The 56655-nt window shown below is 71.1% G+C and carries 54 protein-coding genes and 1 tRNA gene (1 of these 55 only partly in view); 17 read left to right on the plus strand and 38 right to left on the minus strand.

Annotation, left to right across the window (positions count from 1 at the left end; translation table 11 throughout):
- Positions 1-67 precede the first annotated feature (67 nt).
- The 3 genes from ACOTKD_RS34395 to ACOTKD_RS34405 form a co-directional block, all read right to left on the minus strand.
- Entirely contained in the window at positions 68-565 is a 498-nt protein-coding gene (locus ACOTKD_RS34395) for a phosphoribosyltransferase (RefSeq protein ID WP_424892919.1), read from the minus strand.
- A gap of 25 nt (positions 566-590) precedes the next feature.
- Positions 591-1166: a dCTP deaminase gene (gene dcd / locus ACOTKD_RS34400; RefSeq protein WP_058047472.1), complete on the minus strand. Its 576-nt coding sequence runs from the start codon at positions 1164-1166 to the stop codon at positions 591-593.
- Between the two features lie 184 nt (positions 1167-1350).
- Entirely contained in the window at positions 1351-1515 is a 165-nt protein-coding gene (locus ACOTKD_RS34405) for a hypothetical protein (protein WP_173864874.1), read from the minus strand.
- A 262-nt stretch (positions 1516-1777) separates the two neighbouring features.
- On the opposite strand from ACOTKD_RS34405, the gene ACOTKD_RS34410 reads away from it, so the two are divergent.
- The 6 genes from ACOTKD_RS34410 to ACOTKD_RS34435 all read left to right on the plus strand — a co-directional run bounded on the left by ACOTKD_RS34410 (position 1778) and on the right by ACOTKD_RS34435 (position 9742).
- Positions 1778-1851, plus strand: a tRNA-Gly gene (locus ACOTKD_RS34410).
- 159 nt (positions 1852-2010) lie between these two features.
- Positions 2011-3876 carry a protein kinase domain-containing protein gene (locus ACOTKD_RS34415; RefSeq protein WP_424892920.1) on the plus strand — a complete coding sequence of 622 codons (1866 nt, stop codon included), beginning with the start codon at positions 2011-2013 and terminating at the stop codon, positions 3874-3876.
- 134 nt (positions 3877-4010) lie between these two features.
- Positions 4011-4994: a hypothetical protein gene (locus ACOTKD_RS34420; protein ID WP_424892921.1), complete on the plus strand. Its 984-nt coding sequence runs from the start codon at positions 4011-4013 to the stop codon at positions 4992-4994.
- Positions 4982-7831, plus strand: coding sequence for an ATP-binding protein (locus ACOTKD_RS34425; protein ID WP_424892922.1), 2850 nt, complete (start codon positions 4982-4984; stop codon positions 7829-7831). Before ACOTKD_RS34420 ends, ACOTKD_RS34425 begins: the two co-directional genes overlap by 13 nt.
- On the plus strand, positions 7828-9432 hold the full coding sequence (locus ACOTKD_RS34430) for a hypothetical protein (RefSeq protein WP_424892923.1): 1605 nt from the start codon (positions 7828-7830) through the stop codon (positions 9430-9432). The genes ACOTKD_RS34425 and ACOTKD_RS34430 overlap by 4 nt, the downstream gene beginning before the upstream one ends.
- A gap of 40 nt (positions 9433-9472) precedes the next feature.
- Positions 9473-9742: a hypothetical protein gene (locus tag ACOTKD_RS34435; RefSeq protein WP_424892924.1), complete on the plus strand. Its 270-nt coding sequence runs from the start codon at positions 9473-9475 to the stop codon at positions 9740-9742.
- Positions 9743-9821: 79 nt separating this feature from the next.
- On the opposite strand, the gene ACOTKD_RS34440 is transcribed toward ACOTKD_RS34435, so the two are convergent.
- The 19 genes from ACOTKD_RS34440 to ACOTKD_RS34530 form a co-directional block, all read right to left on the minus strand.
- Positions 9822-11480, minus strand: coding sequence for an MDR family MFS transporter (locus ACOTKD_RS34440; RefSeq protein ID WP_424892925.1), 1659 nt, complete (start codon positions 11478-11480; stop codon positions 9822-9824).
- Positions 11481-11572: 92 nt separating this feature from the next.
- Positions 11573-12229: a hypothetical protein gene (locus tag ACOTKD_RS34445; RefSeq protein WP_424893007.1), complete on the minus strand. Its 657-nt coding sequence runs from the start codon at positions 12227-12229 to the stop codon at positions 11573-11575.
- Between the two features lie 131 nt (positions 12230-12360).
- Positions 12361-13239: a hypothetical protein gene (locus tag ACOTKD_RS34450; protein ID WP_424892926.1), complete on the minus strand. Its 879-nt coding sequence runs from the start codon at positions 13237-13239 to the stop codon at positions 12361-12363.
- Between the two features lie 89 nt (positions 13240-13328).
- Complete coding sequence (locus tag ACOTKD_RS34455; protein ID WP_424892927.1) at positions 13329-14561, minus strand: peptidase M23; 1233 nt, start codon at positions 14559-14561, stop codon at positions 13329-13331.
- Between the two features lie 4 nt (positions 14562-14565).
- The gene (locus tag ACOTKD_RS34460; protein ID WP_424892928.1) at positions 14566-15357 is read right to left on the minus strand and encodes a hypothetical protein; all 792 of its coding nucleotides are present in this window, start codon (positions 15355-15357) and stop codon (positions 14566-14568) included.
- A 12-nt stretch (positions 15358-15369) separates the two neighbouring features.
- Positions 15370-17415, minus strand: coding sequence for a hypothetical protein (locus ACOTKD_RS34465; protein ID WP_424892929.1), 2046 nt, complete (start codon positions 17413-17415; stop codon positions 15370-15372).
- Complete coding sequence (locus ACOTKD_RS34470; protein WP_424892930.1) at positions 17412-18005, minus strand: hypothetical protein; 594 nt, start codon at positions 18003-18005, stop codon at positions 17412-17414. The genes ACOTKD_RS34465 and ACOTKD_RS34470 overlap by 4 nt, the downstream gene beginning before the upstream one ends.
- Positions 18002-20566 (minus strand): ATP-binding protein, encoded by a 2565-nt coding sequence (locus ACOTKD_RS34475; RefSeq protein ID WP_424892931.1) that lies wholly within the window; start codon positions 20564-20566, stop codon positions 18002-18004. Before ACOTKD_RS34475 ends, ACOTKD_RS34470 begins: the two co-directional genes overlap by 4 nt.
- A gap of 9 nt (positions 20567-20575) precedes the next feature.
- Positions 20576-21238, minus strand: a complete 663-nt coding sequence (locus ACOTKD_RS34480; protein ID WP_424892932.1) for a hypothetical protein — start codon at positions 21236-21238, stop codon at positions 20576-20578.
- Entirely contained in the window at positions 21235-21468 is a 234-nt protein-coding gene (locus ACOTKD_RS34485) for a hypothetical protein (protein ID WP_424892933.1), read from the minus strand. The genes ACOTKD_RS34480 and ACOTKD_RS34485 overlap by 4 nt, the downstream gene beginning before the upstream one ends.
- A gap of 68 nt (positions 21469-21536) precedes the next feature.
- Entirely contained in the window at positions 21537-22841 is a 1305-nt protein-coding gene (locus ACOTKD_RS34490) for a conjugal transfer protein (RefSeq protein WP_424892934.1), read from the minus strand.
- A 187-nt stretch (positions 22842-23028) separates the two neighbouring features.
- Complete coding sequence (locus tag ACOTKD_RS34495) at positions 23029-24006, minus strand: hypothetical protein (RefSeq protein ID WP_424892935.1); 978 nt, start codon at positions 24004-24006, stop codon at positions 23029-23031.
- On the minus strand, positions 24003-24497 hold the full coding sequence (locus ACOTKD_RS34500; protein WP_424892936.1) for a hypothetical protein: 495 nt from the start codon (positions 24495-24497) through the stop codon (positions 24003-24005). The genes ACOTKD_RS34495 and ACOTKD_RS34500 overlap by 4 nt, the downstream gene beginning before the upstream one ends.
- A gap of 32 nt (positions 24498-24529) precedes the next feature.
- Entirely contained in the window at positions 24530-25486 is a 957-nt protein-coding gene (locus ACOTKD_RS34505; protein WP_424892937.1) for a hypothetical protein, read from the minus strand.
- On the minus strand, positions 25483-25974 hold the full coding sequence (locus tag ACOTKD_RS34510) for a hypothetical protein (protein ID WP_424892938.1): 492 nt from the start codon (positions 25972-25974) through the stop codon (positions 25483-25485). Before ACOTKD_RS34510 ends, ACOTKD_RS34505 begins: the two co-directional genes overlap by 4 nt.
- Positions 25974-26648, minus strand: coding sequence for a hypothetical protein (locus tag ACOTKD_RS34515; RefSeq protein ID WP_424892939.1), 675 nt, complete (start codon positions 26646-26648; stop codon positions 25974-25976). The genes ACOTKD_RS34510 and ACOTKD_RS34515 overlap by 1 nt, the downstream gene beginning before the upstream one ends.
- Positions 26645-27760, minus strand: a complete 1116-nt coding sequence (locus tag ACOTKD_RS34520) for a hypothetical protein (protein ID WP_424892940.1) — start codon at positions 27758-27760, stop codon at positions 26645-26647. The genes ACOTKD_RS34515 and ACOTKD_RS34520 overlap by 4 nt, the downstream gene beginning before the upstream one ends.
- A 36-nt stretch (positions 27761-27796) precedes the next feature.
- Complete coding sequence (locus ACOTKD_RS34525; RefSeq protein WP_424892941.1) at positions 27797-29611, minus strand: type IV secretory system conjugative DNA transfer family protein; 1815 nt, start codon at positions 29609-29611, stop codon at positions 27797-27799.
- 191 nt (positions 29612-29802) lie between these two features.
- Complete coding sequence (locus ACOTKD_RS34530) at positions 29803-30315, minus strand: cupin domain-containing protein (RefSeq protein WP_424892942.1); 513 nt, start codon at positions 30313-30315, stop codon at positions 29803-29805.
- Positions 30316-30499: 184 nt separating this feature from the next.
- Here ACOTKD_RS34530 and ACOTKD_RS34535 point away from each other — a divergent pair, with 184 nt between their 5' ends.
- Positions 30500-31273, plus strand: coding sequence for a 2,3-dihydro-2,3-dihydroxybenzoate dehydrogenase (locus ACOTKD_RS34535; protein WP_424892943.1), 774 nt, complete (start codon positions 30500-30502; stop codon positions 31271-31273).
- Positions 31274-31800: 527 nt separating this feature from the next.
- On the opposite strand, the gene ACOTKD_RS34540 is transcribed toward ACOTKD_RS34535, so the two are convergent.
- The 3 genes from ACOTKD_RS34540 to ACOTKD_RS34550 are packed head-to-tail and all read right to left on the minus strand — an operon-like array spanning position 31801 to position 35461.
- Positions 31801-33315, minus strand: a complete 1515-nt coding sequence (locus ACOTKD_RS34540; RefSeq protein ID WP_424892944.1) for an MFS transporter — start codon at positions 33313-33315, stop codon at positions 31801-31803.
- Between the two features lie 15 nt (positions 33316-33330).
- Positions 33331-34998 carry an FAD-binding oxidoreductase gene (locus ACOTKD_RS34545; RefSeq protein WP_424892945.1) on the minus strand — a complete coding sequence of 556 codons (1668 nt, stop codon included), beginning with the start codon at positions 34996-34998 and terminating at the stop codon, positions 33331-33333.
- The gene (locus ACOTKD_RS34550; RefSeq protein ID WP_424892946.1) at positions 34991-35461 is read right to left on the minus strand and encodes an AtaL-like protein; all 471 of its coding nucleotides are present in this window, start codon (positions 35459-35461) and stop codon (positions 34991-34993) included. The genes ACOTKD_RS34545 and ACOTKD_RS34550 overlap by 8 nt, the downstream gene beginning before the upstream one ends.
- 309 nt (positions 35462-35770) lie before the next feature.
- Here ACOTKD_RS34550 and ACOTKD_RS34555 point away from each other — a divergent pair, with 309 nt between their 5' ends.
- A complete protein-coding gene (locus tag ACOTKD_RS34555; RefSeq protein WP_424892947.1) occupies positions 35771-36475 on the plus strand; it encodes an SDR family NAD(P)-dependent oxidoreductase in 705 nt (234 codons plus the stop codon).
- A gap of 85 nt (positions 36476-36560) precedes the next feature.
- Positions 36561-37757 (plus strand): 3-hydroxybenzoate 6-monooxygenase, encoded by a 1197-nt coding sequence (locus ACOTKD_RS34560; protein ID WP_424892948.1) that lies wholly within the window; start codon positions 36561-36563, stop codon positions 37755-37757.
- Positions 37758-37829: 72 nt separating this feature from the next.
- Here ACOTKD_RS34560 and ACOTKD_RS34565 read toward each other — a convergent pair whose 3' ends face one another.
- The 3 genes from ACOTKD_RS34565 to ACOTKD_RS34575 form a co-directional block, all read right to left on the minus strand.
- Complete coding sequence (locus ACOTKD_RS34565) at positions 37830-38357, minus strand: rodlin (protein WP_424892949.1); 528 nt, start codon at positions 38355-38357, stop codon at positions 37830-37832.
- A gap of 198 nt (positions 38358-38555) precedes the next feature.
- Positions 38556-39005: a rodlin gene (locus ACOTKD_RS34570; RefSeq protein WP_424892950.1), complete on the minus strand. Its 450-nt coding sequence runs from the start codon at positions 39003-39005 to the stop codon at positions 38556-38558.
- A 160-nt stretch (positions 39006-39165) separates the two neighbouring features.
- Positions 39166-39819 (minus strand): DsbA family oxidoreductase, encoded by a 654-nt coding sequence (locus tag ACOTKD_RS34575; protein WP_424892951.1) that lies wholly within the window; start codon positions 39817-39819, stop codon positions 39166-39168.
- A gap of 450 nt (positions 39820-40269) precedes the next feature.
- Here ACOTKD_RS34575 and ACOTKD_RS34580 point away from each other — a divergent pair, with 450 nt between their 5' ends.
- Positions 40270-40866 (plus strand): TetR/AcrR family transcriptional regulator, encoded by a 597-nt coding sequence (locus ACOTKD_RS34580; RefSeq protein WP_424892952.1) that lies wholly within the window; start codon positions 40270-40272, stop codon positions 40864-40866.
- Between the two features lie 435 nt (positions 40867-41301).
- On the opposite strand, the gene ACOTKD_RS34585 is transcribed toward ACOTKD_RS34580, so the two are convergent.
- On the minus strand, positions 41302-41964 hold the full coding sequence (locus tag ACOTKD_RS34585) for a ScbR family autoregulator-binding transcription factor (protein ID WP_424892953.1): 663 nt from the start codon (positions 41962-41964) through the stop codon (positions 41302-41304).
- Between the two features lie 176 nt (positions 41965-42140).
- On the opposite strand from ACOTKD_RS34585, the gene ACOTKD_RS34590 reads away from it, so the two are divergent.
- A complete protein-coding gene (locus ACOTKD_RS34590; protein WP_424892954.1) occupies positions 42141-43346 on the plus strand; it encodes an alpha/beta hydrolase in 1206 nt (401 codons plus the stop codon).
- Between the two features lie 41 nt (positions 43347-43387).
- On the opposite strand, the gene ACOTKD_RS34595 is transcribed toward ACOTKD_RS34590, so the two are convergent.
- On the minus strand, positions 43388-44569 hold the full coding sequence (locus tag ACOTKD_RS34595; protein WP_424892955.1) for an alpha/beta hydrolase: 1182 nt from the start codon (positions 44567-44569) through the stop codon (positions 43388-43390).
- A gap of 215 nt (positions 44570-44784) precedes the next feature.
- On the opposite strand from ACOTKD_RS34595, the gene ACOTKD_RS34600 reads away from it, so the two are divergent.
- Positions 44785-45426 (plus strand): GNAT family N-acetyltransferase, encoded by a 642-nt coding sequence (locus ACOTKD_RS34600; RefSeq protein ID WP_424892956.1) that lies wholly within the window; start codon positions 44785-44787, stop codon positions 45424-45426.
- A gap of 494 nt (positions 45427-45920) precedes the next feature.
- Positions 45921-47366, plus strand: a complete 1446-nt coding sequence (locus ACOTKD_RS34605; protein ID WP_424892957.1) for a VWA domain-containing protein — start codon at positions 45921-45923, stop codon at positions 47364-47366.
- Positions 47367-47396: 30 nt separating this feature from the next.
- Here ACOTKD_RS34605 and ACOTKD_RS34610 read toward each other — a convergent pair whose 3' ends face one another.
- Together ACOTKD_RS34610 and ACOTKD_RS34615 are read right to left on the minus strand one after the other, a co-directional pair.
- The gene (locus tag ACOTKD_RS34610) at positions 47397-48425 is read right to left on the minus strand and encodes a sensor histidine kinase (RefSeq protein ID WP_424892958.1); all 1029 of its coding nucleotides are present in this window, start codon (positions 48423-48425) and stop codon (positions 47397-47399) included.
- On the minus strand, positions 48422-49075 hold the full coding sequence (locus ACOTKD_RS34615; RefSeq protein WP_424892959.1) for a response regulator transcription factor: 654 nt from the start codon (positions 49073-49075) through the stop codon (positions 48422-48424). The genes ACOTKD_RS34610 and ACOTKD_RS34615 overlap by 4 nt, the downstream gene beginning before the upstream one ends.
- Before the next feature lie 265 nt (positions 49076-49340).
- Here ACOTKD_RS34615 and ACOTKD_RS34620 point away from each other — a divergent pair, with 265 nt between their 5' ends.
- A complete protein-coding gene (locus ACOTKD_RS34620) occupies positions 49341-49523 on the plus strand; it encodes a hypothetical protein (RefSeq protein WP_106675610.1) in 183 nt (60 codons plus the stop codon).
- A 175-nt stretch (positions 49524-49698) separates the two neighbouring features.
- Here the strand turns inward: ACOTKD_RS34620 and ACOTKD_RS34625 are convergent, their stop codons facing one another.
- From ACOTKD_RS34625 to ACOTKD_RS34640, 4 genes are all read right to left on the minus strand, one after another.
- Positions 49699-50754 (minus strand): hypothetical protein, encoded by a 1056-nt coding sequence (locus ACOTKD_RS34625; protein ID WP_424892960.1) that lies wholly within the window; start codon positions 50752-50754, stop codon positions 49699-49701.
- Positions 50755-50842: 88 nt separating this feature from the next.
- Entirely contained in the window at positions 50843-51262 is a 420-nt protein-coding gene (locus tag ACOTKD_RS34630) for a peptidase inhibitor family I36 protein (RefSeq protein ID WP_424892961.1), read from the minus strand.
- Positions 51263-51417: 155 nt separating this feature from the next.
- Positions 51418-52161 carry an ArsR/SmtB family transcription factor gene (locus ACOTKD_RS34635; RefSeq protein WP_424892962.1) on the minus strand — a complete coding sequence of 248 codons (744 nt, stop codon included), beginning with the start codon at positions 52159-52161 and terminating at the stop codon, positions 51418-51420.
- Positions 52162-52251: 90 nt separating this feature from the next.
- The gene (locus ACOTKD_RS34640; protein ID WP_424892963.1) at positions 52252-53133 is read right to left on the minus strand and encodes a hypothetical protein; all 882 of its coding nucleotides are present in this window, start codon (positions 53131-53133) and stop codon (positions 52252-52254) included.
- 389 nt (positions 53134-53522) lie between these two features.
- Between ACOTKD_RS34640 and ACOTKD_RS34645 the strand changes: the two genes are divergently transcribed.
- Positions 53523-54437: a hypothetical protein gene (locus ACOTKD_RS34645; protein ID WP_424892964.1), complete on the plus strand. Its 915-nt coding sequence runs from the start codon at positions 53523-53525 to the stop codon at positions 54435-54437.
- A gap of 361 nt (positions 54438-54798) precedes the next feature.
- Here ACOTKD_RS34645 and ACOTKD_RS34650 read toward each other — a convergent pair whose 3' ends face one another.
- The gene (locus tag ACOTKD_RS34650; RefSeq protein ID WP_424892965.1) at positions 54799-55101 is read right to left on the minus strand and encodes a DUF397 domain-containing protein; all 303 of its coding nucleotides are present in this window, start codon (positions 55099-55101) and stop codon (positions 54799-54801) included.
- A gap of 53 nt (positions 55102-55154) precedes the next feature.
- Complete coding sequence (locus tag ACOTKD_RS34655; RefSeq protein ID WP_424892966.1) at positions 55155-55907, minus strand: helix-turn-helix domain-containing protein; 753 nt, start codon at positions 55905-55907, stop codon at positions 55155-55157.
- A 350-nt stretch (positions 55908-56257) separates the two neighbouring features.
- Between ACOTKD_RS34655 and ACOTKD_RS34660 the strand changes: the two genes are divergently transcribed.
- Together ACOTKD_RS34660 and metG are read left to right on the plus strand one after the other, a co-directional pair.
- Positions 56258-56500, plus strand: a complete 243-nt coding sequence (locus ACOTKD_RS34660; protein WP_424892967.1) for a hypothetical protein — start codon at positions 56258-56260, stop codon at positions 56498-56500.
- A 104-nt stretch (positions 56501-56604) separates the two neighbouring features.
- Positions 56605-56655 carry the start of a methionine--tRNA ligase gene (gene metG, locus ACOTKD_RS34665; RefSeq protein ID WP_424892968.1) on the plus strand. 1671 nt of this gene lie beyond the right edge of the window, so the window shows 51 of its 1722 coding nt (coding positions 1-51); its start codon is at positions 56605-56607; its stop codon lies off the right edge, out of view.

Genomic DNA, 56655 nt, shown 5'->3' on the forward strand with positions numbered 1-56655 from the left:
CCCCGCCGCGGTGAACGCGGCGGGGGCCCTCTCCTCTGTGCGGGTGTCCTCTGTGCGGGTGCGCGGGCTACGCGTCGAGGACCTGGCCCTCACGACGCACGACCGGCGGCTCCACCGACCACGGGAAGTTGATCCAGTCCTCGGTGCGCTTCCAGACGTACTCGCACTTCACGAGGGAGTGGGACTTCTCGTAGATCACCGCGGAGCGGACCTCGGCGACGTGGTCCTTGCAGAAGTCGTGCACCAGCTTGAGGGTCTTGCCGGTGTCCGCCACGTCGTCGGCGATCAGGACCTTCTTGTCGGTGAAGTCGATCTTGTCGGGGACGGGGGCGAGCATGACCGGCATCTCCATGGTCTCGCCGACGCCCGAGTAGAACTCCACGTTCACGAGGTGGATGTTCTTGCAGTCCAGGGCGTACGCCAGACCGCCCGCGACGAAGACGCCGCCGCGCGCGATGGACAGGATGATGTCGGGCTCGTAGCCGTCGTCCGCGATGGTCTGCGCCAGCTCACGGATGGCCTCCCCGAAGATCGGGTAGGTCAGGTTCTCGCGGATCTCACTCACTGTTGCTCTTCGCCTTTTGCTCTGCTCAGACCTGGGTGCGGTGGAAATTCTGGAAGGACCGCGAGGGCGTGGGCCCACGCTGCCCCTGGTAGCGGGAACCGTGCTTCGCGGACCCGTAGGGGTGCTCGACGGGCGAGGTCAGGCGGAACATGCACAGCTGCCCGATCTTCATCCCCGGCCACAGCTTGATCGGCAGCGTGGCCATGTTCGACAGCTCCAGCGTCACGTGCCCGGAGAAACCGGGGTCGATGAAGCCGGCGGTCGAGTGCGTCAGCAGGCCGAGCCGGCCCAGGCTGGACTTGCCCTCCAGTCGCGAGGCGATGTCGCCGGGGAGCGTGATGACCTCGTACGTCGAGGCGAGCACGAACTCACCGGGGTGCAGGATGAACGCCTCGTCGCCCTCCGGCACCACCTCACGGGTGAGGTCGGCCTGCTCGACCGCGGGGTCGATGTGGGGGTACCGGTGGTTCTCGAACACCCGGAAGTAGCGGTCGAGCCGCACGTCGATGCTCGACGGCTGCACCATCGATTCGTCGAACGGGTCGATCCGCACGCGGCCTGCGTCGATCTCGGTCCGGATGTCCTTGTCTGAGAGAAGCACGGGTCGAGGATACGCGGAGAAGACGGACAACGCGGGCCCGGTCCGAGCGGACCGGGCCGCGCCGCTTGATCGACTCCTGATCTGCGGCTGATCAGCGCGCGGTCAGCGCTTGATCAGCGCGCGGCCGGCCGCCTGAGTCGGCTGCTCGGCCGGCGCTCGGTCAACCGCTCGGTCGGCCGCTCGGTCAGCGCTTCTGGAGCGCGACCGGAACGGAATGCCGCAGCCGGGCGCAGCGCGGGCAGCGCAGGAGCCGCCCGGGGCCGATCCGGTCGGGTCCGAGGTGCTGCATCGGGAACGAAGCGGTGCTGAAGACGTGCCCCTCGGCACAACGAACGACGGTGCGCTCCATAGAGCTCCCTTTCCCCATTCACGTGAAAGACAAAAGCCACATTAGGGGATGTATAGGACTCGCTCCTACGCGGCACTCCCGGCAGTCCCCCACCGGGCTTCCGGGGCCCCACGGTACGCCCCAACTCCCGGCCCCCACGCACGCATCCCCACCTGCCCCACACTCTCCTCACACGACAGGAAGGCCCGTACGGTGAGTGCACCGGGGGCCTTCGATGGGGTAGAGTGTGCGACGATGAGGCGCTCAGAAAACGGGCGCCCTCGCGGGTGTAGTTTAATGGTAGAACATGAGCTTCCCAAGCTCAGAGCGCGAGTTCGATTCTCGTCACCCGCTCCATAAGACACCAAGGAAGGCCCAGGTCACCGACCTGGGCCTTGTTTGTTGCCCCGGTCCCGCCGGGGGCCCGCGGTCCTCACCACACCTGCCTCTACCCTGGGGGCCGCCAGGGTGCGAACCACGAACGAACAGTGCCGGGACGGACGGACGGAGCGTGCGGTGACAGCGGGGGAAGCGAACGGCGACGAGCTGATAGGCAAACTCCTCGGAGGCCGCTACCGCGTGACCGCGACGATCGGGCGCGGTGGCATGGGAGTCGTCGCCCGCGCGGTGGACGAGCTGCTGAACCGCGAGGTCGCCGTCAAGGTGCTGCGGGCCTTCACCGACGCCTCCGCCGCCGAACTGGCCGACCTGCGGATCCGGATGCAGCGGGAGGCGCAGGCCGCCGCCCGCATCCGGCACGGCGGCGTGGTCACCGTGCACGACGTGACCGAGGAGCAGGGCCTGCCGGTCATCGTCATGGAACTCGTCGACGGGCCCTCGCTCGACGACGTGCTGGAGCAGCACGGCGCGCTGGAGCCGCACGAGGCCGCGGCGATCGGCGCCAAGCTGATGGACGCGCTCGACGCCGCGCACCGGGCCGGCGTGCTGCACCGCGACGTCAAGCCGGCGAACGTGCTGCTGGAGCACGGCGAGCAAAGCGAGATGGGGGTCCCCCCGGCCGGAGGCTGGGGGAGGGTCGTGCTCACCGACTTCGGCATCGCCAGCATGGAGGCCGCCGGCGACGACGCCATGGCGAAGCTGACCCAGAGCGGCCAGATCATCGGCTCCCTCGACTATCTGCCGCCGGAGCGCGCGCAGGGCAAGGAGCCGGGCCCGCCGTCGGACATCTGGTCGCTCGGCATGACGCTGTACGCGGCGGTGGAGGGCACGTCGCCGTTCCGCCGGACGTCCGTGTGGTCCACGTTGTCGGCCATCGTCACCGAGCCGCTGCCGGCGCCGCGGCGGGCGGGGGCGCTCGCGCCGGTGCTGCAGGCGCTGATGGCGAAGGAGCCGGAGCACCGGCCGTCCGCCGGCGAGGCGCGCGAGTTGCTGGAGCGGGTGGCGGCGGGCGGGACGGCGGCGCCGTACGCGCCCATGCCGGGCCCGGGGCCGGCCGTCACGCCCCTGCCTGCGCCTGCATCCACGCCTATGCCTGGGTCTACGCCCATGCCTGGGTCTGCGTCTACGCCTGCGCCTATGCCCATGCATGAGCCGACGCCGACGCAGGCCGTCACTCCGGGACCGCAGCCCGGGTTCGGCGCGGCGCCGCCCGCGTTCCACCAGCCTTCGCCGCCCCAGCAGCCGCAGCCACAACTGCAGCCACAACCTCACGTCGGTTACCCGCAGCCCGGCCCGTCACACACGCCCCCGCGGTCCGGTGCACCGGCCGCCGCCCCCGTCCCCAGCCCCACCCCCGGCCGCTCCACGGCCGGCACCGACCGCAAGCGGCGCCGCAGCCGTACCGTCGTCGCAGCGGCGGCCGCAGCCGTCGTGCTCGCGGGAGGCGGCGTCACATACGCCCTGACGGGCAATCACAGCAGCGGCACGAAGGGCGACGAGGCACAGGCGGCGCGGCCCGCGGTCAGCTCCCCGGCGGACGGCGCCCAGCCGGGCGGAGGCGAAGCGACCGCCGGAGCGCACTCCCCGAGCCCGTCGTCCCCCACCGGCTCCGGCAAGCCGTCCGGCTCGGCCTCGCCCTCGGCCCCGGCCTCCGCCTCGGCCAAGCCCGGTGCCACGCCGAGCGGTTCCGCCCCGGCGACCAAGCTCAACGTGCCGACGACCTGCAGCGGCTGGAGCCACCAGGACCCGAAGCCGGGCACGTACGGCTACGTGACCGGCGACCGCCACGTACTGAACGGGCCCTACCAGGTCTGCGGCTCCGTCGCCGCGGCCAAGTCCGGTACGAAGGTCTGGTTCCACTGCTCCGTCGAGAACGCCTACGGCCACAAGTGGCTCTACGTCCGCATCGACGGCACGAAGAGCGCCGGCTGGCTGTCCGCCGACACGATCATCCGCCAGACCGGGCAGCCGGCCCGCTGCTGACCGATCGCTGCTGACGGCCCGCTGCTGACCGACCGCCGCTAACGGACTGCTGCTGACGGACCGCCCGCCCGGATGAAAGTCCGATAAGTTGCCGCTCCAAACGATCTACATCAGAGCTCGATGCGGAGTACGACATGAGCACTTATCCGGGCGGCGGCAGCCCCGGGCCGGGCGGCTGGGCGGCCTCGGGCGCCTCGGGCCCCAACGGCTCCTACCGGAACCAGACCCTGAAGTACCAGAAGATCGAGCTGAGCCTCGACGAGTCGGTCGGCCTCCGGACGATCATCAGCCACTGGGCGACCGCGGCCACCGCCTCGATCGGCATCTGGCTGCTCATCACGCTGTTCGGCCTGCTGACGAACGACTGGGACATCGACGCGGCCGAAGGCGCCCTCAGCGTGGGCGCGATCCTGGGGTTCATCGTCTTCTGGCTGATCCTGCTCTTCTCGTGCTTCACCGAGCCCGTCTCGGAGTGGCGGACGCTGCTGGAGGACAAGGCGCAGGCGTCTCCGTCCGCCTACGCGGCGATCTACGGCGCGCTGTCCAGCCGCCGCATCCCGGTGACGGCCGTGCCGTCCCGGATCCGCAGCGACGTCTTCCAGCCGGAGGTGGTCAGCAACCGCCTCGTCATCAGCAGCGGCCGGTACGTGGCCTACGTGTCCGTCTTCGAGTACGGCACCAGCCTCTACCTGGGCTGGACGATGTGGCGCATCCGCCCGGGCTGGGTGATCATCGGCACGTACTTCAAGGACCTCATCGGCGGGTTCAAGGGCCGCACCGGTGACGTCAACCAGATGCTCCGCACCGAGCGGCCGCGCGCCATGCGCGAGGCCGTGCACTCGGCGGTCCGGGAAGGCGTGGAGATCGCGGTCCAGGGCATCGAGGTGCCCATCGCCTCGACCTTCGGGCAGGACCTGCCCATCATGACCGCACCCGGGCAGGGCCCGGCCGGCCCGCCGGCTCCGCCCGCACCGCCCGTCATGCCCGTCGCGCCGCCGGCCCAGCCCGTGCCGCAGGCCGCTCCGCCGGTTCCGCCCATGCCGGGCGGGCCCGCAGGACAGCCCGCGCCCCCCGCGGCACCCGGCGGCCACGGCCCGGCCTCCCCGTGGACCAGCTGAGCGGCATGGACCAGCAGACCGACAGGACGCCCCCGCCGGGCGTCCTGACCGTCGGCGACGGGACCTCGGTGTGGGCCTGGGCGGCCGTACGCATCGAGGCCGCCGCCGACCTCACCGAGATCAGGGAGTACGCCGACCTCCCCGAGGACGAGCGCCGGACCAAGGCGGTCGCCGCGGAGGCGGCCTGGCTGGCGGGCCAGTGGGACACCCACCACGACGCCCGCATCGAACTGCGCTACCTGACGGACCCGGCCACGCGCAGGATCTCGTGCGCCCTGCTGGCCCGGGTGCGCGGCGACAGCCCGCACGATCCGGCCGCGGCAGCGCGGTCCGCGGTCGCGGCGGCCCTCGCACTCCGCGACCGGCTGGCCCAGCTGCCCCACCACGTCCACGCCGCTCCGGTCGAGGACGCGGCCGAAGTGGCGCGGTGGCTCACGCCGTTCACCCCCGACCCGGCCGGCCTGGCCGAGATCCGCAAGCGCTACCGGACGGGGCTGCCCAACCGGCCCGACGCGGGCGTGCAGTACTACCTCTCCCCGCAGCCGTTCACCGCCGCGGCGCCGCCGTGGGACGCGCTGTGGCAGGCGCTCGCGGCACACCCGTACCCGCTCATGCTGACGGTCGGCCTCGAACCGTACCGGGTGCCCGACGACCTCGGGCCGATGCTGCACCGGATCGCCACGCACTACGGGCGGCTGGGGACGCCAGGACAGCTGCCGGAGGGCCTGTGGGGCCCGCCGTCCCAGCTCGCCCCGGACGCCTTCGCCGTGGACGCCGCGAAGGTGTACGCGGACGCCGCGCGCCGCTACACCGACCGCGCCTTCCGCATCCGCATCGCGCTCGCCTCCCCGAACCCGCTCCCCGAGTCCCTCGCCGAGCTGGTCGGCGCCACGGTCTCCCCGCAGGAACGGCCCGGTCAGGGCAGCGCGCTGACCGAGACCTTCACCGGCCCGGCCCACGTCACCGTACGGCCGGCCCCGCCGGAAATGGCGGCGGCATGGACGGGGATCACGACGCTGGAGCACGCCCGCTGGGGCGGCGACCAGCGCTGGCAGCTGCCCGAACCGCTGTCGCCGCCGCTGCGCCTGCTGCCCGAGCTGGTCGACGCGCGGGAGGCGGGCGCCGCGCTGCGGCTTCCCCTCGCCGTGCACGGGCACATGACGGGCTTCCCGGTGCGCAGGCCCGACATGGCCACGGAGACCGACTACCGGCCGCAAGGGCCCGCCGTCGAACTCGGCCGGCAGCTGGTGCACGGCGCGCCGGCCGGACCGCTCGGCGTGGAGCTGGGGTCCCTCTCCCGGCACGCGCTGTTCGTCGGAACGACCGGCTCGGGCAAGACCAACACGACGCTGGCCTTCTGCCAGCAGCTCTGGCGGGACCACAAGGTGCCGTTCCTCGTGCTGGAACCGGTGAACTCCGAGCTCGACGACTACCGCTGGCTCGCCACCCGCCCCGGCTTCGAGGACCTCCTCGTCCTCACCGTCGGCGACGAGACCACGGCGCCGTTCCGGCTCAACCCCTTCGAGGTGCCGCACGGGGTCCGGATCAGCACCCACACCGCCGGACTGCTCGCGTGCTTCGACGCGGCGTTCGGCCTCTGGGACCCCCTGCCGGCCATCTACAACAAGGCGCTGCGCAACACGTACGCGCGGAAGGGCATCGTCCCCACCGACGTCTCCACGCCCGCCCACGACGGGGCGTGGCCCACCCTGCGCGACTTCATCGCCGAGATGCGCAAGGAGTGCGACCAGCTCGGATACTCCGGCGAGGTCAAGGACAACATCATCGCCGCGTCCAGGCTGCGGGCCGAGTCCCTCGCGGAGGGCGCCTGCGGCAGCACGCTGGACTGCGCGCGCTCGTACCCCGTCGAGGAGCTCCTCAACCGCCCCGTCGTCATCGAGCTGGCCGGCGTCGGCGACAACGAGAAGGAGCAGTCCCTCGTCACCGCGCTGATCCTGCAGACCATGACGGAGCACTACAAGGCGACCCGGCGGGGAGACGGCCTCTCCCACGTCACCGTCATCGAGGAGGCCCACCGGCTGCTCGGACGGCCCGTCGCCTCCGGTGGAGACGGCAAGGAAGGCAACGCGCAGGCCCGCGCGGCCCAGGCCTTCGCCAACACGCTCGCCGAGAACCGCAAGTACGGGGAAGGCCTGGTGATCGTCGAACAGGTCCCCGAGAAGCTCATCGAGGACGCGTACAAGAACACCAACCTCAAGGTCATGCACCGGCTGCCGTCCGCCACGGACCGGGAGCTCATCGGCGGCACGATGCGGTTCTCCCCCGACCAGGAGCGCTACGCGTCGTCCCTGGAACCCTTCCAGGCCTTCGCCCACCACGACGGCATCGACCGGCCCGCCCTGATCAAGGTGCCGAACGTACGGGCCGAGGCGGCCGCGGAGAGCGGGGTCGCACGGGCGCCGCTCGCCGGCAACGCGGAACTGGCCGACCGCTTCCGCGCCTTCGCGGCGGCGACCCCGGCCGTCGACGCGGCGCTCGCCCCCTTCGCCGACTGCGAGGGCTGCCGGCACCGGTGCGCGTTCCGCTCGCGGGCGTCGACCGCGGTGTGGCCGGAGCACGGGGCCGAGCTGAAGAAACGCGTCGCCGACTATCCGAAGACGTCGGCCGCCCAGGCCGAGTGGTGGTCCCGCACCGCGGAATGGGTCGCGGACATCGCCGACGCCGTCGCCCCTCCGGGCGCGGCGGCGGAAGCCGTCGACGACTACCGCGCCTGCGTCTTCATCCACCTTGCGCAGACGGCGTGGAAGAGGAAGACGCTGCCGTGGGTACGGCTGTACCGCAGCAACGCCAAGACCGGTACGGGGCCTGATTCATGAGCGACCGCTCCAGCGAGGAGGAACGGCCTCCCGAGCAGCCGTCGTCCGCCCCGGAATCCGGGGCGGAGGAGGCGCCGGATCCTGCGGAGGCCCAGGACGCGGAGGGGGCGCAGGAGGCGGAAGAGGCGGAGGAGGCGGAAGGGGCGGAGGAGGCGCCTGAACCGTCGGGTTCGGAGGCCTCCGAGGCCGATGACGGCGCCTCCGACGGGAGCGCCTCCGACGGGGGTGAGGCGTCCGACGACGCACCGCAGCCGGAGGACGCCGAGGACGCGCCTGAGCCGGCGGAGGCGGAAGACGCCGGGGAGACGGAGGAGGCACCCGAGCCGGCCGAGGCAGAAGACACCGAGAAGACGCAGGACGCGCCCGAGCCGACCGAGGCGGAAGACGCGCCCGACCGGCCGGAAGCCTCCGCTGAGGCCGAGGACGGGGGCGAGTCCTCCGAGAAGGGTGAGACCTCCGACGGGGGCGAGTCCTCCGACGAAGCTGAATCCTCCGATGACGGCGAGCATTCCGACGGGGATGAGGCGTCCGACGCTGCGCCGGAGCCGGCGGAGGCGGAGGACCCGGACGAAGCCGAAGAGGCCGGGGAGGCGGAAGAGCCGGAGGACTCCGAGGAACCGGAAGAGGCCGAGGAACCCGAGGACACGGAAGAACTCGAGAACACGGAAGAACAGGAGGAGCCGGAGGATACCGAGGAGGCCGAGGAACCCGAGGAACCCGAGGAGACGGAGGAGACGGAGGACGCGGAAGAGCCCGCGGACACGGAAGAGCCGGAGGACGCCGAAGAACCGGAAGAGGCCGAGGAAGCCGAGGAAGCCGAGGACACGGAAGAACCGGAGGACGCCGAAGAACCGGAAGAACTGGAAGGACCGGAGGACTCCGAGCGTACGGAAGACACCGACGGCACCGACGAGTCCTCCGAAGACGCCCCGGAGCCTCCGGACGCGCTCGACGCGGACGAGGCGCCCGACCCGCCCGAACCAGCGGATCCGGCCGAACCAGCCGAACCAGCCGAACCGGCTGGACCGGCGGACTCACCGGAAGGTCCACGGCACACACTCGGCTCCTCGGAAGACGCTCCGGAACCGGCCGGCGCCACGGACGTCAGCTCAGACGACGACGCACCGAAGCCGGCGGCCGCGGAAGCAGCCGAGACACCCTCCCGCACTGAGACCGCGGACGACCCGGAGGAAGCCCCCGAACCGGCCGAGGCCCAGGACGCCGACGCGAGGCGTGCACCGGAACACCGACAGGAGCCGGCCCCTGAAGCGCCCGTGGGTTCAAAGCCCGAGGCGCCCTCGGCCACCGATTCCCGGGCCGACCCGGAGGAAGCCCCCGATCCGACCGCTGATTCAGAGGCCCCGTCAACGGCCCCGGAGGACGACGCTCCAGCAGCGGAAGACCCGGAACAGAGCGGAGGCGGCCGTCGGTCACCTGACAGGCCCGACGCCCAAGGGCGAACGGACTGGGGGGAGGACGCCGGCGACGACTTCGATTCGGACTCCGAGGCCGATGACACATGGATCAGACTGCGCTCCGGAAACAACCGGCAGAACCTCATGGCCTCGAACGAGGGCGAAGGCGCGGCAGGTAACCGGTAGTCGGTGAGCGGTGATGGCACACAACACAGGAGAAACAGACATGAGCGACAGCAAGTACGTCGTCGTGGCCGAACTCGGCCTTGCGAAGAACAAGTACGGCGCCGACATACGCACGTCCGAGCCGATGACGCTCGACGAGGCGCGGGCGTACGTCCGCACGACCCTCCGCGGCGACAACCCGGACTTCTTCTGCCTGCCGAAGGAGGCACGCACCCTGCAGCTGGACGGCACCGACCAGTACCTCGTCATCGAGGGCCACCGGCTGGCCCCGGACAGCCTGTCGCGATTCACGATCGCGCGCGAGATCTGAGTCTTCAGGAAGACGGGTGAGGGCCCGGGTCGATGACCCGGGCCCCGCACTCACCGCACTCACTGCCGTACGCGGCACCTCAGCCGCGGCTCGGCACGGTCGCGCCCTTCGGCGACGGCGCCGAGGAAGCCGTTCCGGGGCCGGGCTCCGGGCGCCGGTCCCTGGGGATGAGGGCCAGGACGAGCCCCACGGCCAGGAGGACGCCGCTCGCCAGGAAGACCGTCTGCATGGCGTGGGCCATGCCCTCCAGGAAGGGATGGGCGAGGCGGGCGTCGGCGTGGGTCAGGAAGGAGCTGTCGTCCAGGGAGACGGCACCGTTCCGGCCGGCGAGGAGCGTTTGGTTGGCCGGCTGGGAGGTGACGGCCGGGTCGGCGAGGGCGGCCTTGAAGTTGGGATCGGACGCGGCGGAGGCGTAGGCGTCGGCGATGCGGCCGCCGACCGTGCCGAAGAAGACCGAGAAGAAGGCGCTGATGCCCACGGTGCCGCCGATGGACCGGAAGAAGGCGAAGGACCCGATGCCGGCGCCCATGTACCGCGGTTCCAGGCCCCGCTGGATGGCGACCAGCATGACCTGCCAGCACATCCCGATGCCGATGCCCATGACGGCCGCGGCCACCCCGGCCTGCCACAGGGCCGTGTCGGCGCCGAACGTCGCGAACCAGAACGTGCCGGCCATCATCAGCACGATGCCGAGGAGCATGAAGCCCTTGAAGTTGCCGGTGCGGGTGACGTGGGCGCTGCACAGGCGGCCGCCGCCGATGATGCCGAGGGTCTGCGGCAGCAGCATCAGGCCCGCCTCGGTCGGCGAGAGCCCCTTGACGATCTGGAGGTAGAGGGGGAGGACGGCGAGGGACCCGAAGACGGCGGCGCCGACGATCGTGTTGACGCCGTTGTAGATCGAGAAGACGGGGTTGCGGAACATCGGGGTGGGGAGCAGCGCGGCGCCGCCGGCCCGCCGCTGTGCCATCAGGAAGAGCACGAGTCCGACAGCCCCCACGGCGAACAGCCCCAGCGTGCCGGCCGAGCCCCAGCCCCACGTGGACCCTTCCTCGACGGCGAAGAGCACGGGCACGAGGAAGAGGACGAGCGTGATGACGCCGGCGATGTCGGGCTTGTCGGAGGAGCGGTCGTTCTGGACGCGCACCTGGCTGAGGACGATCAGGACGGTGGCGATGCCGACCGGCACGTTGATGAAGAAGGCCCAGCGCCAGCCGGCCGCGCCGGCGAAGCTGTCCAGCCCGGCGAAGAACCCGCCGACGACCGGCCCGACGACGGCCGCGACGCCGAAGACCGCGCCGAACCAGGCCTGGTAGCGGCTGCGTTCGGCGGGCGGCAGCAGATCGGCCAGGATGGCGAACGCGAGGCTCATCAGACCGCCGGCGCCGAGTCCCTGGACTCCCCGGAAGACGGCCAGCGTCACCATGGACGAGGCGAGCCCGCACAGCACCGAACCGGCGACGAAGAAGGCCACGGCCGTGACGTAGAGCGGGCGGCGTCCGTAGATGTCGGAGAGCTTGCCGTAGAGGGCCGTGGTGACCACCGATGTGATCATGTACGCGGTGTTGGCCCAGGCCTGCTGCGAGAGGCCGTTGAGGTCGTCGGCGATGGTGCGGAGCGCCGCGGAGATGATGGTCTGGTCGAGCGCCGACATGAACAGGCCGAGCATCAGCCCGGCCATGACGAGTCTCATGCGGCGCCGGTCGATCACCGGCGTGCCCGGGTCAGCTGTGTCCGTCATCGTCGTTCCGTCCGTCCATCTCTTGGCCGAGGCCTGCTGAGGCGATGACCCAAGGATGGAACCTCAAGCAAACCTGAGGTCAAGCCGGACGATCAGTCACCATCTTCGTCTTCGTCTTCGTCCGCATCCTCGTAAGGGGCCTCCTCCATCAGCCGCTCGGCGATGTCGTCGACCCAGGCCTCGGCCCAGCGCAGGAGCTCTGCGCGGTCGGTCTCGTCGAGCCCGTAGGCGGCGAACTCGGAGTCGGCGATCCACTCGGCACCGGCCAACCGGGCCTGGAGGTCGGTGAGGTCGAATCCGGTGTCGCCGGCGTGCCGCCGGCCGAGCTCCTCCAGCTCGACGTGCGACCAGCTGCCGGACGCGGCCCGCACGTCGACGAGGTCGCGGGCGAGCCCGAGATCCGCGAGGTCGCGCACGGCCATGCCGACGACGTCCTCGACGGCGGGCACGGGTCCGTACGGACCGAGCTCCGGGGGCCGCCGCAGGGTTTCCTTGCGGATGCCGACGGCGCAGTGCTCGCCGGTCGCGGCGTCGGTGACGACGAGCCGGGCCTCCGACGGCTCCACCTGCCAGCCGCGCTCCCGCAGACCGCCGCAGAGGGCGGCGACGACGTCGGCCATGGGGTCCGGGGCCTCGGTGACCACCTCCAGGCCGGTGTCCCGGCGGGCGGCGCCGGGGGCGAGGAGGCCGTGCGCCTCAAGGGCGTACGGACCGCTGAGGACGAGCGGATACGCCGCCCCGGCCGCCATCACGTCCGGAAGCAGACGCCGGTGCAGTCCGTGCGGGCCGCTCTCGTACGGACTTCCCTCGTACGGACCGCCTTCGTACGGACTTCCCTCGTACGGGCCGGGCGGCGGTGTGGGCGGCAGCATGATCGCGATTATTCCGGAAGGACGCCTTCGACCAGGTCGGATACGCGCTGCAGCTCCGGCTGGATCTCGTCCGCCTCGGCCCGGTCGACGGCGGCGAGGCGCCACCACACGGCCCGGGCGTTGCGCAGCACGCGCCGGGTCTCGTCGACGGGCGCCTGCGCGTTGTGCCGCCGCTCGGCGGTCCGCAGGTGCAGCCGCATGATCGCGGCCCAGTCCTCCTGCAGCAGCAGCGCCAGCCAGGCGCGCGTGCCGAGCACACCGACGGTGTGCGGATGCAGCGCCCCGTACTCCCGGTCGAGCGCCCCTTCCAGCTCACGCGCAGCGAGGGCCGCTCCGGCGAGATCCCCGCGCAGCTCGGCGGCGACGATACGGCCGAAGCGTTCGGCGTGGTGCGGGGGGAGGGGGCTGCTCCAGTCGGGAGCGGGGGCGGGCGGGGCCGGTACGGGGGCGGGAGCGGGCACTACGGGCGCCGGCACGGGCGTAGGCGCTACGGGTTCAGGCGCTACGAGCGCAGGCGGCACCGCCGCCGGAGCCGGCTGCGGTGCCACAGGAGCAACGGGAGCAATGGGAGCCGCAGGAAACACGGGCGCCACAGGCGCCGGCGCGGGCGGCGGCGTCGGATGCGGCGCCGACAGCGGCGTCACCGCCCCGTCGTGGTCGACGATCAGCGGCCAGGCCGACCCGTCGGGCTCCTTGGCGATGATGCGTATGGGATGGCCGCGCCGGGCCGCCCGCACCCGTATGTCCGCCAGCGCGGACGTCCGCCCGTCCTGCCCGGGCAGCGGCTCTACGGGCTCCCCCTCGATCGTCGCTTCACCCGCTGCGCTGATCACGATGGTGTAGACGGGAGTCAGGGGGACCGAGTCGAGGTCCGTCACAACAGGCATGGTCAATCCTTACGTACCGGCGCCGCCAGCAGGCCAACGGGGCCACGGCAACGCACGTGCCGCGGCCCCGGGGGTAATGATGACCCGGATCACCCACCGTTGGGGTAGTAGGGGGGCGACCAGCCCAGATACTCCGCGCCCCACTTGGACTCGATGTCCGTGGCCGGAACGATCGAGATCTCACCGGGGGTCACGATGTCGTTGGAGGCGACCTTGCCGTCACCGACGTAGATGGCGACGTGACCGGCCCGGTGGTGGGTGTCCCAGAACATCAGGGCGCCCGGCGGCGGGTTGCGGTCCTTGTCGTGACGCATGTTCTGGGGCATCACGTCCGTGTAGTGGTCGATGGCGTAGTTGGTGCCCGAAGATCCCCGGCCGTAGGCGATCGCCGTGAAGGCCAGGCACCGCTGGTACCACTCGCCGTTGTGGCTCTCGGCCTGCTGCTTGGCGTAGGCGATCGCTCCCGCGGTGTCGCGGGGGTTCTTCACGATGTCCGGCCAGCTGGCCTGGCTGTCGTGGAAGGGCTCACCGGGCGTGCCGGGATTGTTGCTGCCCGACGTGTTGCAGCGATCCGCCTTCTCCTTGTCGGGGTTGTTGTTGGGCTTGTCGTCGGGCTTCTTGCTGGACTTGTCGTCCTTCTTCTTGCCCGGCTGGTCGGGGTGGTTCTCGCCCGGCCGGTCCAGGTCGATGCCCGCTTCCTTGGCGATGCTCCGCGCCTGGGCCTCCTTGGGCCCGTAGGCGTCGGGAAAGCCGGAGCGCTGCACCTTCTGGGCGGCGTCGTTGAGCGACATGTTCTCCCAGGCGACGTCCTCCAGCCCCGGCGGGTCGCCGCTGTCACCGCCGAAGAGGAACATGTGGGCGGCGTACTTGGGGTCCGTGATCTGTTCCTTGGTGCCCCACCCCGAAGACGGGCGCTGCTGGAAGATGCCGAGGGAGTCGCGGTCGCCGTAGTTGATGTTCGACAGCTGCGACTCGGCGAGACCCGTCATCAGGGCGATGAGCGTGGCCCGGCCGGGCAGCTTCCCGTCCTTGGCCACCTGGTCGATGATCTTGGCGTTCTCGACCTGTTCCTCGCGGAGCTTCTTGCTCGCGCCGCCCGTGGTGTCCCCGGTCTGCCCGTTTCCGGACGGCCCGTCGTTCCCGGGCGAGCCGGGCTGGGAGCAGCCGGCGGCGACGGCCGAAGGGCCGCCGCCGATCCCGGCCAGCATGCCCACGATCAGCAGGAGCCCCATGAGGAGGCCGATCCCGGGTATGCCGAGCTTGAACGCGAGCCCCTTGCGCAGCCCGCCCGAGGCCAGGGCGAGGGCCTGACGTGAAACCACTCGCTCAGACCCCCAGGACCCGGCCCACGCGCCAGCCGTCGGAGGTCAGCATGATCTCCGTCAGGTAGACCCTCGTCTCGGTGTACGTCCGGTAGCCCTTGACCGTGATGTCGATGCTGGTCTTGCGCCAGACCCGTGCCTCCGTGTCCGCCTGCTTCCGCACGCGGTCGTCGTCGGCGGGGCCGACCGTCACCTTGTCCACCTTCGAGACGCCGCCGTTGGAGACGAGCTCGGCCCACGCCTTGTCGTCGAACTGCTTCAGGTTCGTCACCAGCGCGTCGGTCATCCACGGCGCGGCCCGGTCGACGGACGCGGTGTGCGTCTTGTCCACCGGGGGGTTGCGCGTGAGGTAGGCGCGGGCCCAGCCCTCGGCCGTCTTCTCCGGCTTGCTGCGATCGGCCTTCGCGGACGGGGAGGGCTGGGGCGCCGGAGGTACGGGCGCCGAGGACTGCTTGGTGTCGGGCTCGTCCAGGGTCCGGTTCTTGGCCGTGTCCCCGGCGTGGCCCACCGTCGACGGTGCCCCCGTGCGGTCCGGCCACCAGTGTGCCGCGGCGGCGCCGATGGCGAGGATGACGACCATGACGAGGATCGCCCCGCCCGCCGTGATCGGCTCACGGCGGCGCTCCTCGGCCAGCCGGCGCTTGTACTCCTCGCGCTGCTCCTGCCGGTAGGCCTTGCGGGCCTTCCTGCGGACGCGGCGCTTGCCGACCTTCTCGATCTCCTCGGGGTAGTCGTACTCCGCCTTGAGCATCTCCCGCCACTCGGAGGACGGGCGCTGGTTCTGGTTCTTGCTCACCTGTCCTCTTCCTTACCGGCGGCCACGGGGCGCGGGAGGCCGCACGGCGGTGCGCCTCTTCGGCCGGGAGGCACCCTGGCCGGCGGCGGAGGCCCCACTGCGGACCGCCGCCTTGCGGGCTTCCGCCACGCGGCGCTGGGCTCCACCGCTGCCCGGCTTCGGGGCGTTCCGGAACCCGTCGCCGCCTCCGGACTGACCGCGTGCGGCAGACGTCGCGGGGCGTGCTGCCCGGGCAGGGGTGCCTCTCTTGTCGTCGGGCCGGCGTTCGTCCCGGTCCAGTCGGGCCTGGGCCGCTGCCGAAACGCTCTGCAACTGGCCCACACGGAGCGCGCGGCTGTTCAACTCGCCCGGACGGCCCGAACTGCTGACCCGCAGGGGCCCGGCGCTGCCTGTCTTCGCCGCGCGGCTGGCCGCACTCACCTGAGCGGACGTCCTGGGCGAATCCATACCGCCGCCACCGCTGACGTATGCCGCCCGCTTCGGGGAGCCCTTGGCCACGCCGGCGGCGTCCATGTCGGCGTTTCTGTCACTGAGCTGCTTGACGGCTTGCGCCATCCGGAAGGGCCGCTGGATCAAGCGTTCGTCGGCAGCTGCAGCGATCCTCTTGCCCGCCCGGCCGGCACCCGCGGCCGTCTTTTTCGCTCCCCCCCAAGCGCCCTTGCCGCCGAACTTGCCGGCCGCCAGGGCGGCACCGCCGGTCTTCCGGGCCATGAGGGCCCCGGCTCCCTGCGCGAGCTTCATCGCACCGGCGTTGAAGGACGAGTTGGTCGCGCCGGTCACACCGACGATGCTCTCCATGATCCCGCGGAACTTGAACGCGACGATCGCGGAGGTGATGCTGATGCCCGCCGACGCGAACCAGCCGTAGCTGCCGACCATGGACACGCTCGCCGTGTTCAGCACGAGCACGCACCCCAGCACCATCGTGCTGACGAACGACTGCAGGGCGAAGCCGAGCAGGGTGTCGAACCACCGGACGCCCCACTGACGCGGCCTGCCGGGGATCACCCACAGACAGGCGAAGACGACGCCCGCGAGCAGCAGCATCAGCGCGCCGATCAACGAGGCGAGGGAGGCGAAGGCCAGGGCCACCGCGAGGACGGCGAAGAGCGCCACACAGACCGCGGAGGCCATGGTGACCATGACTCGGGCGTGGCCCACGTGGCCCTGGCGGTACTTGACCGCCGCCTCGCCGACATGGTCCGTGCTGACGTTCGGCTTCAGCCAGTCCTCGCGCTTGCCGGTGTCCGAACCCTGGTCCAGCAGGCCCTTTCCGTAGTCCTTGCACGTGTTCAGGTTTCCGAACTCGGCGACGCACCACGGTGTGACGACGTAGGACCGCCAGATCGCGTCCGCGGACTTGCGGAGCATGTTGTCCTGGTCGTTTTTGCCGTACGTGGGCGACGCACCGATGTCGATGGGTTCCTTGGACTCGTTGCCCATGCCGGCGGACGCGGCCTTCATGGCCGTGTTGCTGCCGATGGTCCGGACCGAGTCGAGCCCGTCGATCCACACCTTCGGAGTGGTCAGCAGCGAGATGGACAGGATCCCTGCCGCGGCCACCCATCCCAATTGGCTGATGGACGTGCCGTTTCTTCGATGGTTCGCGTACGCGATCAGCGCGCCCACGGCCATCGCCGACGGAAGCAAGGTCGTCGAGACCGTGCCCGCCGCCCCGGAGATGGCGGTCGCCATGGAGTCCTCGAGCTTGTCGATGGACGTGAACTTGAACGTCCACTGCACGACGACGATGGCGGCCAGGGCCAGGACGACGGTCAGCCCCATGAAGATCTGGGCGACGAACTGCAGCGCCCAGTCACCGAACTCGTCCCAGCCCAGCTGGACGTCCAGGTTGTAGAGCATGGGGTCGCCGTACTGCTCGTACAGCGTGCCCGGACCGGAATACGAGGTGTGCGGTGCCGGGAGGAGGCCGCCGATGCCGGCCGGCCGGTATTTCGCGTGCTTGTCGTCCGCCGCGGCGGCGGACGCCGTCACCATCAGCGTGGTGAGGGCGCCCACGACCGGGACGGCCAGATTGCGGAGCCGTGGGATCCTCAATGCGACCTCATCAGTGCGCTCGTCACCGGGCTCGAATTCTTCATCTCCGAGTCGAGGACCTCCTTGTTCTGGTCCACGAGCCACTGACCCTTGAGCTTGACCATGCGGAGCGCGTCGCGCGTGACGGTGACACGGCCGCCTTCACCGGTGGTCTGCGCAGTCACCATGACGCCGGTCCCGGCGGGGTGATTCCCGACCGGGGCCACCTCGACGGGATCCCCGGTGACGGTCACCGTGGCCACTGCCAGCGCCGCGTCGCCCGTCTTGTCGTCCGCCCTGGGCTGGTAGAAGCTGAGGCACTTCTCCGGGGAGTCGCCGTAACGGCCTTCCTCCGTCTTCATGCCGCAAGCGGTCTGACCGTCGTAGGCGATCTCCGCCTTGCGGAACTTGACCGCGGCGTCGAGCATCGCCTGCCGGTCCTTCTTAGCCGCCTCGCGGTACTCCCGGGCCTGCCGGTCCGCCGCCGACTCCGTCTTCTTCGCGCCGGGCTTGTCGCCGTCCTTGCCCCCGCCCGAGGACGACGAGCACCCCGCGACCACCAGCACCGCCGTGGCCGCCGCCGCGGTCACCCCCGCGATCCGCCTCTTCACGCGTTCGCCTCCTCGTAAGCCGGCTTGCTCATGGACAGCGGGCCCCCGCCCGCCCCACCGCTGTTCTCCGCCTTCGGCGTCGTGTTCAGCAGCTGCAGCATCTCCAGCGAGGGCACGTCGAACTGGACCGTCGCGCTGCTGAAGCGGCGGTCGCGCATGATGCAGTGGCCGTGCCGGATCTCCTGCGTCACATCGACGCCGATGGCCTGGATCAGCTGGCGCGTGTGGGCACCCTTCGGCAGGTCGAGCAGGGCCGCCATCGCGTCCTGCTGCTCGGGCGTCGTCAGCTGGAAGCCGAAGACCGTCGTCATCTGCTCGACGAGGCCGGTCAGGCTGGCCAGCGACTCCGGGTCCTGGGTGTCCACGACGAGCGCGGTGTGCAGCGCTCGGCCGACACGCGCGATGTACTGGAGGAACGAGCTGCCCTCGCGCGTGGCCGTGAGGACGTGCACCTCGGGCACCGCCACGACCTTGCGCAGGCCGCGCAGGTCCTTCCGGCCGGCCATGCTGATGCCGTAGGCGAGCAGCGAGTGGACCAGTGCCACCGAGAGCCGCTGGTGGACGGACCAGTCGTCGCGGGAGTCGTCGGGCGACGGCAGGGTGATGCCCGGGACCTGGACGACCCAGATGCCCGGCGTGGGCGTGATCAGGGACGAGCCGGACGGCTTGCCCATGAACGGCGCGCCCAGGCCGGTCAGCGACAGCTCGTACAGCGCGTCGCCCGTCTCGCGCGACAGCTCGTCGGGCGACTGCCGGAGCCGCTCGATGACCTTCCACGTCGCCGGGTCGCCCTCGGCGATGATCTCGTTGACCGCGCTCTGGATCGGCGTCTCCGCACCCCGCATCCGCAGGTGCTGCGGCAGCGAGATGCCCAGCTGCGCCGGCACCTCGGTCTGGGCGCGCTCGGCGCTCTCGCCGCTGAGCAGGAAGAAGAGGTCGGCGACGCCCGCGAACTGCGAGCCCGTCTCGATCAGGTGGGCGTTGAGCCCGTACCGCTGGCCGGCCGAGACCAGGCCGCCCATGTCGCCCTTGAAGTCCAGCGCGAGCACGAACGAGCCGCGGAAGCCGGAGTCCAGCAGGGACAGCATCATCGCGGTCGTCTTGCCGCGGCCGCTTCGGCCGATGAAGGCCGTGGTCGTGGCGTCACCGCGCTCGGAGCCACCGGTGAGGTCGTTGCGGACGACGCCGGGGGTCGAACCGGTCAGGTAGCCGATGACCGGGCCGGTGTCGTCACCGACCGAGGCGCCGCCCCAGAACCACGAGCCGGCGAAGGCGCCGACCGTACGGGTGTGCACCAGGTCCGGCACGCGCAGCATGTCACCGGGCTGGGCCTCCAGCCACAGCTCGCGCTGCTCCTCGGCGGCGACGCTGACCTCGATGCCGATGCCGCCGTAGAAGCCGATCACGGCGTCGCAGCGGCTGCGCAGGTCGTCCAGGGAGATGTCACTGCTGATGATCAGGCGCGGGTGGTCCTCCAGCAGCGTGACGTCCTCGCGCTTCATGTCGCGCGAGAGGGACGTCATCGTCTCCTCGGTCTCCTCGATCTCCTGGGCGGTCTCACCGGCGGAGTGCTTGGCCGCGCTCTGCCGCTGCTCCTTCGCCAGGCGCCGGACCTCGTCGATCTGCTTGAGGGCGTCGCGCTTGTGGAGGACCTTGAAACGGACGGACGGTTCGGGGTTGACCGGCAGGGCCGTGATGTCACCGGCGTCATCGTCGTCCATGAGCTCGGGGACGTACGTGATCTCCGCGACGGATCTCAGCCATTCGCCCGGACCCGGCGACTCCATCTCCTCCGGGAAGCCGTCCATCGTGAGGATCGCGCTCCAGCCGACCGTTTCGCCACGCTGGTCGAGGACCCGGACGTGATCGGGGTAGGGCAGGACGCGCCCGCGCGTGAGCTGGGCGAGCTTGGCGCCGGTGATCATTCCCTTGTCGTCCGGGGAGGGCAGCGGCGTGCCGCGGCGCTGCTCGCGCGCGATCATCCAGGCCAGCAGCTCCACCGTGGCCGGCTGCGCCTTCCACGGGGTGGTCTCCAGCTGGCGCCCGAGGCGCCGTGCGAGGGCGTCGAGCCGGGCGATCTCCTTCTGCGACACCGAGGTCGAGCCGATGCCCAGGGCGTCCTGGACGCCCCGGCTGCCGCGCGCCTTCGCCTGGTTGGCGCGCTCGGATATCCGCACGCCGAGCAGGAGCATCCGGGTGGGGAGCTCCAGCTCCTCCAGACGCCCGACGCGCAGGTCGGCCCACGCGGCGTAGTCGCCCGCCGAGAACAGGGTCTCCGCCTCGGTCCGGTAGTCCTCGGCGTTCAGTGGAGACCAAAGGATCTTGAGATGGCAGTCGTAGCCGGCGAGGGTACGGGCCAGGGCACTGCTCGCCTGGTCCTGCTCGGCGTCCCGGGCCGCCTCCGACATCAGGTCGGTGTTGGAGCTTCCCAGCAGGTACCACGCCTCGGCGTGGGTCTCCGTGATGACCAGCCCGTCCGCCAGGCCCACGTAGCGGGGCGGCGGGGCCGAGCGGTCACCGTCGACGCCGAGAAAGCGGGCGATGCCCTTCATGATCTTCATCGCGTACCTTTACGTACCTTTCCGGCCCTTACGGCCGCCGCCCGGCGCCTTCTGTGCGGTGTGCACCGCGTTCTGCACCGCGTTCTGCGGCGCGTTGTGCGCCGCGTTCTGCGCCTTCTGTGCCTTCTGGGACGAGTGGTTGCGCGACCTCGCCCGGTAGACGTGGTCCGGCCCGTACAGCCGGGGCCGGGCCTCGAGCGTGATGGCCCGGCCGGACGTGCGCTGCGGCTCCTCGTTGCCCAGGAACCCTTCGAACGCGCCCATGCCGGGGAGGGACATGACGTCGTCGGCCTTCTCACCGAGGCGCGCCCGCAGCGGGAGCCACTCGGAGCGGGCCGCCGCCCGGCGGCCGCCGTTGATGACCGGCCGGTGGCCCACCGTCAGATAGCGGATGGTGAGGGCCCACTGCGTGAGGTTCCAGCGCCGCTCATTGCGCCGGGACCGCTGTGATCCGTAGAAGGTGATGAGGGCCGGCGGCGCGAAGTAGAGGGTGAAGAAGACCTGCGAGGGCCACCCGAAGATCAGGAAGAGCGCGCCCATCCACACCGCGTAGACGACGGCGCCGGTGGTGAGGACCCGTCGCGACGGGCCCTCGCCGAGGTCCATGCCGAGCAGCTCGTGCTGGCGTGTCTCCAGATCGAAATGGCGGGTGAAGGTATGCCCTACCCTCATGCCCCCGCCACTTTGGTCCAGATCGCGGTGAGCATGCCCTTGGCGCTGTCCGACGCGTAGACGAAGCCGGCCACGACGACGCCCGCGATGAAGTGGGCGAGCAGCTCGCCCCATTCGCGCTTGGCGTAGTGGCCGATGGCCCTGACGGCCAGGACGATCAGGAAGATGTTGCCGGCGACGGCAATCACCCAGGTCTTGAGCTCGTCACCATTGGACAGCGCGATTTCCATCGTTATTCCCTTTGCTTGAGATAAGAGCGGACAGATCCGGTATGCGGAGGCAGTCCCCGGCGCTCCGGTCAGGAGGACAGGCCTCCGTGGACCTCCGAGACCTGCCAGCGTTCGGCCTTGGCCGAGGCGACCCGGGTCAGCTTGACCCGGTACGTCTGCTCGAGTTCGGCTCCGCCCATCAGCCACGTGACGGTCGCGGCGCCAGTACGGTCGCTTCCGCTTCCTTCGTCGACCGACCAGTTGCGGAGCGAGCCGAGGGACACTCCGGGCGGCAGGGCCGCGACGGAGGCACCGGGAGCGGCGACGGACTCGGCCTCGCCCGTGGCGTACTTGCCGAAGAACTCCTCGACGACGCTGCGGGTCTTGTCACTGAAGTCGTTGTCAGCGGTCTTCGCGGTGAACGCGGGGGCGGACGGGGCGTTCTGCGGGACGCCCACCAGGCCGGGCTGGCCCGTGACGACGATCCGGCCGGAGGTGTAGACGACCGGGATCTCCAGACCGATCCACCGGGGGCCGGTGACCGTCCTGGAGTCGTTCCCCTTGGACGCGTCGTCCTTCTTCGCGTCGTCCTTCTTGTCCTTGGACTTGTCGTCCTTGGACTTGTCGTCCTTCGGCTTGTCGTCCTTGGGCTTGTCGGACGACTTGCCCTTGTCGTCGGAAGCGGGCCCCTTCACCAGGACGTCCACCCGCACCCGGGCCCGCTTGTCCTTCTCCTCGGAGACCGGACCGGGCTGGGCCACGAGGACCTCCTGCTGACCGCGGGTGTTCCAACCCGCGGCAGGGTCCGTCCCCTTGGCCAGGTCACGGGCCAGGGCCTCGGTGCGCGGCTTGGGGTCGTTCTCGTCCCACGTCAGATAGGCGCGCGCGAAGCGGGCGGCGACGGCCTGGGCCTCCTGCACGGGATAGGTCGGCCCGTTGTTGACCTGGACCGGCTCGGACTTCGGCGGCGCCGGGGCCCAGAACCAGGAGCGGATGCCCGTGATCGCGGCCAGCGCGACGACGCCCCAGAGCGCGCCGCGGCCGACCTTGACCAGGAACTTGGTACCGCTCTTCTCGTCCTCCAGCTGCCAGGGGACGTCACGGCCCTTGCCCTGACCCCGGCCCGTCGGGGCGGCCTGGTCAGGAGCGGGCTGTGGCGCGCCCGGAGCCTGCGCCTGCAGGCGGGCGGCGGCATCGGTCCACTGCTGGAGTCCGGCGGGGGCCGGCGGGGCGGCCTGGGCGGGTACGGGGGACGGCGCCGCTGCGGATTGCTGCTGACCGGGTACGGCGGGCTGACCGGCCGGTGCACCCGCCGGCGGATTCGCCGCGTTCTTGTCCCCCTGCGGCTCCGGCAGATTCAGAATCCGCCGCATGACCGTCTTGAACGTGCTCAACCCTGGTGACCCTTCCCCCGTGCTAGGCCTGAGTGGCAGGACAGTACGTCGACCATTACTGATCGTCAAATTACTTCGGACGAACAGTTTCCGTTCGGATATGAACGATCTTGATCGATGCGACGCCCTTAATTTCCCGACAAGGCGGACGCTTCCGCGCACCCCCTCGGCGGTTGCGTGGCTTGGCTCACGTCAGCGACGGGCCACGGCCACGGGATTGCGCGGGCAGGGGCTCGGTGCGCACAGCCGCGGACTCCTGCCGGCCCTGCTGCGGAACCGTTTTTGTAGCCAACTTGTTGCGGAGCTCCCGGCGTTCGTCCTGTGCCGGGCCGTCCATGTCGAGGGCGGACCGAGTCGCTTGCGCCTGTGATTGCGCGCGAGCCGCGGCTTCAGCCGCATGCTTCGCTTTGAGTCCGGCTTCCTTCCCCTGGACGACCTCGACGGCTTCCCGGCTGACGTCCGGATTGAGCTCGGCCCGGATAACGCGCTCGCCGAACTGCTCCTGGCCGGGCGGGATGCGGATGATTTTGTTGCGCTCGCTCTGGAGCAGATCCGCGGCCTGCTTGTACTGCTTCGCCAGGCCTTCGTCCTTCCCGGCGAGCTCCTTGAACTTCCCGGAACGCGTCAGCTCGTACAGCTCATGGTTCTCCGACTTCGCCTGATAGCTCTCCGGAGTATGAAACTGCAGCTCGAAGTGCTCCTTCGTCTCCGAGTGCCGCCAGGAAGTGTTCAGCCCCTTGTAGACCGGGTCATCCCAGGTGTTCACTTCGTAGACCGGCTCGTAGCCCTGCTCGCGCAGTTGGGCGTACGACTCCTTCACGCCTTCGGCGTATTTCTCCGTCTCGAAGGTCAGGGTGTAGCGATTCAGGTCGTCGACGTATTCGGCCGTTTCCTCGGCACTCACGTTGTCGGCCTTGCGCGCCACAGCGGCCTTGCGGCGGAAGGAGTCGAGCCCCTTCAGAGAGTGGTCCAGCCCGACCACCTGACTGCCGTGGCTCTCGGCGGTCCTCTGCTGGATCCCCTTCACCACACCGTCGAGATGACCGCGCGCCGCCCTGGCCTGCTCCCACCGGTTCGTGATGATCCGGTTCTCGTCCTCGGTCAGCGTCAGATGGTCTTCCTCCGCCGCCTTGCTCCCCCGCCAGGCCCCCACTTCACCGCTCACAGTTCCGTGGCCCCCGTGACGCCGAAGATCTCCTGCAGAAGCTGCTCGGCCTCATCGGCCGTGAGCTCGACAAGGTGCGGGGACGAGGACGACCGGCCGTCGAACGCGTTGAAGGCCGCCATGGTCGGGCCCCATTCCGACTCGCTGGTGAACGACTCGTCACGGATGTTCTCCGGACTGCGGCGGCGCCTGACCACGGTGGTCGGCGCACGCCCGTCGTCCCAGGCGCGCCGGCTCGAGTAGTGAGCCCAGTACTGGACCCAGCCCTGCCGGTCGGCCGCCAGCGCGGCCGCGTGCTCCTCGGAGACGGCGTGCAGCACCTCGGGGGCGGGCGGGGTCTGCACGTTCGTCGCCGTCACGTCGTGCCACTGCCAGTCCAGGAGGGACAGGTACTCCCACGCGTCACCGCGACGACGCCACAGGCCGTCGGGCCGGTCCACCGTGTAGCCCTGCGGCACCTCGGCGAAGTATGCGTACTGCTGCTCACTCATCATTTGCTTTCCTTGCTTCAGGAGTCGCCGCGCTATGTCAGCGACGGGCCCCGGCTGCGGGACCGCTGCGGAACGGGGTCGATGCTGGGCGCGTCGGGCCTCTTCCGGGGCGCTTGCGCGGCGGGCGCGGCGGCCAAGTGGTCGCGTAGGCCTTGGGAGGTGGACTGTGCGGGTCCGTCGAGCGTGAGGGATGCCTGCTCCGCCTGCCTTTTGGCTTCGGCTTTGGCTTGGGCCTTGGCCTCGTTCTCCGCCAGCTTCTCCGCTTCCTTCTGCCGGATCAGCTCCACGTGCTCCGCGGGCACGGGCTTGAGCTCATCCCGGATCAGCTGCTCGCCGATGCGTTCTTGACCGGGCGGAATCTTGACGTTCTTGTACCGCTCGTTCTGCAGATGATTGGCGGCGTTGCGGTAGGACCGCGCCAGCTCCTCATCGCCCTCGGCGAGCTCGTCGATATCGTTGCTGCGGGATATCTCGTAGAGCTCATGGTTCTCCATCTTGGCCTTGAAGCCGTCCGGAGTGTGGAACTGCAGCTCGAATTTTTCCTCGGACTGCGTGTGCTGCCACGTGGTGTTGACCCCCTTGTACACCGGGTCCTGCCACGTGTTCTTCTCCGCCGTGGGCTCGTAACCCTGCTCACGGAGACGCTCGTACGTCCGCTCCACGCCCTCCGTGTAGGAGTCCGGCTCGAAGGTCAGGGTGTAGCGGTTGAGGTCGTTGACCTTGCGCGCCGTCTTCTCGACGGGGACCTTCTTGTCCTTGACGGCCGCTGCGGCCTTGCGCCGGAACGAATCCACGTCCTTGAGGGAGTACTCCAGGCCCTCCAGCTTGCCGCCGTGCGACTGTGCCGTCTCCTGCTGGACGTCCTTCAGCATGGCGTCCATGCGGTCCCGCGCGGCAGCAGCCTGCTCCCAGCGCTGGGTGACGACACGATTCTGCTCCGGGCTGAGCTCATAGCCCTCGCCCTTCCAGCCCCCCGTTTGACCGCTCACAGCTCGGTGACCCCCGTCAGACCGAACAGTTCCTGCGCGAGCGCCTCGGCCTCATCGGCACTCAGCTCCTTCAGGTAAGGCGGGTTGGACGTGCGAAGGTCCCGGGACTCTTCGATCGCGTTCGTCGGACCCCAGACGTCGCCATCCTGGAACGATTCGTCCAGAAGGCGCTCGGGGCTGCGCCGGCGCCGGACCAGGGTGGTGGGCGGCTCGCCCTCCTTCCAGTCCTCCTCGTCGACGTAAAGCGCCCAATAGCGCACGAATGCCAGCCGGTCGGCCGCCAGGCCTGCCGCCCGCTCCGCCGTCACCGGATACAGCGTGTCCATCGCCGGAAGTGTCCGTACGGTGGTCTCACCGAGTCTGTGCCACTCCCAGTCGAGCAGCGAGAGGTAATCCCACTCCTCGCCCAGCCGGCGCCAAAGGCCTGACGGCCGCTCTTCCGTATAAGGCGCTTCCGCCTTCACGAAGTATTCGTACTGCTCACTCATCAATTGCTTCCCTTCGCAGGAATCTCGCCGTACCGCTGGTTCTGGATGACCTTCGCGGCGTCCTCGTGGCCCTCGGCCATCCGATCCGTCTCCTCACCCAGCGGGAGAAGACGGTTCGAGCGGTACAGATCGTAGAGAAGGCGGTTCTCCGTCTTCACCCGATAACTGTCGGGCGTATGGAAGGCGATTTCGAAGCGCACCGCGCCGTCCGGCCGCTGCCACACCGCCCGGAACCCCTTGTACACCGGGTCCTCCCACGTGTTCTGCTCCGAGCCGGGAACGATGGCGTAGCCGCGTTCGTGCAGCAGGGCGTACGTATGGCGGACGCCTTCGGTGTAGGCGTTCGGGGCGAAGGTCAGGGTGTAGCGGTTCAGGTCGCGGACGGTGCTGAGGATCTTTTCCAGGGGGACGCGGTCGTCCAGTTGCAGGGCGACCTTGCGGCGGAAGGCCTTCAGGCCCATCAAGCGGTGCTGTTTGCCTTCCAGCTTCGCGCCGTGCGTGTCGCGCAGCGTCTCCTCGACGGCTTCCACCGCCGCGTCCAGGCCCTTGTGGGCCGCTCGCGCCGCCTCCCAGCGGTCCGTCACCGCCTGGTTCTGGTCCGCTGTCAGCTCTACGCGGCGGCCCGGGCCCGAAGAGTCGTCCTTCCAGGCCGTGACCGGCTTCTTCGTCGTCACAGTTCCGTCGCCCCCTTCGCGCCGTGGAGTTCGTCCAGCAGTCGCTCCGCCTCCGCCGGGTCGATCTCCACCAGGTGCGGCGGGTTCGACGGGCGGGCGTCGAAGAAGTCGTGGACGGCCTGTGTCGGACCCCATTCGTTCCAGGTCTTGAACGCCTCGTCGTAGACGCGCTCGGGGCTGCGGCGCCGGCGGACGACCGACACCGGGGGCTCGCCCGCCCGCCAGTCCTGCTCGTCCACGTACCGGGCCCAGTAGCGGACCCAGCCCTGCCGGTCCGCCTGCAGGTCCTCGGCCCGGTCGGCCGTCACCTCGTGCAGGGCGGCACGCGGAGGCGGCAGCTGGACGTCTGTGTCCTCCGCCCTGTGCCACTGCCAGTCGAGCAGCGACAGGAACTCCCACTCCTCGTCGCGCCCGGCGGCGCAGCGCCACAGGCTCGACGGGCGCTCCACCGGATAGCCGTTCGGTGACGTCTTGACGAAGTAGTCGTACCTGGCGTGCTCCAGGCGGCGCCGCTCGGCCTCCGCCTCGGCCATGCGCTGCTTCAGCGCCGCCGTGTCCGTCGGGCGGCCCGGGCGGTCGGGCGAGTGGTCGTCCTCGCACTCGCTGAACATGTAGTGCTGGCGGATGCGCTCGATCGTCGGCCACAGCCACATCTGGTGCCAGTACGCGAGGTCGCTGCCCTCGCGCGACGGGTCCGCGTCCGCTGCCGTGGCCGCGCGCCAGGAGGCGTGCAGGGCGGCCAGTTCCTCGGTGACGCCGCCGTGCAGCGGCCAGCACGGCCAGATGCGCAGGTGGAGCTGCGGCGCGTAGTGCTTGCCCAGCCAGTCCAGCCAGTCCGCGAGCTTGCGCCAGTCGTCCTCCGTGGCACGGAGGGACCACGGCTGGTGGTCGTCGCCGTCGCCGGCACCGGACGCGGAGGGCCCGGCCGTCGCCGCCTCCACCGCGTGCAGCCGGTCGATGACCTCCGACACGACCTCCGTGACCTCGGCCTGGTTCGCCTTCGTCCCCGAGGCGAAGTTCTTGACCGCCGTCTCGAACTGGGTGCGCCACTCCCGGAGGGTTTCGATCTCCTCCCGGAGGGACTTCAGTTCCTGCTGGAGTTCGTCTTCCATGGCTTCCCCCTGCTGCCTGCTGCCTGCGCCTGCTGCCTACGCGCCCGGGATCTCCACCGGCGGCGGTCCGATCCGCGACGCCCGCGTCGCGTGCTCGGCCGCCTTCAGCGCCGCCCCGTCCCGCCGCTGGTCCCACGGCAGCAGCTCGGCGATGACGCCCGGCGCGCCGCGGAACAGCAGGAGCGCCCGGCCGTGCGGCAGCTGGCGGATCTCCTCGGGGCGGAGGATGCGGCGTTCGCGCTCGACCTCGTTGGTGCCGTAGCCGAAGAGGCGCTGGCTGTCGCGGGACTTCGAGATCTCCATGATCTCGGCCTCGCCGACGAGTTCGGAGAAGCGGCGCAGCGCCTCGACGTCCTTCAGGCCGCCCATGACGAGCGTCGCGGCCGCGTTGTCGAGCAGCGTGTCGGCCTCGTGCTGGCCCCACCGGAGCACGGCCTGGGCCAGGGACTGCAGGGCGTAGACGATGTGGATGCCGTAGCCACGCGCGTCGGAGGCCAGCGACGGCAGCTTCGGCAGCGGGGCGACGTTCGCGACCTCGTCGAGGACGAGGCGCAGGAACGGGTCCAGCCGGCCGGACGGCAGGCGCGGGGCGCGCCGCTTCGCCGCGTCGACGACCTCGCCGAGCAGCATCGTCGTCAGCGGCGAGACGTTCGTCGACGCGTTGGAGTCGCTGATGAGGACGAGGGTGTCGCGGGAGGCGACGAACGCGTCCGGGCTGAAGGTGGGCACGCCCTCCTGCGGGGTGACGCAGCGCAGCACCTTGCGCAGGGCGAGCGGCTCGATCTGGGCGGCGAGGGTCTGCCGGGTCGAGGCGACGGTCTCATCGGCGCCGGTCGACACGGACCGCAGCAGGACGTCCCAGCCGGGCTCGGCGTTGGGGTGGTCGGTGAGGATGGCCCGCGGTTCGCTGGCCTTCTCCAGGTTGGTGGCCCAGCGCATGACGTGCTCGATGGTCTTGCCCTCCAGCGCCGCGGCGTGGAGGAGCCGCGTCAGCGCGGACGACGCCGTCTGCTGGAAGAAGCTGCCGTTGCTGGAGGAGCTGTCGTCCGCGCCCATCCCGACGGAGAACGACAGGGCGCGCGACGTCGCGGTCTCGCCCTCCTGACAGCCGGCCACCGGGTCCCACACCATCTTGTGCGGCCAGCCGACCGTGTCGAGCGGGTCGAAGACCCACACCCGGCCGAGGCGCGAGCGCGGTTCGGCGATGACGTCGAGGACGTCGGCGCGGGTGGAGGTGACGACGAGCGGACCGGGGGCGTCGAGGCAGGCGGGGATGACGACGTTGCGGGACTTGCCGCCGCCGGACGGGGCGATGACCGCGACCGAGTCCTCCGGCGTGGCCACCAGCGGCTGCCCGCTGCCGACCTGCGTGCCGAGCAGCCAGCCGACCTCGCGGAGCTCCGCGCGCGCGGCGGCCTTGGGGTCGTAGCGGCCGTCCTTGCCGGTGAACGACGTCCCGCGCGTCATCTTGGCGGCCGCGCGGGCGCGCTTCTCGCCGAGCATGTCGCGGGCCTCGGTCGCGGAGGCGAGGCCCTCGCCGCCCGCGCCGCGCGTACGGCGGTGCCGGGCCCGAACGGCCAGCACGACGATCACGATCGGGCCGAGCAGGATGCCGAGCCAGGCGGACACGGTGACGGGGGCGGACGCCGGCTCGATGCCGTCGCCGAGACCGGCGAGGGGCTCGTGCTTCGCGAGCGCGCCGGCCGTGGCCAGGACGTTCCCGAGGGCCATGTGGTCGGCCGTGGCCCAGACAGCCAGGTGCCAGCTGAGGACGACGGCGATGAGCACGCCCGCGCCCTTGGCCAGGGCGATCTCGCCCTTGGGTCCGCCGCTCTCGTGCTTGCGTCCCACTTCGCGCGCGCCTGCCACGCCGTGGACCCCCGTCCCTTGCTTGATGTGATCTCTTCAGATCGCTGCGACGTTAACACCTCTGTGCGACAGGCCGGGCGTTCGAGGCGGGGGGCGGGGACGGGTGCAGCAAAGGTGTTACGCGGACGGTCTCCCACGAAGGGCGTTACGCGGATGCTCTCCCGCTAAGGGCGTTACGCGACGGCCGCGCGGGCCGCGCGCCAGGCCGGGCTGTCCACGTAGTGGTTGTCGAACCGCTCCGACGACTCCTTGATCTCCTCGACGCTCGCCTCGCCCCGCGCCACGCGGTCCAGCAGGCGGTAGTAGTCGAAGCGGGCCATGCCCGGCGTGAAGACGACCAGGGCGTCGGCGGAGTGACCGGCCGCGGAGGCGAACGCGTGCGGGGTGCCCGGCGGTACGGCGAGGAAGTCGTTCTTGCGCAGGGTGAGGACGTCCTCCCCGACCAGCACCTCCAGCGCGCCGTCGAGGACGAGGAAGAACTCGGTGGCACGGGTGTGGAAGTGCGCCGGGGCGCCGGCCGCGCCCTCGGCGAGCGTGGCGCGGTTGGTCGTGAACGCGCCGCCGGTGGTGTCCGAGTCCGCGAGGAGGGTGATCAGCGAGCCGGGGGCGTCGCTGAGGACGGTGGCCTCGGCGGAGCGGACGAGGAGGGGGACGGCGGGGGCGGCGGGGTGCTGGGCGCTGTTCATGTTGATCAATCTAGGGGGCGAGGTGTCCGGTCCCATGGTCCACTTTTCGACCGGAATCGTGGGCCACTTGGTTTTCCTATTCGCTCACCTGACGGAGTGAGAAAACCCCGCTTCACCTGCCATCCAGTTTTGCTGAAAATTGGTCACGGACGTGCCATGAACTCCCGCGTATGGAGGTTTACAGATGGAAGGAAAAGTCGCTCTCGTCACCGGGGCGGCAGGCGGAATAGGGGAATCGGTCGTCCGGACGCTCGCCGAAAGGGGTGTCACCGTCGCAGCGGTCGACAAGGACGCGGTCCGGCTACGGGCCTCCGTCGAGAAATTCACCGCGGACGGGCTGCCCGTGGCGGCGTTTCCCGGGGACGTCACCTCCAGTCCGGAGGTCGAGTCCTTCGTCGACGCGGTCGAGCGGGCGCTCGGGCCGCTGGACTACCTGGTCAACGCGGCCGGCGTGCTACGGCTCTCCGAGGCGCGCCGACTGACCGACGAGGACTGGAAGTTCACCTTCGCCGTCAACACCAGCGGCGTCTTCTTCGTCTCCCGCGCGGTCGTCAACCGCATGGTGCCGCGGGGCAGTGGCGCCGTGGTGACGGTTGCCTCCAACGCGGCCGGTACGGCGCGGGTGGAGATGGCGGCCTATTCGGCGTCGAAGGCGGCCGCCACGATGTTCACCAAGTGCCTGGGGCTGGAGGTCGCCAAATACGGGATCCGGTGCAATCTGGTGGCGCCGGGGTCCACGGAGACACCGATGCTCAGCGATATGTGGAAGGACGAGGCCGCGGCGCGGAAGGCGTCGATCGAAGGGGTTGCGAGTTCGTTCCGCGTGGGCATTCCGCTACGGAAACTGGCCCGTCCGGAGAATGTCGCCCAAGCGGTGGTGTTCCTCCTCTCGGACGCGGCGTCCCACATCACGATGCATGACCTGACGGTGGACGGGGGTGCGGCGCTGGGTGTCTGACGGCACGTCTACGGATTCGAGCGCCGTCGCCGGGCAGTCCCTGCCGCGCGACGGCGCTCGCCGACGTACGGGTCGGGGCGGGGCGGCTGCGCCGTGCGGGGCCGGACGGCTGCGCCGTACGGAGCGACGAACCCTCGCCGCAACCGCACGCCACCACGACGACGGAAACCGGCGGTGCCATACACCGCCAAGGCCGGCACGGCACCGCCGAATACCGCCGCAATGGCCGATCGTCACCACGGCGGAAAGAAAGGGGGGCCCGCCCCCTTCCAGCCCACCGCCCGCAAGCCAGCCCGCTCAAGGCAGGCCCCCTCAGCCTTCAACCACCAGCCCGTTGCCACGCAACAAACCCCCCGCCGCAACGGCGCCCCACCCCTACGACGGAAACCGGCGGTGCCATACACCGCCAAGGCCGGCACGGCACCGCCGAATACCGCCGCGGTGACTGATCGCCATCGCGGCGGAAAGAAGGGGGCGGCCCCCTTCAGCCGCCAGCGCGTTGCCGCGGGGCGAAGGGGAGCGCCCCTTCACCCTCCGACCCGCGTGCCCGCCCCCTCCGCGCCGCGCGCCACCCCCGCCGGCGGATGAGGCGCCGACGCACCCGGGACGCGTTTCCGCCGGCCCCGCAACGCCACCCCCGCCCCCACCGCGCTCGCCGCGAAGGCGCCCGCCGCGAGGAGGAGAGCGAAGGCGTAGCCGCCGGACGTGGCGGAGCCGGCCGTCTCGCCGGCGGAACGCAAGCCCGTCGCGTGGGCCGTGGCGAGGGAGACGAGGATGGCGAGGCCGACGGTCGGGCCGACTTCCATCGCGGTGTTGACGACGCCGCCGGCGAGCCCCGCCCGCGAGTCCTCGACGTCCTCCAGGGCGACGACGGTCGACCCGGAGAACACGCACGCGATCCCGACGGGGAAGACGATCAGGCCGGCCAGCATGGCCCCCGCGTACGGGCTGGAAGCCCCCAGCTGCCCGATCAGCACCAGCCCGCCGGCCGCGACCACCAGCCCGCCCACCATGACCGCCCGCCCGCCGAACCGCCCGATCAGCCGCCCGGCGAGCATGCCGGTCACGACCTGGGCCGCGCTGAACGGCAGGAAGGCCGCCGATGTGAGCAGCGGAGACGCGTCCCGCACGTCCTGGAAGTACAGCGACAGCAGGAAGAAGATCGTGGACATTCCGGCGGAGCCGATGAAGACGGCCCACAGCGCCGTGGCCCGGTGCCGCCGCGCCAGGAACCCCAGCGGCACCAGCGGGTCGGCCACCTTCAGCTCCACCACCGCGAACGCGGCCAGCAGCAGCACCCCGGCCACGACCGGCCCCCACACGACGCCCGCGCCCCAGGGCCGCTCGCCGGCCTGCACGAGCCCGTAGCTCATGACGGTCAGCCCGGCGGTGACCAGCACCGCACCGGGCACGTCCAGCTTCACCCGCACCGGCGCGGGCCCCGCCGGCAGCAGCCGCCGCGCCGCGACCACGGCGGCCAGCGACACCGCCACCGGAACCGCGAACGCCCACCGCCACGACACCCACGTCGAGACCGTGCCGGACAGCAGCATCCCCGCCGTCGCCCCGAACCCGGCCAGCCCGCCCCACACCGCAAGGGCCCGTGCGTGCCGCGCCTCGTCGGGGTAGAGGGAGCGGACGAGGGACATCGCCGCGGGCGCCGCCAGTGCCGCCCCGACGCCCTGCAGGAAGCGGCCCCCGAGCAGGAACGCGAACCCGGGCCCGAGCCCCGCCACCGCCGACGCGAGGCCGAAGACCGCGGCCCCCGCCACCAGCGCCCGGCGCCGCCCGAGCAGGTCCGCGAGCCGCCCGCCCAGCATCAGCAGGCCGCTGAACGACAGCCCGTACGCCGCGCTGACCAGCGTCAGCTGCGCACCGGACAGCCCGAGGTCGCTCTGGATCGCCGGCAGCGCCGGCGACAGCATCGTGATGGCCAGGATCAGGACGACCTGCACGGCGCCCAGCAGGGCGAAACCGCGTCCGGTGCGGGCGACCGCGGTCACGGACGCGTCCCCCGGAGCCGGTGTGAAACCGGATGACATCTTTGCCTACTCTCCTCAGGTCCGGCCCGGAAGCCGTACCGACTGCCCGTGCCGGAACACGTCCCTCGGGTCCCACCGCGCCTTCGCCGCCTGCAGCCGGCGGTAGTTCCCCTTGAAATACAGCTCGTGCCACGGCACTCCGGACCCGTTCCACCGCGCCTCGTTGAGGTCCGCGTCCGCGTAGTTGACGAAGCACCCGTCCGTCACGTCCCCCGGCCTCGGCACGCCCCCGGACGCCGCGTAGACGTCCTGGTAGAACTCGCGGATCCAGGCCAGGTGCCGCGCGTCGTCGGCCGCGTCCTGCCAGAAGGTCACGTAGTGCAGCTTCATCACGGAGTCCCGCTGCGGCACGGCGGTGTCCCCCGCGGACACCGCGTTCACCCGCCCCCCGTACGCGCTGATCATCACCAGCGACATCGGCCCGGAGAAGTCGTCCCGGGTCAGGTGCCGGTGGAAGGCCTTGAGCTGGTCCTCCGGAAAGCCCTTCCGCATGTACGCGGACTTGGCCTTGAACCGCATCGTGGTGTCGGGCGCGGTGAAGCCCGGCCAGGACGTGGTGGCGTGCAGCCAGGGGATCGTCCGCCGGTCGTCCACGCGGTGGGCGATGCCCGCGCCCCGCCCGACCTCGGCCAGGAAGGCGTCGAGCAGCCCGGCCGCGTCCGGCACCGACGCGTCGATCTGCGTCGTCATGGAGAACGCCCCGGCCGACCGGTGCGCCGGCTTCAGCTGGCTGAACAGGCTCGCGTACGGGGATCCGGGCGCGCTGTTGCGCTCGCACCACCGCCCGTAGTTCCGCAGGATCGTGCAGAACGCCGCCTCGCTCATGCCCTCCCACGGCCACGAGACCGTGGAGACCAGCAGTTCGGACGGCGGCTGCGGAAGCAGCCCCGCCGGATCGGTGCCGCTCGCGCCCGGCGCGCGCATCCAGTACCGCGTCACGACCCCGAGCGATCCGCCGCCCGCCCCCGTGTGCGCCCACAGCAGCTCGCGCAGCGGGTCGTTCTCCTCCCGCGTGGCGAGCACCTTCCTGGCGGTGCCGTTCGCGTCGACGACGACGGCCTCGACCCCGTACAGGTGGTCCACGACGAGCCCGTGCAGCCGCGACAGCGCGCCGTAGCCGCCGCCCACGATGTGACCGCCCGCGCCCACCGTGGGGCACGTTCCGCCGGGCACGGTGACGCCCCAGCCCTTGTACAGGGCGCGGTAGACGTCCCCCAGCCGGGCGCCGGGCTCGATGAAGAAGGCGCACCGGGCCGGGTCGTAGCCGACCCCGGCCAGAAAGCTCGTGTCGATGACGAGGCGCACGTCGTCCGAGGTCACGAAGTCCTCGTAGCAGTGGCCCCCGCTGCGCACGGCCGGCTTGCGGCCGGTGTCGACCGCCTCCTGGACGGCCGCGAGCACCTGGTCGGACGAACCCACCAGGCGTACGGCGTCGGGCGTGCCGGTCCAGCGGCGGTTGGCGCCCCGGGCGAGGTCGGCGTAGCGCCGGTCGGAGGGCCGGACGGTGAGCGGCCCGAAGGCGCCAGGCGCGCCCCCGCCCGCACCTGCGCCCCCGCCCCCGTCGGCGGCCACGGCCCGCGCCGGGCCCGGCGGACCCGCCAAGGCCGCGCCCGCGCCCACGGCCGCCGCCCCCGCGACGACCTGCCGCCGCGAGTACCGCCGCCGCGCCCCGCCGTCACTCATCTCCGAGTCCCCGCAGCGCGTGCTGCCGCAGCACCGTCGTCATGGCGTCGAGGGTCGCGGCGAAGTCGGCGTCCAGCTCGTGGAGGTACGCGTTCTCGCGGAGCACGGCCGACGAGGGCGCCTCGGTGAGGCTGATGCTGAGGGTGAGCGTGAGGTTGCCGTGCTCGTCCTCGCCCATCTGGTTGGTGATCACCGCGATGTCGGAGGAGTCCGCGTGCCGGAAGGTGATGCGCCCGGCCGCCTCGTCCGGTGTGACGCGCTGGACGAGCAGCCGCGCGCCGCGCCGGGCCTCGCGCAGGAACCCGTCCTCGTAGCGTTCGAGGATCCGGCACTCGGTGATCGCCGGCACGTAGCCGACGGGATTCTCCGCCTTGTGCAGCAGGACGCGCCACAGCCGTTCGCGTGTGGTGCAGGGCGCGTCGGCGGCGTCATCGACCTTACGGGTCCACGAAAGCGTGATCATGCGTTCTCCTGCGGGCAGCGGCGGAATTACCGGAGGAACCGGGGCCGGAAGCCGGGCCGGGAACCGGAAGCCGGGCCGGAAGCCGGGACCGGGAACCGGAAACCGGGACCGGCAACCGAGAACCAGGAACCGGTCGGCACTCGAAGTCTTCGCCGCATTTCCCGGCCCGGTCGAAGCTCTTCCCGCTACTTCGTCAGATGGCGGCACCTGACGAAGTCAAAGGCATATGCACCCGTACGGCGCCGATTCCCCTGATGCTGAAGGCAGTTGACTCGGCCGCGGTGCCGCGACGGAAACAGGGGAGACGCGATGTCCAAGCGATTCGCAGGCAAGGTTGTCCTGGTCACCGGGGGCGGGGAAGGGATCGGCCGCGCCGCCGCCTTCGCCTTCGCACGCGAGGGGGCCGAGGTCGTGGTCGCCGGCCGGCACCCGGAAATGCTGCACGACACCGTTGAGGAGATCAAGGCACTGGGCGGCAGCGCCAGTTGCGGAATTGCCGACGTGACCCAGCACGGCGAGAACGGCGGGGCCTCCGATGCCGAAGCCATCGTGGCCGCCGTCGTCGAGCGGCACGGCCGCATCGACGTCGCTTTCAACAATGTCACCGAACTCGGCCCCAACCAGCCCGTGGCGGAGATCTGCGAGAGCGTGTGGGGCGAGACCCTGGCCGCCAACCTGACCGGGGTCTGGCTTTCCATGAAGCACGAGATCGCCCACATGGAGCGCAACGGCGGCGGCGTGATCGTGAACACCGCCAGCAACATCGGCAGCCAGGGCATGCTGCCGGGACTCGGTGCGTACGCCGCGTCGAAGGCGGCCGTGAGCACGCTCACCCAGACCGCCGCGCGCGAGTACATCGGCAAGGGCATCCGCATCAACGCCATCAGCCCGTGCCCGCTGGGCCGCGGCGCGAAGGTCGAGGAGATCGCCGACACCGTGCTGTGGCTGGCCTCCGACGAGGCGTCCTACGTCGTCGGCCACGACCTGGTCCTGGACCGCAAGACCGCCGCCTGACTCCTCCCTCCCGAAGCCCCCCGCGTCACCTGCGTCACCCGCATCACGAAGCCCCCGCGTCACCGAGAGGACTGCGAGAGACGACATGGCCAACATCCTTATCGCCGGCGGCGGGATCGGCGGCCTCGCCGCCGCCCTGTCCGTCGCCCGGCAGGGTCACCGGGCGACCGTGCTGGAGCGCAGCGACGTCTTCGGCGAGGTCGGGGCCGGCATCCAGCTCGGCCCGAACGCCTTCCATGCCCTCGACAGCCTCGGCGTGGGTGCCGCGGTCCGCGCGCGGGCCGTGCTGATCGACGAACTGCAGTTCATGGACGGCACGACGGGCGAGCGGATCGCCCGCATGCCGCTGACCGGCGCCTACCGGGAGCGCTTCGGCAATCCGTACGCCGTCGTGCACCGCGGCGACCTCTACCAGGCGCTGCTCGACGCCTGCCGCGCCCACCCCGCCGTCGCTCTCCTCGGCGGTCACTACGTGGTGCGCTACGAGCAGGCCGACAAGAAGGGGGACGGCACGGGCGGCGTCACCGCCATCACGTGCACCGGACGCGCCTTCCACGGCGACGTGCTGGTCGGCGCGGACGGCATCCGCTCGGCCGTGCGCCGTCAGCTCGTGGGCGACGGCGACCCGCGCGTGTCGGGGCACACCATCTACCGTTCGGTGATCCCCATGGACCAGGTGCCGCAGGAGCTGCGCTGGAACAGCGTCACGCTGTGGGCCGGTCCCAAGTGGCACTTCGTGCACTACCCCATCGCGGGCGGCAAGTGCCTGAACCTGGCGGCGACCCGCGACGACGCCGCTTCCGAGGTGGTGACGGGGGTGCCGGTGCCCGCCGGGGCGGTCGTCGCCGAGTTCCCGGAGCTGGGGCACGCCGCGCGGCGGCTGCTGGAGCTCGGCAAGGGCTGGCGGGCGTGGGTGCTGTGCGACCGCGACCCGGTGGCGGGCTGGACGGACGGCCGGGTGACGCTGCTGGGCGACGCCGCGCACCCCATGCTGCAGTACGCGGCGCAGGGCGCGTGCATGGCGCTGGAGGACGCGGTGCTGCTGGGCGAGCTGCTGCGCGGCGCGGAGCCGGGCGAGCCGGCTCTGGAGCGGCGGCTGGAGAAGTACAACGCGGCGCGCAGCGAGCGCACGGCGCGGACGCAGCTGGTGGCGCGCGAGATGGGCAGGCAGCTGTACCACCCGGTGGGTGAGGCGGCCCGGGCCCGCAACCTGATGCTGTGCTCCCTGACGGCGGACGAGCTGTACGACAAGGTGGCGTGGCTGCACGCGGGGGTCCGCTGATCGCCGGCGCCTCCACCCGCACGGACGCCCCCGGGGAAACCGGGGGCGTCCGTGGTGTGGGGGGTCCTGCCGTCAGTGGCCGTGCCCGTGGTGCCAGTCGTCGTGATCGTCGTGACCGCCGTGTCCGCCGCGGTGGTCGTCGTCGTCACGGTCGTGGTGGCCGAAGCCGCCGTGGTGGTGATGGTGGTGGCCGTGGTGGTGCTCGTCCCGGTCGTTCCAGGAGCCGTTGCCCGAGATGATCGGGATCTCGTCCAGGATGTGCGACAGCGGGTCGTCCCCGTCGCTGATCGTGGAGTTCTCCGTGCAGGACTGCTGCTGCTGCGAGGAGAGGATCGGAATGTCCTGGAGGCCGATGTTGATGAGCGCCAGCAGGGACTGGGCGCCGAGCTTGCCGATGCCGATGCACGGCTTGTTCAGCGAGCCGTTGATCAGGCCCATCTGCGGGCTCATGTAGCCGCCCGTCCAGGTGTTTCCGTACATCTGCCCGGCGCCGTTGGCGTTCGCAACGTCCTGGCCGTCGCCGACGGCCATCGCGGGGGTCGCCGACACGCCGGCCGCGGAAGCCACGAGTGCGGTCGTGGCCACTACTTTCTTGATCACGCTTGGTTCCTCGTTCTGGCTCGACGATTACGGGATCTCTGAGCTGTCTGAGCTCTCTGCCTAACTAGGGAATTTGCCGGAGGTTATTACCGGCTACGGCCCTTCACTCATTCGGCCCAGGTCCGGAAAAGGGGAATCCCCCTGCCGCGGGGCCCGCACACCCGCCGCAGGGGGAATTCCGTCCGACTACCGCGATGCTCAGTGACCGCCGAAGCCCGGGTGTCCGCCGAAGCCGTGGTGGCCGTGGCCGCCCTCGGTCTTGTTGCCGGAACCGTTGCCCGAGATGATCGGGATCTCCGAGAGGATGTGCGACAGCGGGTCGTCCCCGTCGCTGATCGTGGAGTTGTCGGTGCACTGCTGCTGCTGCTGCGACGTGAGGATCGGGATGTCCTGGATGCCGATGTTGAGCAGCGCCAGCACGGACTGGATGCCGATCTTGCCGATGCCCAGACACGGCTTGTTCAGCGTGCCCTGGATCAGGCTCATCTGCGGGCTTTGGATGCCGCCGGTGTGCGTGTTGCCGTAACCGGTCTTCGCGGCGTTGCCGTTGGCGACATCCTGGTCGTTCCCGATGGCCATCGCGGGGCCGGCCATGGTGCCGACGGCGGACGCCGTCAGGGCTGCCGTGGCAATTACCTTGTTGAGCACGTCCTAAGCCTTTCGATCGTGTAGCGCCCCCACTGGGAAAGCGTTCTGAATAACTCCGCCCCTATACGGAGGTTCCGGGCTTTCACTCATTCGAGCCAGTGGGATAGCGGCACGTAGGACTGGCCGACAAATGTAAATAGGGAGGGCAGTGATATGGATATCAGCGGCGGGGTGCCGTCGGTGCGGGCGCGGCCGCCTGCGCCAGCGCCTCGTACAGGACGTGCTCGCTCTGCACTCCCAGCAGGACCGGGCCGTCGGCGATCCGGAAGAGGGGCGCGCCCGTGACGCCGTGGTGCCGCAGCCGGTGCAACTCGCCGCGGAGCTCCTCCGCCGCGGGGGAGGTGCGGGCCAGCACGCCCGGTCCGTACGGCGCGAGGTCCACCCCGCACTCCTCCGCCACGTCCCGCAGCACGTCCTCGGCGGCGATGTGCTCGCCCTCGGTGAAGTGCGCGCGGAACAGCCGTTCGACCACGGCCTCGGCGCGGCCCTGTCCGGCGGCGAGTGCGATGAGCAGGTGGGCGCGGAAGGTGCCGGTGGCGACGGCCAGGTCGTAGCGGAGTCCGAGTCCGTCGCGGGCGGCCTGCCAGGTGAACAGCTCGGTCTGGGTCGCGGCGTACGAGCCGAGCGCCCGTTCCAGCACGGGCATCAGGAGCTGGGGGCTGTCGGAGGCGGCCGGGGCGATCTCGTACGGGCGGAAGGTGATGCCGACCGCGGTGCCGCGGGCGCGGAGGCGGTCCGCGGCGCGCACGAGGCGGGTGAACCCGATGTAGGAGTGGACGCAGATGACGTCCAGCACCATGTCCGCCTTGACCACCCGGATCCCCCCTCCGCGCTCGCCGGCCACCGCTTACTTGCCGGTCGGTTGGCTAGCCAGGACGGAACGTAGGACATGGCCTGTGGACCGTCAAGCGGGAATGTCAAGGAATGGGTGCCGATGCACGCCTCACGAGGTGACGGGTTCGGGTCCGTTCCACGCCCCATGTCCGCTGCCCCTATGGCCACTTGGCCACCACGCGACCATTCTGACCACGACAATGTATGTATTGCGTGTCGGTGATGTCGCGGTCGGCCGCTGCGAGCCCGCCGGGGGCCTTTTCTGCGGCATGATCTCCACTCTCCCTGGCATGTGCGGCGGCGGCCCGGCACGCCCACTTGCTTGCCGGCGCGGCCAGTTGGGACAGCGGGAAGGCGGACTGCCAGCTGACCGGGCGTCAAGTAGGTTGCCTGGGGGGCGACAGGTTCACGACAACGGCAGGAGAGACCCATGGGCAGCACCCCTCAGGCGCGCAGGAGCGACACCCGGGAGCGCATCCAGAAAACGGCCCTGGACCTCTTCGTCTCGCGTGGTTACGAGAAGACGTCGCTACGGGAGATCGCCGAGGAGCTCGGCGTCACGAAGGCGGCGCTGTACTACCACTTCAAGACGAAGGAGGACATCCTCGGCGCGATCTCCAGCGACCTGGGGAGGCCGGTCGACGAACTCATCGCCTGGGCGGAGGAACAACCGCCCACGATGGAGACGAAGCGGGAGCTGCTGCGGCGGTACAGCGCCGCGCTCGCCTCGGCCATGCCGATCTACCACATCCTGCAGGAGAACCAGGCGACGCTGCGGGACCTGGCCGTCGGCCGCGAGCTCAGCGACCGGGTGACCGCGATCTCGCGGCTCATGCACGCGGGTGACCTGGAGTTCGACTGTCGCATGCGGGTCGCCAGCGCGGTGCTCACCGTGCACTTCGGGGCGTTCACGCCGTGCGCGGCGACGGTCGGCACGGCGGAGCAGCGGCGGGCGGCGCTCCTGGACGTGGCCCTGACCACGCTGTCCGGCGCGCAGACCCCGACGATGTCCCCGGACCCGGCCTGAGACTCACCCGGCGGTGCCGGGCCCTTGCCGGACGCGGCACCTGCCACGCCCCGGTCCGCACGACACCGCCGGGGCCCCCTCCCGCCGCGACGGCGAACAACCCCCACCCACGCCACCGGCGGTGCCGAACAAGCCTTAGGCCGCACGGCACCGCCGAAGGCCACCGTCATGGCACATCACCGCTGCGGCGGAAGAGAGGCAGCCGGCGCGCCACCGTCCCACCGCCGCCCGACCGAACACCGCCGCCGCCACGGCGGGCAACCCCCACCCACGCCACCGGCGGTGCCGAAACGGCCCCAGGCCGTACGGCATCACCCAGCCGGCCGCCCAGGCCGCACGGCGTCGTCGCAGCACAACACCGCCGCGGCGGAGGGGGCGGCCGGCGCCGAAACCCTCGCTGGGCACAGGCGACACCCCCCACCCCCGCCGGAGGCGCTACGCGCCGACCGGTTCCAGCGTCGCCAGCGCCAGCGCCCGCGCCCCACGGCCCGGGGCCATGTCCAGGCGGGCCAGGACGGCGGGGACGGCAATGGACGGCATGAGGTGCTCGTAGAGAACGATCGCGCGGCGTTCGAGGTCGGCGCGGTCGGAGACCGACTGCGACAGCGCGTTGATCCCCCCGAACGCCCCTACGATCAGCTCCGCGACCTCCGCCGGCACGACGTCCGGTAAGACTTCGCCCCGTTCCTTGCCTTCGGCCAGCAGCCGCGTGTGGAGCTCGATCCACCCGGTGAAGGGCCCACTCCGGTGGAGGAGCGCCGCGGAGCCGTGCTCCATGGTCAGCCGCACGCTCCCCCGCAGCACGGGGTCGACGAGCAGTTGGTGGGCGAAGACCATGCCGAGGTCGACGAGCCGCTGCATCCGGCACCCCCCGGGCAGGTCCAGCAGCGTGGACGTCGCCTCGGCCTGGGCGTCGATGACGGCGAGTGCGAGGTCCTCTTTCGAGGGGAAGTGGAAGTACAACGCGCCCTTGGTGACCTCGGCCCGGGCGAGGATCTCGTTGATCGTGGCGGCGTCGTAGCCCCGTTCGTCGAACACCACCGCGGCCGCTTCCAGGATGGTCTGTCGAGTCCTGATCGCACGGTCCTGCTTGGCCACGGCACGCCTCCGAATCGATGGGCCCCGCTCACCGCCTCCGCGCGGTGGAGGGCTGGGCATCCAGCGGCCGCAGCCGGTACCGGGCGCGCCCGCGGCGTCGAGCGTATGCAGCACAACCGCGTCAAGGGAGGAGAGCGAACCAGCCAACGTGTATCTATGGGATATCTATGGGAGCGATGAGTCTCACCGGAACCGCGTTCTTCGCCGCGCTGGCCGCGGCGACGGCGGGCGCTGTGCTGGCCACCCTCCTCCTCTGGTCGAGGATTCCCGGCCCGGCCCCCGCCCGCTGGCTCGCGCGCGTGCTGCTGATCGGGCTGTGCCAGGTGACGGCCATCTGCGTGGTGGCGGCGTGGATCAACACGAGTTACGGGCTGTACGCCTCGTGGGACGACCTGCTGGGCCGGGCCGGCGGCAGCGGGCCGGTGGCGATGCCGGGGCCGCCGCCCGACCGCGCCCGCTTCCTGCGCGGGGACGCGGGCATGCAGCAGACGTACGTACGGGGCCCCCGTTCGGCGCTGTCCGGTCAGGTGATGGTGTGGACGCCGCCGCAGTACGACGAGCCGCGCTTCCGCCACACGCCGTTTCCCGTGGTGATCCTGCTGCACGGCATCCCCGGTTCGGCGCAGTCGTGGCTGGACCAGGGCCACATGCCGGCGGCCTTCGCGAAGCTGCTGCGCGCGGGGGCGACCCACCCGTTCATCCTGGCCGTGCCGGTGATCAACCCCGGCGGGCTGGACACGGACTGCGCCGACATCCCCGGCCACAAGATCGCCACCTGGCTCTCCACCGACGTCCCGGAGGTGGTCCGGCAGCACTTCCGTACGGGGAAGGGCCCCCGGTCGTGGGGGCTGCTGGGCATCTCGACCGGCGGCTACTGCGCGGCGAAGCTGCCCCTGCAGTACCCGCGGGTCTTCGGCGCGGGCGCGGCCCTCGACCCCGACCCGCTCAACGGCGAGCAGGGCGCCCTGACCGATCCGGTCCTGCGGGAGCACAACAGCCCCACGTGGCTGGTGGCCCACGCGAAGCCGGCGGGGGCCGGTGAGGGCGTGGGGCTGTTCCTGGCGACGTCGCGGCAGGACCGGTCCAGCCCGCCGTCCCTCATCGAACAGTTCGAGCAGGCCGCGGCCGGCAGCGGCGTCCGGCTGCGGACGATGCTCGCGCCGGCCGGCGGCCACAACTACCACACGTGGATCTCGATGTACCCGGCCGCGTTCGCCTGGCTCAGCGAGGAGCTGGCGGGTCCGGGCGGGCAGGTGCCGAGCGGTCCGCCGCCGGGCGTCCGGTCGCCGGGCGACCAGCCCGCGGACGCCGAGGCTCCGGGCGGCGGCGAGGCTCCGGGCGGGGAGGCCGAGGGCGCCGGTGCCCCGGCCGAAGCCCCCTGATCGCCGACGTCAGTTGTCATCGACGTCAGTCGTTGTCGACGTCAGTTGTTGACGTCCTGCGGGAACGTCATCTGCTTGCTCATCCACTCCAGCGTCGGCCCGACCTCACGCCGCCACGTCGTGAAGTTGTGGCTCCCCGACGGCAGAATGATCTTCGCCGCCGTCATCGGCTCCTTGACGGCCTTGAGGAATTTCTCCGTCTCCTTGAAGTTCTTCTCGCCTTCCTTGCTGCTGGTGACGAGGACCGAGACGCGCGGCGCGGGCAGGTTCTGCAGCCGCCAGATCAGATCGTGCTCGCGCTTGTTCTTCTCGCCCTCCTCGCCGTCACCGAAGAGGTTTCCCGTGGTCAGATCATTCTTGATCTTGTAGTCGGCGGAGAGGGCGCCCGCCACCGGAAACGTGCCCGGCTGCCGCATCGCGAGTTCGAGCGCGCACGTGCCGCCCGAGGAGTACCCCATGACGCCCCAGGCGCTGGGCTCGTGGCCGACCCGGTAGGCGCTCTTGAGCGCCTCGGGCAGGTCCTTGGTGAAGTACGTCTCCGACTGCGGCCCGCCGGGAACGTCCACGCATTCCGTGTCGCGCGGCGGGGCTATCGTCGGCCGCACCATCACGATCACGGTCGGCTGCATCCTGCGCTCGCCGATCAGGTCGCTCGCCGTCTTCGGCACCTTCAGGAAGTGGGAGAGGTTGGTGATCCCGCCGGGGTAGCCGCTGACGGCGATGATGACCGGGAAGCGCTGGCGCTTGTACTGCTCCTGGAAGTACTGCGGCGGGAGGTAGACGAACGCGGGCTCCATGACCCCGGCCCGGCGGGCGACCAGGCGCACCGACTCGACCGTGCCGACCTTGTCCTTCGGCCCCTGCGGGATGTCGGTCTTGTCGATGCCCTCCGTGCCCGTGTGCCGCACGAGCCCGCCCTTGCCCGCGTCGACCGGCGTGGTGCCCGTAGCGCCGTCGTCGGTGACCTGGGTGACCTCGCCCGGCGAGCGGTCGTACTTGCCGATCAGTTCGCCCCACGAGCCGTAGAAACTGTTGGCGGAATTCACCGCGAGCAGCACCGAGGACATGATCGTCAGCTGGGTGACGACGATCGCGCCGAGCCGGCCGAGCAGGGGCAGCACGCCGCGCCCGGAAAGCCGCGGCCAGAGCCAGAGGGTGAGACCGACACACACCACGGCGACGAAGATCACCGTGTACAAGAGCGACCTGCTGGTCAGGCCCATGCGCCCCTCAACTCCCTGCCCCCGCGGTGGGCACTCATGTTCGGTAAAGCGATACTCACCGATGAAGAGGCCGGAATGGGCGGACAGGGTTGCCCTGCACCGATTTCTTACCCTGCTCTTGGCCTGCGCGTGTCCTGCCGGCCCCCCGCCGTTATCGCGCCGGAAACCGGCCCCCTCGGCGGGTGGGTGAGGGTTCCGCTGGGCAAGAAGGGCGCATGGGTGACGTCTTCCTTCGCAGGCTGAGCCGCTGGCAGGCCGACCAGTACCGCGACCAGCTCGCGGACCTGCACGTCGCGGCGTACGACCGCGCGGCGCACGGCGTTACGGCGCGCGACGCCGCGGCGCCCGCGGAGCCGCACGGCCGCGGCCGTCCCGGGCACGAGGAACCGTACGTCGAGCCCTTCCACAGCCGCAGCCGTTTCCGGGAACGGCTCGCCGAGCACTCCGCGCGGCCGGGCTTCGACCTGGTCATCGCGGACTCCGGCGGGCGGCCGGTCGGCTGCGCGTACGGCTATCCCCTGCCGCGCGACAGCGCCCGGTGGCACGGCTTCGCCGGGCCCGTCCCCGGACAGCTGGCGGAGCTGACCGCGGCGGGCCGGGTCTTCGCCGTCGCCGAACTGGTGGTCACGCCCCAAGAGCGCCGCCGGGGCATCGGGCAGCGGCTGCACGACCGGCTGCTGTCCGGCAGCGGCGCGGCGCTCGCGGTGCTGCTCCTCTCCCCCGCGGACGCGCACGCCGCGGCGGCGGAGGCGGCCCGCCGGTCCTGGGGCTGGCAGCCGGCCGGCCGGCTGCGGCTGCCCGCGGCGGGGGACGTCGGGGACGCCCTGGAGGTGTTCGTACGGCCGCTGCGGCGCTGATCGCGGGCCTGCGGCGGGCGACGGGCGGCCTGGCGGCCACGGCTGGCGGGCGACGTACGGCCCGGCGGGCACGGCTAACGGGCGACGTACGGCCCAGCGGGGCGGCGCACGGCCCGGCGGGCACGGCTAACGGACGGCATACCGCCCGGCGGCCACGACTAGCAGGCGGCGTACGGCCTCGCGGCCACGACTAACACGCGGCATACCGCCTCGCGGCCACGACTAACAGGCGGCATACCGCCCGGCCTACGGCCCGGCACATGGCCGGAATTCACCGCCGTACGCACCTCCCCCTGACACGACGTGAAATTCCGTGGCCCCAAGTGGGCGTAGGGGCCGTCCCCCGTGCGTGGGGCGGCCGGGAGTGCCTCGCGAGGGTCTGAGCATGCGGGGAATAGGGGGGCGGCTAGCCTTACGTCACCGTCCCCCAGGGGGATAGATACCCGCAACACGGACATTTCATAGCTCCCGAGACACGTGAAGGACTACTCCACATGGGCATTCGGAGTCTGCTGCGGAACGCGTTCGGCCGGTCCAGGACAGCGACGGCCGAGCGAGACGAAGCGAGCCCGCGCGTGCAGAGCGCGCCGCCGTCCGTGCCCGCGCCTGCCCAGGAGCCGGACCCGGAGCCGCGCGCCGAATCGCGTACCGAATCGCGTACCGAGCCACTCATCGAGCAGCGCACCGAACAGCGCACCGAGCCGGTCGTGGCCCGGCCCCGCACTTCCGCGGAGGAGACCGCTGCCGAACCCGTCCGCGCCCCGGTGCCGCCGCAGCAGGGGGGCGGGGGCTCCGCGCGCGTGGCGGAGCCGGTTGCCGAGCCGGTGACCGGCGGCCCGGCCACCGACGATCCGGACGACGACCGCATCCCCGACCCGGGACCGCTGGATCCGACGCCGCAGCCGGGGCCGACCCCCGGCCCGCGTCCCGGCCCCGGGCCCATGCCGCCGGAGCCGAGCCCGGAGCCCGAGCCGGAGCCGACGCCGATGCCGTCGCCCAAGCCCATTCCGCAGCCCCACCCCGTTCCGCCGGTGGAGCCGGAGCCGGTGCCCGAGCCCGCCCCCGGCCCGGAGCCGGTCCGCAAGCCGGAGCCCGCGCCGGGCCCGACGCCGGAACCGGCCCCCGCGATGCCGCCGCGCGACGAGGCGCCGGCGCGGGCCGCCGCGCAGGCAGCCGCGGAAGCCACCGCACCGGCACCCGCGGAAGCGACCGCCCCCGCCCCCGCCATCAGCCTCCAAAAGCTGGAAACCCGCGCCCCCGGCCTGATCAGCCTCTACAAGGAGGCCGGCGCCTCCCTGGAGAAGCAGGGCCTGACCGGCCAGCGCGCGGCGGTCTACCTCGTCCTCGACCGCTCCGGCTCCATGCGCGAGTTCTACAAGAACGGCACGGTCCAGCACCTCGCGGAGCAGGCCCTCGGCCTGTCCGCCCACCTGGACGACGACGGCACGGTTCCGGTCGTCTTCTTCTCGACGGACGTCGACGGCGTGGCCGAGATCGACCTCGGTACCTATGAGGGCCGCATCGAGGAACTCCACTCCTCCATGGGCCACATGGGCCGCACCAACTACCACTGGGCGATGGAGGCGGTGATCGAGCACTACAAGAAGTCCGGCTCGACCGCCCCGGCGTTCGTCATCTTCCAGACGGACGGCGGCCCGTACAGCAAGCCGGCCGCGGAACGGGCCCTGTGCGAGAGCTCGAACCTGCCGATCTTCTGGCAGTTCGTCGCCTTCGGCGACCCGGAGGGCAAGGGCTTCGACTTCCTCCGGAAGCTGGACGACCTCCCGGTCCCGGAGAAGCGCGTCGTGGACAACGCGGGCTTCTTCCACGCGGGCCGCGACCCGAAGTCCCTCACGGACGCGCAGCTCTACGCGGAGCTGATGGTGGAGTTCCCGGACTGGCTGAAGGAGGCCAGGGCGGCGGGCATCGTCGAGGGCTGAGCCCGGAGGCCCGTGCCGGGGCGGGCATCGCTACCGCCCCGGCGCGGGAATTTCCACCGTCACCCGCAGCCCCCCGCCCCGGTTCGGCGCGGCGGTCGTGCGGCCCCCGTGGGCCCGGGCGATGGACTGGACGATGGACAGGCCCAGGCCCGTGCCGCCGGACAGCCGTTCCTTGCCCCGCCCCCGCCGGAACGGCTCGAAGAGGGCCGGGATGTCCGCCGCGGCCACGACCGGGCCGGAGTTGCGGACCACCAGCCGGCCCGGTTCGACGATCACGTCGACGTCTCCGCCGCGGTGGTTGTACTCGACAGCGTTCCGCAGCAGGTTCCCGGTGAGCTGCCCGAGCAGGACGCGGTTGCCCCGCAGCGGCGCCCGTTCGCTGCGCACGGACAGCCGCACCCCCGCCCGCTCCGCGCGCCCCGCGATCGCCGCGGTCTCCTCGGAGACGATGTCGGCGAGGTCGAGCGGGTCGAGGCGCTCCAGGCCGCGGTCGCTGCGGGCGAGCAGGAGGAGGCCGTCTATGAGGCGTTCGGAGCGGCGGTTGGCCTCCAGGAGGGTGGTGCGTACGTGGGCGAGCTCGTCCGGGGACGGGTCCCCGTCGAGCCCGACCTGGATGGCCGTGCGCTGCACGGCGAGCGGCGTCCGCAGCTCGTGCGAGGCGTTGGAGATGAAGCGGCGCTGACCCTCGAACGCGCCCTGCACGGGGCGCAGGCAGCGGCCCGCCGTCCACCAGCCCACCCCGACCGCCAGCAGCGCCGTCACGAGCAGCGCCGCGGCCGACCACATGATCATCTGCTGGGAGGCGGCGGCGCTGACGTCGCCGGAGATCCGGTACGCCGTCCATGCGCTCACCTTCTCCCCGGGCCGGACGAGCTCGATGGGTACGGCGTTGCGCGCGATCGTCGTCGCCCGCTCCTGCGTGCCGGCGCGCGAGAGCAGGTTCACGGTGAGCAGGAGGGCCGCGCCGAGGACCAGGAAGATCCCGCCGAAGGCCGCGGCGATACGGGTACGGGCCGTGAGGAACGGCCGTCTCACGGGTTTTCCCCACACGGGTTTCACAGGGCGTACCCCACGCCCTGCACCGTACGGATCAGCGCCGGCTCCCCGAGCTTGCCGCGCAGCTTGCTCATTGCCACGCGCACCGCGCCGGTGAACGGGTCGGCGTGCGCGTCCCAGGCGCGCTCCAGGAGCTCCTCCGCGCTGACGACCGCCCCGTCCGCCTCCAGCAGCAGCTGCAGGATGGCGAACTCCTTGGGCGAGAGGTCGAGGTCCCGCCCGTCCCGGTCGGCGGTGCGGCGCACCGTGTCGAGCCGCAGGCCCGCCTTCTCCAGCAGCGGCGGGGCCGGGCGGGCGCTGCGCCGCCGCAGGGCGCGCACCCGCGAGATCAGCTCGGGGAACTCGAACGGCTTCGGCAGGTAGTCGTCGGCACCCAGGTCCAGCCCGGCCACCCTGTCCTCCATCGACCCGGCGGCGGTGAGCATCAGGATGCGGGTGCGGGAGCCTCCCGCGACCAGGTGCCGGGCGACGTCGTCGCCGTGCACGCGCGGCAGGTCGCGGTCGAGGACGACGACGTCGTAGTCGTGGAGGGAGAGGTAGGCGATGGCCGCGTCGCCGCTGTAGACGGTGTCCACGGCGAACCCGGCCCTGCGCAGGCCCGTCGCGACCAGCTCGGCCAGTATCTCTTCGTCCTCGGCGACCAGTACCCGCATGGCTCCACCCGTCTCCTCTGGAGGCTGTCTCCTCTGGAGGCCGTCTCCTCCCGGAGGCGGTCCTCCGAAGGCCGTCTCCTCCGGCGTCAGTGCGTCTCCCTCCCAGAATGCGGTGTACACCAGGACATGTTTCGCAAACCTCTCCTACGCGCTGCCCGCGCCCCCGGGAAGCCTCCGCGCGCCCCGTGCACGCGGTTACGTTCCGCTGATCGAACAACTACTGTTGGTAATCACAGAGTCACTCTGCGGATACAGGAGCCCTCTCATGGCCGTTCCCGGCGAGGCCGTCCCCAGCGAGGAAGGCGAGGTGCGCACGTCCCACGCGGGCACGTTCGCCTCCCTGCAGGACGCCGTCGACTTCGTCACCCTCCCCCCGGGCGAGGGCAGCGGCGAAGCCGGCTTCTCCTACCGGGCGGACGGCCAGGTCGACGTCGTGTACTTCCACTGAGGCCGGCCGAGGCCGCCGGTCGAAGACCGCCGGTTCGAGGCCGCCGGTTCGAAGGCTTCCTCCGGGGCATCCGCCGAGGCTTCCTCCGGGGCTCCTTTGAGAGGGAGGGGGAACCGGGTGGCGGGAGGGGCAGCCCCCGCCACCCGGTCACAAGGGTGACCGGAGCATCCCCCGGCTACGGCTCGGGCGGGAGCGCGCCCAGAGCGGCCACGGCCCGCTCCTGCCGGGCGTCGAGCTCCGCCTTCACCGCGGCGAGCTCCTTCGCGTTCCGCTCGATCTCCCGCCGCTGGTACGCCGCGTCCACCGTGAACCACGCGCCCACCACGTTGTGCTCCTCCTTGCACCGCGCATCGGCGGTCGCCGCCTCCCGCTCCTTCGCCGACGGCCGGGGCGTACGCCACGCGGGGTCGCCGCTCGCCTGCAGCGGATCTCCGTACGAGGCGAAACCGCGCTGCTTCATGCAGTCCGCCCACCGGGCGAGGACACCGGCCACGCGGGGGTCGCGCTTGGCCTTCTCGAAGCTGCCGGCGTTGATCCGGTCGGCGACCGGCGCGTCGCCGCCCGCCTCGGCCCCGTCCGTACGGAGCGCGGCCCGCGCCTCGCCCAGACAGCCCCCGGCGGGCACGGTCCGCCCGCCCACCCGCTGCCCGCCCTTCGCCGCGCCGCTGCCCGGCTTCGCCTTCGGGTCGTCCGTGCCGGTCAGCACGACGCCGGCCTCGGCGGAGAGGGACGGCGGCGGCGCGGGCGGCGGGGGCGGCGTCCGCGGGCTGCCGGGCGGTGCGAAGCCGTAGCGGGCGGCCTCGGCGGGATCGGTGACGCCGTAGCGGTACTGCGTGCGGGTCCTGGGCCGGAAGGGGGTGACCGGGTCAGGCGGCCGGTAGGTGATGCCGAAGCGGTTCATGCAGCGTTCGACGAGGGTGCGCTGGGCGGCGTCGAGCCGGTCGGCCTGGTCGTTGGTGAGGAGGTAGGGGTCGATGGGGAGGGAGGAGTTGGCGGCGGTGACGAGCCTGGGGATGGCGGAGACATCCGGCACGGGGGCGGACGCGGACCGTCCCGGCTCACCGGAGCCCGAGGAACAGCCGGCGACGGCCAGCAGGACGGCCACGGCGGTGGCAGTGCGGGCGCCCCGCCGTCTGCGAGAGGCGGGGCAGGCCGTACGGGCCCGCAGCCCGATCACCTGGACCGGCCGGACGCGTTGACGATCGCCCCGGCCGCGGCCGGGCGCCTGCATCGCATGCGAAGACCCTCCTGTCCGTCCGTGCGGCGAGAGTGCCCCGCCCGTGACGACGGGCGGGGCAGGGTGCGCGACGGCGGCTCGATCACCCGAACTTGCCGGACGCGTTGTTGTTCCGCAGCTCGGGAATGAGGTTCGCCGCGCCGCCGGCCGCGATGCGCTGGTGCACACCGTGGTAGTTCGGGCTGTAGTAGATCGTGATGGCGTTGTTGAAGTCCCAGTTGTCGACCGACGCCGCGTTGTTCCGCACGACCAGGCCCGAACCGGAACCGCCTCGTGTCGAACTGCTCGTCACGAAGTGGTTGTTCCCGTAATTCGGGTCGTTGTTGTACTGCTTGTAGATCGCGCCCGTGTAGTTCTGGTGGTAGAACAGGCACGCGTAGCCGGACGAGCAGCTCTCCGCGAACCGGTCCGCCGAAGCGGAAGCCGGTGTGGTGGCCAGGAGGCCCGAACCCGCGGTCGCCATCGCGATCGCCCCGGCCACGGCCAGACGCTTGAATCGCATACGAAAGCCCTCCCTGTATCGGCTGATCGGCTGTTCGACTGGTTCGGCTGTTCGGCTGGTTCGACTGTTCGGCTGTTCGGCTCTTGCAGGAAGCGTTCCGGATTTCGGACGCCATCCTGTCCGGCGGCCGGGACGAAGAACAGCGCCTTCGAACCTCATCGAAACGCGCAGCTCGAATTCACGAGCGCGGACCCCGTACGGGTCCGCACGTGCAGCACGCTCGCCCCGTGCGGCACGGTCCTCAGCAGGCCCGCGTCCCGCAGGGCCGAGAGGTGGTGGCTCACCGTCGGCGCGGAGACCCCCACGCGACGGGCCAGTTCACCGGCCGTGCAGGCCGTTCCGGCCGCGATGAGGATCCCGGCGCGCGTCGCCCCCATGAGGCGGGCGAGCGCCTTGTCGCCGGGCGGCTCGGACTGCGGCTGGGCGGCCGGGTGCACGAGGACGGGCGGCGCGTCCGGGTCCTCGGGCAGGTGCCCCACGCCGTGACAGAAGTGCGACGGCTGGAGCACCAGCCCCCTGCCGCGGAGGGCGTAGTCCCGGTCCACGGCACTGCGGACGTGCAGCGTCGGCGGCAGCCACCGCATGGTGGGCGCGTAGCTGCGCAGCAGCCCGTTCACCCCGCCGTCGAGCAGCGCCCGGATCCGCAGGGCGCGGTCGCCGTCGACGCTCGCACGGATGTCCTCCCAGTACGGAGCGACGGCCACCTCCCGGTAGTCCTCCGGCGGGCCGCCCGTGTGCGGCATCCGGGCGACGACGTCACGCCGCCAGGCGGCGTAGCGCGGCGGGACCACCCGTCTTCGTAAGTGCCGCAGGCTCAGCACCAGTTCCCAGGAGGCGTCCGGTGCGGTCGCGACACGGGTGTTCAGGAGATCGGCTTCCGTGAAGTGAATACGCAGCACCGCGGCAGAGTGTCAAGGACGGTACGGGGGCACCAGTCGAAATGCGGCTCGGGTGCACTTTGGCCGACTTCGCGCCGTCCGCGCGGGGGATCAGGTCCCGGGAGAGCCGCCGCCACGGGCGATGGCGCGGAGACGGGTGACGCGGGTGCGGACGTCGGCGGGGTCGGGCCGGTCCGGGGCCGGTTCGACGCCCCGGCAGGCGCGGCAGAGGCCGTCGGGCAGGGCCTCGGGCGGGCCGGGGATGCCGCAGACGGTGCACTCCATCATCCAGCGGGGCGGTGAGGGCTGCGACGGCGGTGCAGGTTCCGCCTGCGCGGCGGGCGGAAGCAGGGGAGGCACCCTGTCGATGAGCCTCTTGCGAGTGAAAGCACCCGGGCATTGGACGACGTCCGGGAGGTCGTGCGTGAGGATCCGCGCGAAGGCCAAGGGCGTGATCCCCCGCGCGAACCACTCGGCAGCGAGGGGTTCGAGGGCGGCGCACTCCGCTGCCGACAGCGTCAGGCGGGGGTCCGAACAGCCGAGGGTGGCCAGGGCGATGTAGGCCTGGGAGCACGTGGATTGCGGCCGGCCCTCGGGCGGTTCCCCGGCCGGGGGCGCGGGGGCGGCAGGGGCGGCAGGGGCCGCGGGCGGGCCCTCGGTGCGCTCCAGGAACGCGTCCCACCAGGCGTTGTCGCGGGCGGTACGGGAGAAGAACCAGCGCGACACCCACTGCGTACGGCCCTCGCCGACCACGCGCCTGATGCGGCGCAGGTGACCGGCGTCGGTGAGGGCGAGCAGCGCCTTCGCGACGGCCTGCTGCCCGTAGTTCGGCAGCTCCTTGGCCAGGGTCTTGATGTCGACGGCCGCACCGTCGGGAAGCCGGTCGATGTGGGCCGCGATGTACGCCTCGCGGGTGGGCAGATGCGCGAAGTCGTCCCGGCCGCGGGGGGCTTGCTCGGGAGCGGAACGCTTCCCGTACCCGGGCGCGGCCATGGGGGCAGCGGTAAGGTTGGCAACAGCCACGAGATCAACGCCTTGATCTTGTTGGTCAGACCCCGGCTCGGTGCTCTAACACCGGACCGGGGTCGCTTTGTTGTGGCGCACGCTACACGGCGAGCGCGCGGCGTGGCGACTCGGTTGCGGAAAGTCATACGGGTGTGCTTACGCGCGTGCTTGCGCGCGTCCGCGCGAGGCTTGGGTGGGAGGGTGGGAAGAATCCTCCCACCCATTCCGTGTATGGATCGCTCGGATCCCGGCCCCCGAATCCCGAAGCTCGGCGTGGCGGCCATACGGTCAGTCAGGCGGCCCCCGACCGCCCCTCCTTGGTCCCGAACCCCGAGCTCCGGGACGGAATGTCAGAGGCTGCTGGCAGCATCGCCGCCATGAACGCCACCCGCACCACCCCGCCCCGGCCGCTCGACGTCGTCGCGGTCTTCCCTGACCTGGGCCCGCTGGCACGCCCGGCGATCCGGTTGCATCCCCGCCCCGGGTCCCCGTCGCCGCACGACAGCTCGGTCGGCGGTCCGCTCCTGTGGCCCGCCGACGAGCCGTGGCCGTACTGCGACGAGGTGCACGGGTTGTACGACAGTGCGACCGACGAGGAGTACGAGGGCCCGAACCCCATGGTGCCCGTGGCCCAGCTGTACGTGCGCGACGCACCCCTGCTGCGACCGCCCGCAGGGGCCAATCTGCTCCAGGTGCTGTGGTGCCCCTGGGAGCACGAGCCGGACGACAAGCCTCCGACCGCACTGGTCTGGCGATCCGCCGCCGAGGTCACCGACATCCGCGCCGCGCCGCCCGAGTCGGTCGAGGGGGAATACGAAGGCTACTTGCCGGTGCCGTGCGTGCTCGCGCCGGAGCGGATCACCGAGTACCCGGACTACTTGGAGCTGAGCAAGGAGTTGCAGCAGCAGCTGAAGGACTGGGACAGGTGGCAGGCAGCCGACGCCGCTGTGGACAGCTCCTACGCTCCCTACCCGCAGGCGTTCTACGGGAGCGAGCTGGCCGAAGCCCCGGGCTGGAAGGTCGGCGGCTGGGCCCCGTGGGGCCTCACCGATCCCGTCGCCCGGTTCTGCGCCGATTGCGGCGCCGGCATGGTCCCGCTGCTGACCATACCCTCGAACGAATGGGACAGCGGCACCAAGAGTTGGGTCCCGTACGAGGATCGGGACCTCGCCGAGTCCGGCAACGGCGGCGTGTCGAACCCGCCCAGGGTCCATATCTCCAGGACCAACCATCTGCAGCTCTACGTCTGCCCGGAGTCCCCGGACCACCCGCACACCGACCTGATCCAGTAAGCGCACGGGTGCGCCGTGCGGCGCCGCCCCGCCGGTGGATTTCCGCGCGACCGGCGCCCGCAGGGCACTTGAACGCCGCGCCTGGCGACTTCCGGCCCGGCCGCCCGGCCACGACGGTGGCGAGCCGAGCGAATGCGCCCATGACGGCCCCAGCCACCGTGCGGCAGCAGCCCGCTCCCCATCAGCCCCGGGCTGATGGGGAGGTCTCCTTGCGCGCCCGCATCCGTGACGGCGGGAGTACGGCGGCCGGCCGCCCACCGGGCGTCGGACACCCGACGGGGCTGAGCCCCCACCCCTCCCCCCGCTGCCAGCCTGTTCTGACCAGCACCCGATCCACGGAACTCGGCCCAGTGGGGGCCTTTTATGCCGCGGCGATGTAGGTGAGGAACCCAGCCCAGGCGGGGGCGCCTACGGCGAGCTGGCAGCCGGACCTTCTCTTGGAGTCGCGTATGTGCACGGCAGGGGGTTCGACGGCTATATCAACGCACGCGTCTCCATCTTCGTCGCTGTAGCTGGACTTGTGCCATGGCAACGCCACCTCAACGCACTCACTGCCCTCCGCGTCGCTGCGGCTGGATTTACGCCACGCTATTCCCACCTCAACGCAGTCACTTCCCTCACCATCGCTGTAACTGGATTTGAACCATATGAGGCCGTCGGTCATAGGTCACTCACCATCTGCTCGATGAAACGCTCGGATTCTTCGACGCTGAGGGCCTACATCCGGATCATGCCGTGCCGTTGCATCGCAATCGCAACATTGTCCGGCTCTCCGGTGAAGAAGCTGATCGATTGCCCCTCGGCGAGCATGAACTGCTGATGATTGAGGGTCTCCAGGAAGACAATCGGCCCGCTGAGGGCGTCCGAGAAGCCCCGGCTGAAGGGCAGCACCTGAATGCTGACGTTACGCAGCTTTCCCACCTCAAGCAGGTTCAGCAGCTGTTCCTTGTAGGCCTCCGTGCCACCCATCGGGCACCGAAGGGCCGCCTCATAGATCACGAAGCTGCACTGTGGCGAAGGCTTGCGCGTGAGCAGCGCCTGACGCGCCATGCGGGCCGCTACGCGCTCGTCGACCACCTCGTCCTCCAAAGGCGGATGGTTGCTGCACATCAGCGCCCGCGCGTACGCCTCCGTCTGGAGCAGCCCCGGGATGAGAAGCGGCTGATAGCTCCACAGCGTGAACGCTTCCTTCTCGGTCGCGATGAACTCCTTCGACCGCTCCGGAAACTTCTCCCGCGTGAGATACGAAAGCCCCGCCTTCAGCTTCCCCCGCGCTCCGAACAACTCATCCGCGATCTCCGCCATCCTCGGCGGGCACGCCCGCCTCCCCTGTTCCACAGACCGCACCATTTCCGCGGAATAGCCGACCGCCTCAGCCACCTCCTCCCGCGTCATCCCCGCCTCCTGCCGCCACATCATGAACTGGTTTCCCAGATACCGATGGTTGCCCGGAAGGAAAACCTCACCCATGGACCCGCACCCTCCCCTGCTACAGATGGCATACCCTCTGGCCAAAGATTCCGCACATCACTGGCCGTATCCATCTCGTGACCGATCAGGCTAGCCATCTGTGGGCATCAATATGGCGTGAGCAGAGAAAATCCCCCTCCCCTCCCTCTCAGCTACGCAGTAGACACCCGCACCAACCGCCTCGGCCAGGTCATGGACCAGGACCTCCACGCCGGGCGCGTACACCTGCGCCCCCCGCAAGGCGGAGTGGAGTGGGACTGCCCTCCCGAACACACCCGCCCCGCGTCCGAAGCGGAAGCGCTCCGCGCCCGCGTCGCGCGGCTCAACGCGCTGAGCAGGTGGGGGCTGCAGTGACCGCACACACCCCCCGCGCCGTCTACCGCTACGGCACCTGGACCCTCGCCCCGGACCGCGAGCCCGACGCCGAGCCCGTCACGTACGCCATGCAGTGCGCCGTGTGCGAGGACCGATCGGACGCACTGGAGGATCCCGCGGACGCGCAGGCGTGGACGTTCCGGCACGCCGGCCGGCACCCCTCCCACCACACCTACCGGGAGGTGATCACCCGGCCCTGGCGGGCCTGGATGGCCTGAGGAATGGCCTGAGGAATGGCCCGAAGAAACGGCGCGCGGTCACCCCTGGTCGCTCGGATACGCTAAAGGTCTCCATATACACCCGCGACCAGGGAGCAGCCGCAATGGCTCGACACCTCATCACCAGCGCCCTTCCGTATATCAACGGGATCAAG

Source organism: Streptomyces sp. XH2, from assembly GCF_049725035.1.
Lineage (GTDB): Bacteria > Actinomycetota > Actinomycetes > Streptomycetales > Streptomycetaceae > Streptomyces > Streptomyces roseoverticillatus.

Excerpts from the sequence above, each read along its gene's own strand:
- ACOTKD_RS34405 (WP_173864874.1), bottom strand. The coding sequence starts at position 1,515 with ATGGAGCGCACCGTCGTTCGTTGTGCCGAGGGGCACGTCTTCAGCACC.
- ACOTKD_RS34420 (WP_424892921.1), top strand. The coding sequence starts at position 4,011 with ATGAGCACTTATCCGGGCGGCGGCAGCCCCGGGCCGGGCGGCTGGGCG.
- ACOTKD_RS34430 (WP_424892923.1), top strand. The coding sequence starts at position 7,828 with ATGAGCGACCGCTCCAGCGAGGAGGAACGGCCTCCCGAGCAGCCGTCG.
- ACOTKD_RS34435 (WP_424892924.1), top strand. The coding sequence starts at position 9,473 with ATGAGCGACAGCAAGTACGTCGTCGTGGCCGAACTCGGCCTTGCGAAG.
- ACOTKD_RS34440 (WP_424892925.1), bottom strand. The coding sequence starts at position 11,480 with ATGACGGACACAGCTGACCCGGGCACGCCGGTGATCGACCGGCGCCGC.
- ACOTKD_RS34445 (WP_424893007.1), bottom strand. The coding sequence starts at position 12,229 with ATGGCGGCCGGGGCGGCGTATCCGCTCGTCCTCAGCGGTCCGTACGCC.
- ACOTKD_RS34450 (WP_424892926.1), bottom strand. The coding sequence starts at position 13,239 with ATGCCTGTTGTGACGGACCTCGACTCGGTCCCCCTGACTCCCGTCTAC.
- ACOTKD_RS34475 (WP_424892931.1), bottom strand. The coding sequence starts at position 20,566 with ATGAAGATCATGAAGGGCATCGCCCGCTTTCTCGGCGTCGACGGTGAC.
- ACOTKD_RS34480 (WP_424892932.1), bottom strand. The coding sequence starts at position 21,238 with ATGAGGGTAGGGCATACCTTCACCCGCCATTTCGATCTGGAGACACGC.
- ACOTKD_RS34485 (WP_424892933.1), bottom strand. The coding sequence starts at position 21,468 with ATGGAAATCGCGCTGTCCAATGGTGACGAGCTCAAGACCTGGGTGATT.
- ACOTKD_RS34500 (WP_424892936.1), bottom strand. The coding sequence starts at position 24,497 with ATGAGTGAGCAGCAGTACGCATACTTCGCCGAGGTGCCGCAGGGCTAC.
- ACOTKD_RS34510 (WP_424892938.1), bottom strand. The coding sequence starts at position 25,974 with ATGAGTGAGCAGTACGAATACTTCGTGAAGGCGGAAGCGCCTTATACG.
- ACOTKD_RS34520 (WP_424892940.1), bottom strand. The coding sequence starts at position 27,760 with ATGGAAGACGAACTCCAGCAGGAACTGAAGTCCCTCCGGGAGGAGATC.
- ACOTKD_RS34530 (WP_424892942.1), bottom strand. The coding sequence starts at position 30,315 with ATGAACAGCGCCCAGCACCCCGCCGCCCCCGCCGTCCCCCTCCTCGTC.
- ACOTKD_RS34535 (WP_424892943.1), top strand. The coding sequence starts at position 30,500 with ATGGAAGGAAAAGTCGCTCTCGTCACCGGGGCGGCAGGCGGAATAGGG.
- ACOTKD_RS34540 (WP_424892944.1), bottom strand. The coding sequence starts at position 33,315 with ATGTCATCCGGTTTCACACCGGCTCCGGGGGACGCGTCCGTGACCGCG.
- ACOTKD_RS34545 (WP_424892945.1), bottom strand. The coding sequence starts at position 34,998 with ATGAGTGACGGCGGGGCGCGGCGGCGGTACTCGCGGCGGCAGGTCGTC.
- ACOTKD_RS34550 (WP_424892946.1), bottom strand. The coding sequence starts at position 35,461 with ATGATCACGCTTTCGTGGACCCGTAAGGTCGATGACGCCGCCGACGCG.
- ACOTKD_RS34555 (WP_424892947.1), top strand. The coding sequence starts at position 35,771 with ATGTCCAAGCGATTCGCAGGCAAGGTTGTCCTGGTCACCGGGGGCGGG.
- ACOTKD_RS34560 (WP_424892948.1), top strand. The coding sequence starts at position 36,561 with ATGGCCAACATCCTTATCGCCGGCGGCGGGATCGGCGGCCTCGCCGCC.
- ACOTKD_RS34580 (WP_424892952.1), top strand. The coding sequence starts at position 40,270 with ATGGGCAGCACCCCTCAGGCGCGCAGGAGCGACACCCGGGAGCGCATC.
- ACOTKD_RS34590 (WP_424892954.1), top strand. The coding sequence starts at position 42,141 with ATGAGTCTCACCGGAACCGCGTTCTTCGCCGCGCTGGCCGCGGCGACG.
- ACOTKD_RS34595 (WP_424892955.1), bottom strand. The coding sequence starts at position 44,569 with ATGGGCCTGACCAGCAGGTCGCTCTTGTACACGGTGATCTTCGTCGCC.
- ACOTKD_RS34600 (WP_424892956.1), top strand. The coding sequence starts at position 44,785 with ATGGGTGACGTCTTCCTTCGCAGGCTGAGCCGCTGGCAGGCCGACCAG.
- ACOTKD_RS34605 (WP_424892957.1), top strand. The coding sequence starts at position 45,921 with ATGGGCATTCGGAGTCTGCTGCGGAACGCGTTCGGCCGGTCCAGGACA.
- ACOTKD_RS34615 (WP_424892959.1), bottom strand. The coding sequence starts at position 49,075 with ATGCGGGTACTGGTCGCCGAGGACGAAGAGATACTGGCCGAGCTGGTC.
- ACOTKD_RS34620 (WP_106675610.1), top strand. The coding sequence starts at position 49,341 with ATGGCCGTTCCCGGCGAGGCCGTCCCCAGCGAGGAAGGCGAGGTGCGC.
- ACOTKD_RS34625 (WP_424892960.1), bottom strand. The coding sequence starts at position 50,754 with ATGCAGGCGCCCGGCCGCGGCCGGGGCGATCGTCAACGCGTCCGGCCG.
- ACOTKD_RS34630 (WP_424892961.1), bottom strand. The coding sequence starts at position 51,262 with ATGCGATTCAAGCGTCTGGCCGTGGCCGGGGCGATCGCGATGGCGACC.
- ACOTKD_RS34640 (WP_424892963.1), bottom strand. The coding sequence starts at position 53,133 with ATGGCCGCGCCCGGGTACGGGAAGCGTTCCGCTCCCGAGCAAGCCCCC.
- ACOTKD_RS34645 (WP_424892964.1), top strand. The coding sequence starts at position 53,523 with ATGAACGCCACCCGCACCACCCCGCCCCGGCCGCTCGACGTCGTCGCG.
- ACOTKD_RS34650 (WP_424892965.1), bottom strand. The coding sequence starts at position 55,101 with ATGACCGACGGCCTCATATGGTTCAAATCCAGTTACAGCGATGGTGAG.
- ACOTKD_RS34655 (WP_424892966.1), bottom strand. The coding sequence starts at position 55,907 with ATGGGTGAGGTTTTCCTTCCGGGCAACCATCGGTATCTGGGAAACCAG.